Source organism: Brevundimonas sp. FV2ps16, assembly GCF_058681075.1.
Genome location: NZ_CM178728.1, coordinates 3030355 through 3086380 on the forward strand (window position 1 = coordinate 3030355; position 56026 = coordinate 3086380).

Sequence of the window (56026 nt, forward strand, 5' to 3'; positions counted from 1 at the left end):
TACGACGCCTTCCTCGCCAGCCTCTAATATCAAACTCCGTCACCCTCGGGCTTGACCCGAGGGCCGGAGGATCAACCGCTCGTGCGAAGACTTCGACGCACGGCCCGCACCGCATCCGATCCTCGGGTCAAGCCCGAGGATGACGGAGTGAGAAGAACATGCGTTATCTCCCCCTGACGCCCGACGACCGCACGGCGATGCTCGCCGCCATCGGCGCGAAATCGATCGACGACCTGTTCGTGGACGTGCCCGAGGCGGCGCGGCTGGACGGGCCGGTGGACCTGCCCCGCGTGGCCGGCGAGATGGAGGTCGAACGCGCCCTGTCCGCCATGGCCGCCAAGAACGCCACGGCCGGCGCGGTGCCCTTCTTCTGCGGCGCAGGGGCCTACAAGCACCACGTCCCGGCGACGGTGGATCACGTGATCCAGCGGTCCGAATTCCTGACCAGCTACACCCCCTATCAGCCGGAAATCGCGCAAGGCACGCTGCAGTATCTGTACGAGTTCCAGACCCAGGTCGCGAACCTGACCGGCATGCCGGTGGCCAACGCCTCCCTCTATGACGGCTCGACCGCCATGGCCGAGGGCGTGCTGATGGCGACCCGCGTGACCCGTCGCAACAAGGCGGTGATCTCGGGCGGGGTGCACCCCCACTACGTCAAGGCGACCGAGACCGTGGTCCACGCCGTCGGCGTCGAGACCCAGGTCCTAGCCGCCGCCGTGGACGCAGAGGCCGCCGTGATCGACCAGATCGGTCCGGACACGGCCTGCGTCGTCGTCCAGACCCCGAACGTCTTCGGCACGGCGACGGATGTGACCAAGATCGCCGAGGCCGCCCACGCCGCCGGCGCCCTGCTGATCGTCGTGGTGACGGAAGCCGTGTCGATGGGCCTGCTGAAGTCGCCCGGCGAGATGGGCGCGGACATCGTCGCGGCCGAGGGCCAGTCGATTGGCAACGCCCTGAACTTCGGCGGCCCCTATGTCGGCCTGTTCGCCACGCGCGAGAAGCTGATCCGCCAGATGCCCGGCCGCCTGACCGGCGAGACCGTGGACGCCGACGGCGAGCGCGGCTTCGTCCTGACCCTGTCGACGCGCGAACAGCATATCCGCCGCGACAAGGCGACCTCGAACATCTGCACCAATTCCGGCCTCTGCACCCTGGCCTTCACCATCCACATGAGCCTGCTGGGCGAGACGGGCCTGCGTAAACTGGCCCTGCTGAACCACGAGAAGGCCGTCGCCACCCGCGACGCCCTGGCCGCCATTCCGGGCGTCGAAATCCTGACCTCGCGCTTCTTCAACGAGTTCGCGGTGCGCCTGCCCAGGAACGCGGCCGAGGTCGTCTCGACCCTGGCCGACCACCATGTGCTGGCCGGCGTGCCCTACAGCCGCCTGGCCCCCGATGCGGGCATGGACGACGTCCTGCTGGTCGCCGCGACCGAGACCACGCTGGATGTGGACATCCAGATCCTCGCCAAGTCACTCTCCAAAGTCCTCGGCGCGTAAGGGATACTGACCATGAGCACCATGAACACCGTCGGCCGTCCGACCGCTCCGAACGCCGTGACGACCAAGCCCGCCACCCTGACCGGCGGCCGCGGCCTGTTGCAGAACGAAGCCCTGATTTTCGAAGGTGACGGCTGGGGCAAGACCGGCGTCGATCTGGCCGAGCCCAAGACGGACGGCTCCGACCTGGGCGACCTGGTCCGCAAGGATCCGATCGGCCTGCCCGGCCTGTCCGAGCCCGAGGCCATGCGCCACTATGTGCGCCTGAGCCAGAAGAACCACGCCATCGACCTGGCCATCTATCCGCTGGGCTCGTGCACGATGAAGCACAACCCGCGCCTGAACGAGAAGATGGCGCGCCTGGCCGGTTTCTCGGACATCCACCCGCTACAGCCGATCTCGACGGTGCAGGGTGCGCTGGAACTGATGGACACCCTGGCCCACTGGCTGAAGACCCTGACCGGCATGCCCGCCGTCGCCCTGTCGCCCAAGGCCGGCGCGCACGGCGAACTGTGCGGTCTGATGGCGATCCGCGCCGCCCACGAGGCCTCGGGTCAGCATGAGAAGCGCCGCAAGGTGCTGGTGCCCACCAGCGCCCACGGCACCAACCCGGCGACGGCCGCCTTCGTCGGCTACACCGTCGTCGAGGTCGCCCAGACCGAGGACGGCCGCGTGGACGTGGCCGACCTGGCGTCCAAGCTGGGCGACGACGTGGCCGCCATCATGGTGACCAACCCCAACACCTGCGGCCTGTTCGAGCGCGACATTCTGGAAATCAGCCGCCTGACGCACGAGGCGGGCGCCTACTTCTACTGCGATGGGGCCAATTTCAACGCCATCGTCGGCCGGGTTCGGCCGGGCGATCTGGGCGTGGACGCCATGCACATCAACCTCCACAAGACCTTCTCGACGCCGCACGGCGGCGGTGGTCCGGGCGCGGGTCCGGTGGTGCTGTCGGAAGCCTTGGCGCCCTTCGCCCCGGCGCCGTGGGTCGTGCACGACGCGGACGGCTATCGACTGATCGAGCGTGAAGAGGACGAGGCCGAGCAGGCCTTTGGCCGCCTGTGCGCCTTCCAGGGCCAGATGGGCATGTATGTACGCGCCCTGTCTTACATGATGTCGCACGGCGCCGACGGCCTGCGTCAGGTGGCCGAGGATGCGGTGCTGAACGCCAACTACATCAAGGCCCGCCTGTCGGACCTGATGTCGGCGGCCTTCCCCGACGGCCCCTGCATGCACGAGGCCCTGTTCGACGACGAATGGCTGAAGGGCACGGACATCACCACGCTCGACTTCGCCAAGGCGATGATCGACGAGGGCTTCCACCCGATGACCATGTATTTCCCGCTGGTCGTCCACGGGGCCATGCTGATTGAGCCGACCGAGACCGAGTCCAAGGCCGAGCTGGATCGCTTCATCCACGCGATGCGCCTGCTGGCCGAGGCCGCGAAAGCCGGCGACGTGGATCGCTTCAAGGGCGCGCCCTTCCACGCCCCGCTGAAGCGCCTGGACGAGACCCGCGCCGCCCGCTCGCCGGTGTTGCGCTGGTCCGCCCCAGCGGGGTCAAACCAGGCCGCTTAAGGCTGGCGAATACAAGTCCCATCATCCCAGGGTCCATAATCCCGAAGCCGGCGGCGGTGTCCCGCTTCCAGACCGAGGTTATGGATCCTGGGTATTGCGCGTTGACGGCGACCTAAATCCGCCCGCGGAGGGTCGCCCAGATGAGGCGGAGGCGTTTGACCGGTTCGGGCTCGTCCGCACGTATCAAGGTCGCCGAGGCCACAGCCGGAAACGCCGCTGGGGGCAGGCCCTTCAACGCCGCGTTCGCCGCCTTGCGCCCCGCCCTCGCCTCGTCCGCCCGCCCCACCTGTCCAAGCCCACGCACCCGGCCCGCCTCGACCACCTTGTCCGCGTGGCCCGGACCGGCCAGCACATGGACCGCCGTCTGCATCGGGCCGACGTAGAAGGCGTCCAGGTCGTGGGGGTCGCCGTGGACGCGGCCGATGTGGGCCTCGATCAGGGCGTCGAAGGGCGCGCGGTCCAGAGCGTGGCGGGCGACCAGGTCGGTCAGGGCTTCAAGCACCGGGTGACCCTTGCGAGGGATCCCGGCGAAGACCCCGTCCAGCTGCTCGGCCCACCAGGTGTATCGCATCTCGGCCAGAAGAGGCTGGGTCACCCGCGTGGGTATGGCCATCAGCTCGGCCTCGAAGGCGTAGAGCGTGATCAGGTCGGCGCGGGCGCGTTCGTCGGCGACCAGGCGGCTGGACAGCCAGCGATCCAGGTCGGCGGCGCGAACCTGGGCGTCCAGGCTCGCCGCGACCGTCGCCGCCGGATCGGGTTCATGCACTGGTTCAGGCGGCACGCGAAACGGCGAAATCGGCCAGGTCTTCCAGGGCCGCGCGCCAGTCCGATGCGGGCAGGACCGACAGGGCGGCCTTGGCCTGATCGGCATAGTCGCCGGCCAGATCCAGGGTCGAGCCTATGGCGCCCGAGCCGATGACCAGTTCGCGGGCGCGGGCGAAATCCTCGGGCGTGCGTTCGCCCTTGGTCACGGTCCGCTCCCAGAAATCGTCCTCGCGGCCCCGGGTGCGGGCCACGGCCAGCAGCAGCGGCAGGGTGGCCTTGCCCTCGTTGAAGTCGTCGCCGGCGTTCTTGCCCAGGGCCTCGGCGGTCGCGCCGTAGTCCAGGGCGTCGTCGGCCAGCTGGAAGGCGATGCCCAGGGCCATGCCGTAGTCACGCAGGGCGGCGGTCGCAGCCGTATCGGCGCCGGCGCCCACGGCCCCCGCCTCGGCGGCGGCGGCGAACAGTTCGGCGGTCTTGGCCGAGATGATCTGCAGATAGGTGGGCTGATCCAGGTTCAGGTCGTGGGCGCGCGTCAACTGCAGCACCTCGCCCTCAGAGATCACCCGCGACGCCTGGGCCAGAATGCCCAGGGCGCGCATCGAATCGGTCTCGACCATCAACTCAAACGCGCGGGCGAACAGGAAGTCGCCGACCAGCACGCTGGTGGGCGCGCCCCAGATCAGGTGGGCCGCGACCTTGCCGCGCCGCAGCTCCGACGCATCGACGATGTCGTCGTGCAGCAGGGTGGCGGTGTGAATGAACTCGACCGCAGCGGCCAGCTTCTTGGGCGACAGGATATCGCCCTGTGCGCCCGAGGCGCGGGCGGCGGCGACCGTCAGCAGGGGCCGCAACCGCTTGCCCCCGGCCGAGACCAGGTGTTCGGCCAGTTTGGGAATGATCGGCACATCGGATTGCATCCGGTCGATGATCAGCGAATCCACCTCGGCCATGTCGGATCCGGCCAGCCGGACGAGGGCGTTCACATCCCCCTTCGGACGGGGAAAGGCGGCGGGGACAACGTCCAAGAGATACTCTTTCACAGGTCGCGCGACGTCCGCCGCGCAGCTAATTCCGACCGCGTCCGCTTGCCGGATCGCGATGGCGCGCACAATGGTGATCGACCCCCGGAGGGTCAAGGAGATTGAGGTTTGGACACCGTCCCCGCCGCGCCGGATGTCGTGGAGAACGCCCTGCTGAACGGCCGCGTGCGCTTGCGGCAACCCGCGCACGGCTATCGCGCCGGCATGGACGCGGCGCTGCTGGCCGCCGCCGTCGCGCCCAGGTCGGGCGAGCGGCTGTTCGAGGCGGGCTGCGGCGCGGGGGCCGTCCTGATGCAGATCGCCGCCCGTCATGACGGGACGTCGCTGACGGGGCTGGAGCGCGATTCGCTCGCCGCCGGCCTGGCGCGCGAGAACGCGGGGCTGAACGGGTTTGGGGATCGCACCACAATCATCGACGGCGATGTGGCGGCGGGGTTCCGAGCCCTGGACCTGACGCCGTTCGACTGGGCCGTGTCGAACCCGCCCTTCTTCGACGATCCCGGCGCCCTGCGCGCGCCGGCGCCGGGCAAACAAGGCGCCTGGATGGCCGACGACGGGCTGTCCGCCTGGACGGGACTGCTGCTGAAATCGGTGCGCGAGGGGGGCCGGATTGTGATCATCCACCGGGCCGACCGGCTGGCGGACCTGCTGGCCCTGCTGGGGGAAAAGGCCGGCTCCTTCGCCATCCGGCCGGTGCAACCGTTCGCCGACCAACCGGCCAAACGCGTGCTGGTCCAGGCGATCAAGACCGGCAAGGCGCCCCTGCGCCTGCTGCCGGCCCTGGTGCTGCACGACCGCTCTAGCGCCAAGCACACGCCCGAGGCCGAGGCGATCCTGAGGGGCGAGGCGGCGCTGGGTTGGTGAGGGTTTGGCGCTCTGTCGCAAAGACAGGGTGACAAACCGCCAAACCGCCAAGGCGACAGACTATGCATTGAGATGGCGCCACCGTGGGTCATAGGACGCATTTTACAGGCGCGGCGAACCCCGGTGGGAAGGACGGCGCGAGAATCCGGCAAGGGGTTGAAAACCCTGGGACGGAACCAGCGTCATTGTGCGCGATGGCGCCTATAAGACCTTCCCCCGCTTGCGGGGGAAGTGTCAGCTCGTCGAGCGGAGCGAGACGGCTGACGATGGGGGAAGTCTTCTTGTTCAAGCAAGACTCCCCTCTCCGACCCTGGTCCGCTGCGCGGACGCCGGGCCACCTCTCCCGCAAGCGGGAGAGGGTCTAGAAACGCGCCTTAGATCAATCCCGCCAGCGGCGACGACGGGTCCGCATACATCCGCTTCGGCATCCGGCCCGCCAGATAGGCGTCGCGACCGGCGATCACCGCGTGCTTCATCGCCCGCGCCATGCGGATCGGATCCTTGGCCCCGGCGATGGCGGTGTTCATCAGCACGGCGTCGCAGCCCAGCTCCATCGCCCGGGTCGCGTCCGAGGCCGTGCCCACGCCGGCGTCCACCAGAACCGGCACCTTGGCCTGTTCGACGATCAGCCGCACATTGACCTCGTTCTGGATGCCGAGCCCCGAGCCGATCGGGGCGGCGGCCGGCATGATGGCGGCGGCGCCGGCGTCTTCCAGCCGCTTGGCCATGACCACGTCGTCGGTGCAATAGACCATGACGTCGAACCCGTCCTTGATCAGCAGGTCCAGCGCCCGCAGGGTCTCGATCATGTCGGGATACAGGTGGGCGGTGTTGGACAGGACCTCCAGCTTGACCAGGCTCCATCCCCCCGCCTCGCGCGCCAGGCGCAGGGTCCGCACCGCGTCCTCGCCAGTGAAACAGCCGGCGGTGTTGGGCAGGAAGGTAAAGCGGTCGGGCTTCACATAGTCGACCAGCATCGGCTGGCTCGGATCGGTCAGGTTCACCCGGCGCACGGCCACGGTCACGATCTCGGCCCCCGCCGCCTCGGCGGCGGCGGCGTTCTGGGCATAGTCGGCGTATTTGCCGGTGCCCACGATCAGGCGGGAGTTGAAGGTGCGGCCGGCGACGGACCAGGTTTCGGGGGAGGCTGTCATAAGATGTTACTATCGACTAAGGCCGCCGATGCGAAGCGCCCAAGGGCCTTTTCAGACGGGCGGACAGATAATGGGTTCAACGGGCGCGCCGTAGTTCATGACCGACCTGCCTTGGGCGGAGGTGATCGCCGCCTTGTAGCCTTGACCTTCACGAATAAGACCGTTGTGAACAACGATGCTCCGACCCTCGAGGATTGCCAGGGCATGACGTGCGTACGCCAGCCGCTCTTCACTCTGCCCAGGCGAGGCAAGCATTCGCATAAGCAGATCGTCGTCTAGATCCTCGCCCCATAGGCCCATCGACGTAAGAGTCATTATTGCTCCAGCGTCTCCTCCACAAAACGCCTTGACCAGGCCGGCGTCGATGTCACTGCCGAATCCCATCACCAGAGCCTGAAGCGGCAACCACAACGGGTCGTCAGCTTGCAACCAGTCCGCCGTCGCCAAGCGAGCATCTATTTCCTTGAGCGCCCACTCCCGTACCAACGCATCGTGAGCGGCGATCAAGGCAAGGGTCACCTCCGGCCGAGCGCGGTAGTCGGTGGGGCGTAGGGCATCGATCGCTTCGAAGTTCTGATCCACTCCGCGTCGCCTGAGGTCCCAGAACAAGCTCAGAGCAGTCTCGGGCCAACGCGCGCTGACATATGGGTCTTCCATCCAGGCTTCGTTATCGCGCTCAAAGCTCCAGTCCGGCCCGCGCAGCGCCGAGAGCAAATCTCTGACCAACGTGGATGCATCGTCGTTAGACAAACCGCCGAGTCGTAGCAGGGCCTGAGTTTCGGCGATCTCATAAGCGTGTCGCAGCTTGTGGTTCTGCGCGAAGTATCGGATCGTCAGCCCTAGCTGTCTTGACGTGGGGTTTGACGACACTATCCGCTCAAAAAGAGGCTCGGCGTCAGGATGGTCGCCATTCGCTAGTGATCGAAGGATCACCTCGCTCATCCGTCTTGCATCGAAGACCGGCTGATGGCGATCAAAGATCATATCCGTGAGTGCATCCACCGCCCCGCCCTCACGATCCGCCTCGGGTCCTCGCACCTGAAAACGCGGGCCCTCCCCACGCTCTAACGCCTCATAGGCCGCGATCAGATATGGCGTAGGCTTTTGGGGCGACATGGAACCGAGGTGGTCGCGGATGTCGAGCGCCAACTGACGATCAGCCGCACTCGCCCCCGCTCGCTCCAGCTCCGGTAGGCGCACCGCCAGGTCTTCCAGCTGGGCCATGCGGTCAGGGTTGCGTTGGATTTCGATATGGCCGCGTAGGGCCCGGACCCAAAGGCTGTCAGGACCGCCGTAGTCCTCGGTTCCTCGAGCGAAGACCCAGCGCAGGACCTTCCAGCTCGACCCGTCCGACTCCCGCGCCAGGAAGAGCACATAGCTATGACCGCGCTCGAAAGTGGAGCGCATGCAACCGCCTTCATAGGACTCAGGGTGGGCGACCGCCAGATCGTTCGGATCACTCCGCCTGATGCGTCCGAGCATCGCGTCTTGCATCTCAACCGTCGCGGGCGGTTCACCCTTAAGAGCTTGCTCGATCTGAAAGGTCACCGCTCCGCCCCAGGGGCTATCGTCCCTGCGCCCGCTCACGGCCCGGGCGACGACGACGGCGTCAGCCGCCTCTACCATCTCGAAACTGGTGGCGCGGATGAAGTCCTCGCCCACAGAGCAGGCTAGAGCCGGTCCCGCAGTCGACAGCAGCGAAAAGGCCGCCAGAATCGCCATGATGACACGCATTGCCCCCCTCCTTTGACGTGCAAGTGCTAAAGATCATCGACGATGATCACCCGCCGCCGACGAACTGGACCAGTTCGATCCGGTCCCCCTCGGCAAGGGCGGTGACGGCGTAGAGGGACCGGGGCACAATCTCCAGATTGCGCTCGACCGCCACCTTGCGGGGGTCCAGCGCCAGTTCCTGGACCAGCTCCGTCACGGTCGTCGCATAGACCTCGCGTGGATCGCCGTTGACTTGAATACGCAAACCGTCTGCCTCGATATCCTATGTAGGCGTGTCATAGCGCGTTTCGGCGCGGAGGGCATGAGGCGCCGCCGCATCACGTGGCCTCCCCCTATTCGTCATCCTCGGGCTTGACCCGAGGATCGAGTGGCCCGCCGCTTGTACGACAGCCCCGACGCAACGCCCGTTCCGCGCCCGATCCTCGGGTCAAGCCCGAGGATGACGGCGGTGGGTGATGGGCAGACGGAAGGCTAGCGCCCACCAAACCCATCCGCCTTCCCCCTTTTCCCCGCTCTTCTCGCCCCCTGCGACGGGAAAGCCGTTGACGCCCGCGCGGATGACGCTAGGTCAAGCCGTTTCGACGCTGCGCTTTGACCCGCGCCGCGCCTAAGCTACAAGGCCGGCCCTGAACCGTCAGAGGTCGCCCGATTCCGGAGCCTCGATTCGAGAACCGATGTCCGACACGTCCGTCATCTATGTGCTGAACGGCCCCAACCTGAACCTGCTCGGGGCAAGGGAGCCGGAGATCTATGGCCGCGACACCCTGGCGGACATCGAACAGCGCTGCGTGACCGCGGCGGGCGAGGCGCAGATCGTGTTCCGCCAGTCCAACCACGAAGGCGTGCTGGTCGACTGGATCCAGGAGGCGCGTGAGAGCGCGCAGGCCCTGATCATCAACCCGGCGGCCTATGGCCACACCTCGGTCGCCCTGCACGACGCGCTGAAGACCCTGACCATTCCGGTGATCGAGCTTCATCTGTCCAATCCGGCGGCGCGCGAGGCGTTTCGCCATCACTCCTATGTGTCGTCCGCGGCGACCGGCGTCATCGCCGGCTTCGGCGCGGCCGGCTATGAACTGGCCGTCCAGGCGGCCCTCACCAAGGTTCGGGAACGCGCCTGAGGGCCGACCCGTTCGCATTCCAAGACGAAAGACAAAGGCGCACCCCAATGGCCGACGACAAGAAACACGCCGAGATCGACGCCGCCCTGGTTCGCCAGCTGGCCGAGATCCTGAACGAAACCGACCTGACCGAGGTCGAGGTCGAGCGCGGCGAACTGCGCATCCGCGTGGCGCGCGAAATCACCATGCACGCCGCCCCGGTCCAGTACGCCGCCGCCCCTGCGCCGGCCGCTGCGCCCGCAGCCGCCGCCGCTCCGGCCTCTATGCCTTCGGACCCGGCCACCATCGTCGCCCGCGCCGGCGAAGAGGTGAAGTCGCCGATGGTCGGCACCGCCTATCTGCAGGCCTCGCCCGAGGCGCCGGCCTTCGTCCAGCCGGGCGACAAGGTCAAGAAGGGCCAGACCCTGTTGATCGTCGAGGCCATGAAGACCATGAACCCGATCCAGGCTCCGCGCGACGGCGTGGTGGCCGAGATCCTGGTCGGCGACGCCCAGCCGGTCGAATACGGCGAGCCCCTCGTCCTGCTCGAGGGCTAAGCCATGTTCACCAAGGTCCTGATCGCCAACCGCGGCGAGATCGCGCTGCGCATCCACCGCGCGTGCAAGGAGATGGGCATCTCCACCGTCGCCGTGCACTCCGAAGCCGACCGCGGCGCCATGTGGGTGCGGCTGGCCGACGAGAGCGTCTGCATCGGCCCGGCCTCGGCGGCCAAGTCGTATCTGAACATCCCCTCGATCATTGCGGCGGCCGAGATCACCGGCGCCCAGGCGATCCACCCCGGCTATGGCTTCCTGTCCGAGAACGCCCGCTTCGCCGAGATCGTCGAGGCCCACGGCATGACCTTCATCGGCCCCAAGCCCGAACATATCCGGGTCATGGGCGACAAGATCAGCGCCAAACAGACGGTCATGGACGCCGGCATCCCGGTGGTCCCCGGCTCCAAGGGCGAGGTCGAGACCGTCGAGGCGGCGATCGAGGCCTCCAAGTCCATCGGCTTCCCCCTGATCGTCAAGGCGGCGGCGGGCGGCGGCGGACGCGGCATGAAGGTGGCCCTGACGGCTGATGATTTGGTCGAGGCGGTGCAGACCGCCCAGTCCGAGGCCAAGGCCGCCTTCGGCAACGGCGCCGTCTATATGGAGCGCTATCTCCAGAAGCCGCGCCACATCGAGATCCAGGTCATCGCCGATAGCCACGGCAATGTCGTCCACCTGGGCGAACGCGACTGCTCGCTGCAACGCCGTCACCAGAAGGTGCTGGAAGAAGCCCCCTCGCCCGCCCTGTCGGCCGAGGGTCGCAAGAAGATCGGCGAGACGGTCAACAAGGCCATCGCCGCCATCGGCTATCTGGGCGTCGGCACCATCGAATTCCTGTGGGAGGACGGCGAGTTCTTCTTCATCGAGATGAACACCCGCCTGCAAGTCGAGCATCCGGTTACGGAAATGATCACCGGCGTGGACCTGGTCCGCGAACAGGTTCGTATCGCCGCCGGCCTGCCGCTGTCCTTCACCCAGGAGGACATCGAGTTCAAAGGCCACGCCATCGAGGTGCGGATCAACGCCGAGAACCCCGAGACCTTCACCCCCTCGCCCGGCAAGATCACCGACTTCCACGCCCCCGGCGGCCTGGGCGTGCGTCTGGATAGCGCCATCTACGCCGGCTATTCGATCCCGCCCTATTACGACAGCCTGATCGGCAAGCTGATCGTCCACGGCCGCGACCGCGAAGAGGCCATCGCGCGCCTGAAGCGGTCGTTGAACGAGATCGTCATCGGCGGCGTCGACACCACCATCCCCCTGTTCCAGAAGCTGTTGCAGGAGCCCGACATCCTGTCCGGCGACTATGACATCCACTGGCTGGAGAAGTGGGCCGCCCGCCAGAAGGGCGACGCCTGACGCCCGCTTGATCAGAGGAACCGGCCCATGCGTATCGCGGTCTTTGCGACCAAGGCCTATGACCGCCGGTTCCTCGACCTGGCCAACGCCGACTTCGACCACGAGCTGAGCTGGTTCGAGGCGCGGCTGGACGAGACCACCGCGCCGTTGGCCGACGGCTTCGACGCCGTCTGCGTCTTCGTCAACGACCGGCTGGACGCCGCCGCCCTGACCCGTCTGGCGCAGGGCGGGGTGCGCGCCGTGGCCCTGCGCTGCGCCGGCTATAACAATGTCGATCTGCGCGCCGCCGAGGCCCTGGGCCTGACCGTCATCCGCGTGCCCGCCTATTCGCCCGAGGCGGTCGCCGAGTTCACCCTGGGCCTGCTGCTGGCGATGAACCGCAACATCCCGCGCGCCTCGGCCCGGGTGCGCGAGAACAACTTCGCCCTGGACGGCCTGATCGGCCGCAACCTGTCGGGACGAACGGCCGGCGTCGTCGGCACGGGCCGCATCGGCGCCATGGTCGCCCGGGCGTTGAAACTGGGCTTCGGCTGCGAGGTGCTGGCCCATGATGTGGTCGAGGACGCGGCCCTGGCCCAGATCGGCGTCCGCTACGTGGATCGCGAGACCCTGCTGCGCCAGTCCGACATCATCAGCCTGCACTGCCCGCTGACGCCCGACACGCGCCACCTGATCGACGGCCCCACCCTGGCGGCGGCGCGGCCGCGGGTGATGATCGTCAACACCAGCCGGGGCGCCCTGATCGACACCCAGGCCCTGATCGACGCGTTGAAGAGCCATCGTGTCGGCGGCGTCGCCCTGGACGTCTATGAGCAGGAAGGCGACCTGTTCTTCGAGGATCTGTCGAACGAGATCATTCAGGACGACGTGTTCCAGCGCCTGCTGACCTTCCCGAACGTCCTGGTCACCGGCCACCAGGCCTTCCTGACCGAAGAGGCGCTGACGGCCATCGCCGTGACCACCCTGTCGGGCCTGACCGAGATCGAGGCCGGGCGCGCGCCCGCCAATCGCGTCACCGCCGACCAGATCCGCCCCGCCCCGTGAACGAGCCCGACTACAGCGCCCAAGGGCCTTTCGGCGGCTTCGGTCCCGAGGACCTGCTGGGTTGCTACGCCCGGGGCGTGTTCCCGATGGCCGAGACGCGCGACGATCCGCGCGTCTTCATCATCGAGCCTGAGCAGCGCGGCGTGATCCCGCTCGACGCTTTCCACATCCCCACCCGTCTGCGCCGCACCGTGCGCGGCGAACCGTTCGAGGTGCGGATCGACACCGCCTTCGAGGCCGTGCTGGACGGCTGCGCGGCGGCCCAGGGGCCCGAGCGCGAGGATACCTGGATCAACGCGCCGATCCGGCGCCTGTACGCCGCCCTGTTCGCCATGGGCTTTGTCCATTCCGTCGAATGCTGGAAGGACGAGCGGCTGGTCGGCGGCCTGTACGGCGTGACCCTGGGCGGCGCCTTCTTCGGCGAGAGCATGTTCAGCCGCGAACGCGACGCCTCCAAGGTGGCGCTGGTCCATCTGGTCGCGCGTCTGCGCAAGGGCGGGTGGACCCTGCTGGACGCCCAGTTCCTGACCGAGCATCTCAGCCAGTTCGGCGCGGTGGAGACGCCCCAGGCGGCCTATCTGCGACGGTTGAAACCCGCGTTGAAGCAGGCCGTGGACGAGACGGTTCTGACGGCGCCGATGACGGGAGCAGAGGCGGTGGACTGGGCGCTTCAACCGGCCTGATCCCTGTCCGGACACGGTTTCAGCCCTGTCCGGACAAGCTTGTGCTGGCGCAGACCGGCAGGCTTGCGGCCTAAGACGGCATGACCCAAACCCCCGCCTCATCCGCCGACGCCCCGTCCGTCGTCTCCAGCCTGCGCGAATTCCGGGAGATCGGCGTCACCCTCGCCACCGCCCTGATCCTGGCGATGGTGATCCGCATCCTGCTGTTCCAGCCCTTCACCATTCCCTCCTCGTCGATGGAGCCAGGGCTGGTGACCGGCGACTATATCGTCGTGTCCAAATACGCCTATGGCTGGAGCCGGGCGTCCCTGCCCTTCAATCCGCCCCTGCCCGAGGGTCGGGTGCTGGGAGGCTCGCCGAAGCAGGGCGACGTCGTGGTCTTCCAGCGCCCCCACGACCCGGACCAGGTCTGGATCAAGCGCGTCATCGGCCTGCCGGGCGACGCCGTTCAGATCCGGCGCGGGCAGGTCTTCGTCAACGGGCGCCTGATCCGCCAGACGCCCCTCCAGATGGTCAGCGACCACGACGCGCCCCAAAGACGCGTGCGCGAAGTGCGCGAGACCCTGGCGAGCGGCAAGACCTATGTCGCCTATGACGGCGGGCCGGATCAGCCGGGCGACGACACGCCGGTCTATCGTGTGCCGACGGGCCAGTATTTCATGATGGGCGACAACCGCGACAACTCGCTGGACAGCCGCTGGCCCGCCGATCTGGGCGTCGGCCTGCTGCCGGCCGGGAATATCGTCGGACGGGCCGAGATCGTGGCGGCCTCGTGGAAGCCCGGCGCCGGCCTGTTCAAGCCCTGGACCTGGCTCAACCTGCAATGGGGCCGGTTCCTGAAGCCCATCCGCTAGCGGGCGCGGAATTCCTCGAAGCTGACCGCGCCGTCATGGTTCCGATCCAGACGCTCGAACGCCGTCCGATCCGGGGTCACGGATTGGGCCAGCGACGGCGCGGCGACCGCGCCCAGGGCCAGTCCCGCGACAGCGGCCGCCAGCAACTGCCGCCATCCCATACGGATCGATGACCGGCTTGTGGTCGACCGGTCCAGCTCACTGTCGATGAAGCGGCGGATGGCGTCGCTGGCCGTGCGCCCCTCGGCGCGGCACTTGTCCATGAAGGCGGTCTTGGTCGCGTGTGGCAGCCGCACCTCGACCGTCTCGCTCTTCTTGAGGGGTCTTTGGCGGTTCATTCCGGCCTCCTCGCGCTCAGTTCTTACAGCCCACCACCCAGGCGTCGTAGTTGGGGCTCTGCAGGCCGCTAACGGCCGGGGACGAGGCGAACATCCAGCCCCGGAAGAGCTGACGCGGATCGGCCGGCTGGTTCACGCCGCGCGACTGAAGCGAGACGTCCACATAGGCGATGGCGTCTTCGGTCAGTTCGTCCGGCGTGCTGACCTCGCAGGCGCGGACGCTGAAGATCAGGTTGCGGTTGAAGCGGACGGGACGGCCGCCGACCTCGACCTCGAACTTCATGGTCTCGGCAGTGGTCTTGTCGATAGCCTGGATGACCGCGAACTTGCGCCTCTGGCGGCGGGCGGGCGTCGCCGGCTGTTCGATGGCCTTTTCGACCACCGGTTTCTCGGCGGCGGCCTCTTCCTCGGCCTTTTCGGCGACGGCGGCGTCTTCGGCGATGATGACGGACGGCGGCGGAGTCACGACCACAGGCGTAGAAGGCGCAGGCGCGCCGGCAGGCGGCGTCTCGGCCGGAGCAGTGGACGCAGGCGCGGCCGGCTCCTGCACCGGACGGGCGTCACGCGGCGAATCCTGAAGGACGCTGGCGGTCACAGCCCCGGCGCTCAGCACCGCAGCAACGGCCGCTCCGCCCAACAGGAGCCGATTCGGTCTCACTCGGGCGTCCAGGCCTGATAGTCGCCGGTCGCGGCGGGACGCTTGGCCTCGGCGGCCAGCGAACCCTGCGGGCGCCACGCCATGGGCGTGCCGGTGAAATTGGGCAGGTGGTCCTTTTCCCAGGCGCGGCGCGGCAGGGGCGCCTCGGTCGGGGGCAGGTCGAAGGTGTAGCGCAGCCAGCCGTGCCAGTCGGCCGAAACCTTGGACGCGTCGGCATAACCTTCGTACACGACCCAACGGCGCTTGCGGCCGTCGTAGCTCGAGTTGTCCTTGGCCTCGTAATATTTGTTGCCGATCTCGTCGGTCCCGACGTAGCGGCCACGCTTGGCGATCGTGAAGAGGGTGCCGATCGTGGCCCCGTTCCACCAGGCGAAAATCTTGTTCAGCACGTCGTCAAACCCACGCGAAATCACCGCAGAAAAGACCCGACGGCTGAGCCGGATCATAGAAACACTCGCCCGCTTCGTCCAGCGGCGCTTCATCCTTTCCAGTCAGCGATCGCTTGGACCGAGCCGGCAAATGACGGATGAATTGCGCGCCCGAACCAACGGCAGGCCGATAGGGCCGCGCCCCAAGCTTGCAGCAGGCCTCCAGGAGAGTCGCGACACGGCCTCAGTCGTCGCTTCCTGACCTCACGCCCTAACCTCGAACCGATCCGATCAGGGCCTTCAAGCGATAGGCGGCGACGATCCGGGCGGTATTGGCCCGGGTGGCGCCGGCGGCGGCGCCTGTGGCCTCGCGCTCGGCGTTCAACAGGTCGATTTGGGGCTTCAGGCCGACGCGGACTTCATGACGAACGCTGGTCAGGGCCTGGACCGCAGCGGCCCTCTGTTCGTCGGACGCCTTGGCCACCAGTTCGGCGGTGTGGATGTCCTGCCAGGCGGCGAGAACCTGTTCCTCAAGGTTCATGCGGGCCGCGCGCAGGCGAGCAGAGGCGGCGCGCACCTCGGCGCTCGTCTCGGCGATCTTGCCGGAGGTCAGACCGCCGCTGAACAGGGTCCAGCGGCCACGAATTCCCACTGTCGCGCTGTCGGCGCGATAGTCGGGGAAGAACTGATCCCGAACCGAACCCGCCTCGGCGAAGGCGCTGACGGTCGGCAGGCGTTCGCCTCTGGCGGCGCGGGCGGCGGCCTCCTTCGCGTCGAGATCGGCCCTCGCCTGCCGCAGGGCGGGACTGCCGCCGACGGCCAAGGCCATCGCCTCGTCCAGTGAACCCGGCAATGGGGGATTGAACGGCAACGGCTGTAGGTCGATCGGCTCCAGGCCGGTCAGATTGCGGTAGCGGGCCCTGGCGGACACCACCATGCCCTCCGCGCGGGCCAGGTCGGCCCGCGCTTCGGCGGCGCGCGACGCAGCCTGGGCGACATCGGTGCTCGGAGTCTCGCCAACCCGAAAACGTTCCCGCGCCTGTCGCTCGATCTCCACGGTCTGGACGGCAAGCTCACGATAGAGTCTCAGCACGTCTTCAGCCGTCAGCATGTCGCCATAGGCCTGAACCACAGCCACGACGACTTGGCCAGAAACAGCGTCCCCGCCGGCGTCGGCGGCCGCCATTCCGGCGCGCGCCTGTGCAATCCCCGCCCCTGCTCGACCGCCGGTGAACAGGGGTTGTTCGAACGTCAGCTGGGCGGCGCGCGGCGTGACGTCCGCCGCGCCCAGACCGAAGAAATCCCTCGGATCCAGTCGACCCTGGCCGATGGTCCCGCTCAGGCTCAGAGACGGGGCGCGGGCGGATTGCGCCTGGCTGAGCCGACCTTTTGCGGCATCGACTTCGGCGTCGGCGGCGGTGATTTCGGGCGCGTTGGCGATGGCGGCGGCGATCGCCTCCTCAAGCGTCGTCGCCTGGGCCAGACCCGGCGCGGCCAGGGTCAGGACCAAGGCCCACGGAGCGGCGCGGCGCAGGCTCATCGGAAGGCGTTTCCCGCACGCAGGCCCAGCGCCTTGAACGCCATGGCCGCGGGGCAGAAGCCGGTGAAGCCCGCCTGGATCATATTGAGGCCCGCGAAGACGGTCAGGGCGATCCACCAGGGATGGACGGCGTAGGACAGAGCCACCCCCGCCAGCACGACGCATCCGGCGAAGATCATCACAGCACGATCAAGGTTCATCGGTAGGCTCCAGATTTAGAGGGAGGGGGTCACATGCGAAGCTTGCGGATGCCCATGATGTGCATCGCCAGCCGCTCGTAGGAGGGTTCGCTCTCGCCCTTGCGGACCTTGCGCAGGAAGTATTTCTCGAAGCCGACCTTGGCCAGGTGGACCCATTTGCCGCTCGCGGCCCAGTTGACGTTGCGCGGCGGAATTTGGGGCTGGGCCACGAAGGCGACGCCGCCGTCGCCGAAGTCCGCCAGACAGACGGCGTTCCAGGTCGCCTCGGCCTGGGGCGTCTCGCCGGCGATCAGGGCGGCTATATTGGCGGCGACGGCGGTGACCATGCTTTCGATCATGAAACCCGTCTTGGGCACGCCCACCGGGACAGGGGTCGGGCCGGTCGGGGCGATGGCGACACAGACGCCCAGGGCGAAGATTTCCGGGAAGGCCGGATTGCGCTGGTGCTTGTCGATCAGGATGAAGCCGCGCGGATTGGTCAGTCCTGCGATATCGCGGATCGCGGGCACGCCTCGGAACGCCGGCAGCATCATCGAATAGCCGAACGGAAGTTGATGGGTCTTGGCGACGGCGCCGTCCTCGGCGATCTCCTCGACGTGCATCAGGCCCGGCTCGACCTTGGCGACACGGGCGTTGGTGATCCATTTGATGTGCCGCTCACGCAGCTTGCTTTCCATCAAGGACTTGGTGTCGCCGACGCCGTCCAGGCCAAGGTGGCCGATATAGGGTTCGGCGGTGACGAAGGTCATCGGCGCCCGGTCGCGGATCTTCCGACGTCGCAGCTCGGTGTCCAGGATCAGAGCGAACTCATAGGCCGGACCGTAGCAGGACGCGCCCTGGACGGCGCCGACGACGATCGGACCGGGGTTCTCCACATAGGCGTCGAACATGTCGGCGGCGTGCGAGGCGTGCGACGTCTGGCAGACCGACACCGTGTAGCCATCCGGCCCCAGCCCTTCGATCTCATCGAAGGCCAGATCGGGACCTGTCGCAATTACAAGATAGTCGTAATCAACACTCTCGCCGTTGTTCAGTTCCACCCTCTTCTCAGAGGCGTGGAGGCGTTTCGCGCCGACGGCGGTGAAGCCGATTTTCTTGCGCGCGAAGATGGGCGGCAGATGAACCTGGATCTCCTCGGGCTCTCGCCAGCGAACTGCGACCCAAGGGTTTGACGGAACGAATGAATATGTCTCTGATTCAGCGATCATCAGGACGTCGGCGCGACCTTTGACCGCCGCTCGAATCTCATAGGCGGCGATTGTCCCGCCCAATCCGGCGCCGATAATCACAATTCTGGGCTTGCTCACGGTTTCCTCCAGAAGGCGTTTCAATCGCCCTTATGTGGCTTGACTGAATATAATGATTACATGATATATACAATCATAAAAGTGTGATGCCGCGATCGGCGGATCAAGGGAGGTTGAAATGTTTGGATTTGGAAAGACTGCGGCCCATCGCGAGATCGGTCCGGCCGAGTTGCAGTCCATGCTTGCACAGGGCCAGGCGGTGCTGGTCGATGTGCGAGAACCGGGCGAGTTTTCCGCCGAACACATAGCGGGCGCGATCAACCTGCCCCTCTCGTCGTTCGATCCGGCCCGCTTGCCCGCGGCGGACGGAAAGACCGTCATCCTCCAGTGCGCCGGCGGAAAGCGCTCCGCCATGGCGCTGGAACGCTGCGCCAAGGCCCAGGCCGCGATCGACACCCATCTGGCCGGCGGCCTGGGCGCCTGGAAGTCGGCGGGCCTCCCGGTCGAGCGCGGTTGATCGGCGGGAAAGACGGAAGGACGACAGCGATGAAGATGTGGACCCTCATGGCGGCGGTCGCCCTGACCCTGTCCGCCTGCGGCGGCTCGGAAGAAAACACGGCGCCGTCCGCCAAGGCTGCGGCTGTGGGGGAACAGCTCGTCCTGACCTCCAACAGCCTTGCCGACACCAAGACGGTCGGCGGCGAGATCACCACCCGCGACCAGTCGCAGGCGCGCGCGCGCATTTCGGGCGTCCTCGTCGTTCTGTCTGTGCGCGAAGGGGATATGGTGCGCCAAGGCCAGCAGATCGGGCGGGTCGTCGACGACCGGATCGGTTTCGAGACCCGCGCCTATGACGCCCAGATCGCCGTCGCCGAGGCCGAGGCGGCCCGCGCCCGCGCCGATCTGGGACGGATTCAGGATCTGTACGACCACAATATCTACGCCAAGGCGCGGCTGGACCAGGCCGTCGCGGCGTCGCGCGCCGCCGACGCCCAGGCCGCCTCCGCTCGTGCGCAACGGGGCGCCAGCGCCAGCATGGCGGGCCAGGGCGCGATCCTGGCGCCGGCCGCCGGACGCGTTTTGAAGGTCGAGGTCACGGCGGGGTCGGCGGTCACCCCCGGCATATCGATCGCGACCATCACCGCCGGTCCGCCCGTCCTGCGTCTTGAGCTGCCGGAATCGCTCGCCGGCCAGGTCAAACCCGGCGCGCGCGTCCTGCTGACGGCCGACGATCTTCCGGCCGAAGCGCGCCAGGGACAGGTGACCCAGGTCTATCCCGCCATCGTCGGCGGGCGGATTCAGATTGATGCGACCGTACCGGGCCTGACCACCGAACTGGTCGGCCGCAGGGTTGCGGCCTCGATCGAGATCGGCCAACGCCATGCCCTCACCGTACCCCGGCGTTTCGTGACGACCCGCTACGGCCTGGACTATGTGGAGGTGATGTCCCCTGACCGGAAGCACAGCGCCGTCCCGGTCCAGACGGCCCCCACGAACGACCCTGAAACGGTCGAAATCCTGAGCGGCGTCAAGGCCGGCGACCGGCTGGTCGCGACGAGGACACAAGGATGAAACTGGGCCTGTCCGGGCGCCTGACGCGCTTCACCATCACCTCGCCTCTGACCCCGCTGTTCCTGCTGGCGGCCATAGCGGTCGGCCTCCTGGCCCTGTTCTCGATCCCGCGCGAGGAAGAGCCGCAGATCAGCGTGCCCATGGTGGATATCCAGGTCGCGGCGCCGGGTCTGGCGGCCGCCGACGCCGTCGAACTGATCGGGATTCCGCTCGAGACCATCGTCAAGAGCGTGAACGGGGTGGAGCACGTCTATACCCAGGCCGAAGACAATGGGGTGCTGGTGACGGCGCGCTTCCTGGTGGGTTCAAACCCCGAGGACGCCGCCATACGGATCGAAGAAAAACTCCGCGCCAACCAGGACCGCATTCCGGTGGGCGTCCCCAATCCCAAGGTGACGGTGCGCGGGATCGACGACGTGCCGGCCATCGTCCTGACCCTGACACCGAAGCCGGGCGCGGCGGGTCAGTGGACCGATCAGGCCCTCTATGACCTGGCGCACAAGCTGCGCACCGAAATCGCCAAGGTCGATAATGTGGGCCTGACGTTCGTCACCGGCGGCCGGCCCGACGAGATCCGCATCGCCCCCGATCCGGCCAAGCTCAATCAGTATGGCGTCCCGCTGGGCCGCGTCATCGAAGCGGCGTCCCAGGCCAACCGCAGTTTCCCGGTCGGCGATGTCCGCGAGAACGGTCAGGCCGTGGCCGTCACCTCAGGCCAGACCCTGGCCTCAGCCCAGGACGTCGGCCTGCTGACCGTCCGCTCCGTCACCGGCGCGCCGGTCTATCTGCGCGACGTCGCAGACGTGGCCCAGGGACCGCGCGAAGACCAGGCCCGCGTCTGGCGCTGGGCTCGCCACGAGGGCCAGTGGGCCAGCGCGCCCGCCGTCAGCATCGCCATCGCCAAACGCGCCGGCGCCAATGCGGTGGTGGTGTCCGAGGCCGTGCGTCAGCGCGTCGAAAACCTGGAAGGCAAGCTTATCCCCGAGGGGGTCGAAGTCGCCGTCAGCCGGGACTATGGCGAGACGGCGAACGAAAAGGCCAATGAGCTGCTGTTCCACCTGGCGTTGGCGACCGTGTCGATCGTCGTGCTGATCGGCTTCGCCATCGGCTGGCGCGAGGCCGCCGTCACCGCAGTGGTCATTCCCACCACCATCCTGCTGACCCTCTTCGCCTCCTACGTGATGGGCTACACGATCAATCGCGTCAGCCTGTTCGCCCTCATCTTCTCCATCGGCATCCTGGTCGACGACGCCATCGTCATGATCGAGAACATCGCCCATCACTGGGGGATGCGCGACGGCCGCAGCCGAACGGAAGCGGCCGTCGAGGCGGTGGCCGAGGTCGGCAACCCCACCGTCGTAGCGACCCTGACCGTCGTGGCGGCCCTGCTGCCCATGCTGTTCGTTTCGGGGCTGATGGGTCCCTATATGGCGCCCATCCCGGTCAACGCCTCGGCGGCGATGATCTTCTCCTTCTTTGTGGCTGTGGTGATCGCGCCTTGGCTGATGATCCGGTTCGCGCGAAAGACACTGGCCCACGGCGGGCACGATCACGCCCATGAAGAGGGCGGCGGCAAGCTGGGGCGGCTCTACGCCCGCGTGGCCCATCGCGTGATCGACAAGCGGTCCTCAGCCCGCAACTTCCTGATCGGCGTCGGCGTCGCGACCCTGCTGGCCTGTTCGATGTTCTACTTCAAGGCAGTCACGGTGAAACTGCTGCCCTTCGACAACAAGTCGGAGATCCAGGTGGTGGTCGATATGCCCGAAGGGACCAGCCTGGAAGCCACCGCCCGCACCCTCGACGAGGCGGCCGCCCAGATCCGCACCCTGCCGGAGGCGGCGGCCATGGAGGTCTATGCCGGCGCCTCGGCGCCCTTCAATTTCAACGGCCTGGTGCGGCACTATTTCCTGCGCGACCGGCCCGAGATGGGCGATCTGATGATCTCCCTCCTGCCCAAGGACGAGCGCAGCCGCTCCAGCCACGCCATTGCGCTGGATCTGCGCGCCAAGCTGAAGGCCCTGCCTCTGCCTGCCGGAGCCTCTATCAAGGTGGTGGAGACGCCGCCCGGACCGCCCGTCCTGGCCACCCTGCTGGCGGAGATCTACGGACCCGATGCTGAGACCCGGCGCAGAACTGCGCTCGAGATCGAAAAACTGTTCCGCTCCGTCCCTTATATCGTCGATGTCGACAACAGTTTCGGCCAGGAACGGCCACGGCTGCGGCTGGTCCCGGTACGGGATCGCCTGGACTACTACGGCCTGTCCGAGCGCGAGTTGCAGGATTCCATCGGCGCGATCCTGGCCGGGTCTACGGTCGGCTACGCGCCGCGCGGCGACGGCCGCTCACCCCTGCCGATCACGGTCGCCCTGCCTCAATCGGCGCGCAGCTGGAGCCGCACCCTGGCGACGACGCCCGTTGCAGTGACGACCGGCCCTTCAGGCCCGCGCCTGATCGAACTCGGCGAAGTGGTGGACGGCCGCCGCGAAGCGGGCAGCTACGCCGTCTTCCGCCGCGACGGACGACCGCTCGACATGGTGACCGCCGAACTGGCGGGCCAATACGAGGCGCCCATCTACGGCATGCTGGCGGTCAATCGCGCCATCGAGGCCCACGACTGGGACGCGCTGGGCCTGCAAAAGCCGGCGATCCGTCTCAACGGCCAGCCGGAGGACGAGTCCGTCCCCTCGCTGTTATGGGACGGCGAGTGGGAGATCACCTGGGTCACTTTCCGCGACATGGGCGCCGCCTTTATGGTCGCCCTTCTGGGGATCTATGTGCTGGTCGTGGCCCAGTTCCACAGCTTCAAACTGCCCCTGGTCATCCTGACCCCCATCCCCCTGACCCTGATCGGCATCGTCATCGGCCACATGCTGTTCGGCGCGCCGTTCACGGCCACCTCGATGATCGGCTTCATCGCCCTGGCGGGCATTATCGTGCGCAACTCGATCCTGCTGGTGGACTTCATCCGGCACACGGCCTCGCCCGACAAACCCTTGCGCGACGTCCTGATCGAGGCGGGCGCCATCCGGTTCAAGCCCATCCTGCTGACCGCCCTGGCGGCCATGATCGGGGCGGCGGTGATCCTGACGGATCCGATCTTCCAGGGCCTGGCGATCTCGCTGCTGTTCGGCCTGGCCTCCTCGACCTTGCTGACCGTCCTGGTCATTCCGGCCATCTATGTGGTGCTGCGGGATGACGGAAAACCCGCGACCCGATGACGCCGCGCCAAGCCCCCTTGGCGGATCTGGCCAGACACGCCCACGAAGCCGCCACAGTGCTGAAGCTGCTGGCTAATGAGCATCGCTTGTTGCTGCTTTGCCGGTTGACGCAAGAGGAGCGGTCGGTCGGGCAGCTTGTGGCGCTGTGCGGCCCGTCCCAGTCCGGCGTGTCTCAGAATCTGAGACGTCTGCGTGAGGGCGGACTGGTGAAGACGCGGCGCGACCGCTCGACCATCTATTACAGCCTCGCCGACGAGGAGGTTCGTCAGCTCGTCGACATCCTCTGCGACCGCTTCGGCCAACCAAGGCGGCCCGCTTAGGCGCGCCGGGCGCCTTTCTGGCGGCCCAGGCCGAGGGGGAGGGCGCGGCTCATAGCGACCGTTCGGTCCTGACCGCTCCGACCACGCTCCGCCATAAGGGAAAGCTTCAGCACGCATAGAGACTATTAGTTTGCGTAAGTATGTATGTAAGTGTCTATGACGAGTGTCTGAAGGAGACACACATGACCGGACTTCCCCGCCTGAACGAACCCGCCCCCGACTTCAACGCCCGGACGACCCATGGCGACCGCAGCCTGGCCGACTACAAGGGCAGGTGGCTGATCCTCTTTTCCCACCCGTCAGACTTCACCCCCGTCTGCACGACTGAATTCATCGGCTTCGCCCGCCACGCAGACACGTTTGCGGCGTTGAACTGCGACCTGCTGGGCCTGTCGATCGACAGCATCTTCTCGCACCTGGCCTGGACGCGGAACATCAAGGAGAAGTTCAACGTCGAAATCCCCTTCCCCATCATCGAAGACCTGAAGATGGAGGTCGCAGCCGCCTATGGAATGATCCATCCAGGCGCCGCCGACACCTCTGCGGTGCGCGCCACCTTCCTAATCGATCCGGAGGGAATCCTGCGCGCCATGGTCTATTATCCGATGAGCAACGGCCGCAGCATCGACGAGTTCGTGCGCCTGCTCACGGCGATCCAGGCGTCCGACGCCAACGGCGTGGCGACCCCGGAAAACTGGCGCCCCGGCCAGCCCGCCATCGTGCCGCCGCCGAAAACGGCGGCCGCAGCGGAGGCTCGGGCCGGAGAAGGCTACGTCTATACCGACTGGTATTTCTCGACCCGCGACCTGCCCGAGCCGCCCAAGGCGGCCTGATCGGCGACCTTGATCAACCGCCTGCCGGATCGCGACACGATCCGGCAGGCCCTCCCCCTCAAAGACGCCCCATGCAGAGGCCGGCCGATCTGTCGCCGCTAACGCCGAAGAACGGGGGCGACGCGAGCAAACTGGGCCGTGTCGCCGCGCGGCCGCGCGGGCGCGTCCGAAACCTGAATCTTGGGGCGCGCAGAGACCACCCCCCCGTCGCCACAGAAGATCTCGTACAACATGCCCATGACCGCCTGAGCCCGATCATCGGCGATGGAATAATAGATCGACCGCGACTGTCGCCGAGTCTTGACCAGCCCGTACTGGCGCAGCTCCGCCAACTGTTGCGACAGAGCCGGCTGCTTGATGCCCAGATCCGCCTCGAGCTGCCCGACCGATCGCTCCTCTGCGGCGATGCGGCAAAGGATCAGCAGCCGATTGGCGTTGGCCAGCTGACGCAACAGTTCGGCGGCCTGGGGCGCCTTGTCCTTCAGCCGCTCCATGGCGGCGACCTGGTCGTCGCTCATGCGCTGCGCTCGCGATAATACCAGGCCGCATCGCCATCGCCGTCGGCGAGAGCCGCGTCCAGAGTGGTGGCGGCCGGCTCAAGCAGAGGCTCGCCCGCAGACCAGCCAGCCGGAGTGGACGCCTGTTCGCGGTCGGCGGTTTGCAGCGCCGTAACCAGCCGCAGCAGTTCCTCGACCGAACGGCCGATATTCATCGGATACCAGCTGACCGCCCGCACGATTCCGTCCGGATCGATGACGAAGCTCGCCCGCACCGTCGCGCTGTCGCTGGAGCCCGCATCCACCATGCCGAAGGCATGACCGATGGCCATGGACGGGTCCTCGATGATGGGGAAGGTCACCTTCACGCCGAAGCGGCGATAGATGTCCTTCAGCCAGGCCAGATGGGAATACAGGCTGTCGACCGACAGAGCCATCAGGTCACAGCCCAGGGCGTCGAAGGCCTCCGCGCGCTTGGCCAGGGCGATGAACTCGCTGGTGCAGACCGGCGTGAAATCGGCCGGGTGGGAGAACAGCACCAGCCAGCGCCCGCGATAGTCGCTGAGTCGTTTCTCGCCCTGGGTCGTGCGCGCAATGAAGTCCGGCGCCGGATCATTGATACGAAGGGCGCGCAGGGCGCCGGGGCTGTTTTGCGGGGCGGTCTCGATCGAATCCATGGGTGGAAACTAGAGACTTCCAACTCGCCTCGCCACAAGAAAATACATATTTGCAAAAACTATGAATGTATCTATATATCTTCATCAGAAACGGAGACCTCATGTCCTCGCAACCCCAAGACCCCATCCGCGATCAGGCCGCCGAAATCGTGCGCGCCGCCCTGGCGGATTCCACGCAACATCCTGTTGTAAAGTCCTTCTTTGACGAAGCGACCTTTACGGTCAGCCACGTGGTCCGCGACCCCGGCTCCAAGGCCTGCGCGATCATTGACAGCGTGCTGGACTACGACCCGGCCTCCGGCCGGACCTCGAACGCCTCCGCCGACGCCTTAATTGATTACGTGAAGTCCGAAGATCTCCAGGTGCAATGGCTGCTGGAGACCCACGCCCACGCCGACCACCTGTCAGCCGCGCCCTATTTGCAGGAAAAGCTGGGCGGGCGGCTCGCCATCGGCCACGAGATTCTCACCGTTCAGGCGGTGTTCGGCAAGATCTTCAACGAGGGGACTGAGTTCCGCCGCGACGGCAGCCAGTTCGACCAGTTGTTCAATGACGGCGACCGGTTCCGCATCGGCGGGCTTGAGGCCATGGTGCTGCACGTGCCGGGCCACACCCCCGCCTGCCTGGCCTATGTGGTCGGCGATGCGGTCTTCCCCGGCGACACCATGTTCATGCCGGACTATGGCACGGCGCGCTGCGACTTCCCCGGCGGCGACGCCCGAACCCTGTATCGCTCGATCCACCGTCTGACCGCCCTGCCGGACGCGGCGCGGGTCTATCTGTGCCACGATTACAAGGCGCCGCCCGGCCGCGAGGAATTCGCCTGGGAGACCACCATCGGCGCCCAGCGCACCGGCAATATCCACATTCGCGACGGCGTCTCCGAGGACGCGTTCGTGGCCATGCGCACCGAACGCGACGCGACCCTGCCCATGCCCCGGCTGATCCTGCCGTCGGTCCAGGTCAATATGAACGGCGGCCGCCCGCCGGAGCCCGAGGCCAACGGGGTTCGCTACCTCAAGGTCCCGCTGAACGCGCTGTGAACCTTCAGCGCGCCACCCGGCCTGAGCCGCAACACGCGAACCCGATCCGTAAACGGGGAGACCGAACAATGGACATCCGCCCGCTGGACGACGCCCTTTCGGCCTCCCCCCAGATCGCCTTGCAGGATCTGGCGACCCTCGCGGCCCAGGGCTTTCGGTCCGTGATCTCGAACCGGCCCGACGGCGAAGAGCCCGATCAGCCCAGCGCCGCCGAATTTCGTCAGGCCGCCGAGGCCGTCGGCCTGGCGTTCGCCCATGCGCCCGTGGTCGGAGGGGCCATCTCCGACGCCGATGTGGCGGCCTTCCGCCATATCCTCGACGCCCTGCCCAAGCCCGTGTTCGGCTTTTGCCGCACCGGGACACGCACCACCACCCTGTGGGCGCTCGCCCGCGCGGCGGACGAGGCCGACCGCCTGATCCAATGCGCCCAGGCGGCCGGTTACGACCTGTCGGCGCTTCGCCCGCGGCTGGAAGGCGTGCGCTGACCCCATGGATCTTTCCCTTCTTCAATACGGGCTCGGCGCCTGCGCCGGCTCGCTGGTCGGCTTCAGCCTGGGCCTGGTCGGCGGCGGCGGATCCATACTGGCCGTGCCGCTGATCGTCTATCTGGTCGGGGTCAAGGACCCCCACCTCGCCATCGGCACCAGCGCCTTCGCCGTGGCCGCCAACGCCTTCGCCAACCTGTTGAACCATGCCCGACACGGCGCAGTGAAATGGAAGATCGCCCTGGTGTTCGCCGTCGCCGGCGTCATCGGCGCCTTCGTCGGCTCGAGCCTGGGCAAGGCCGTCGACGGCCAGAAACTGCTGGCCCTGTTCGCCGTCCTGATGCTGGCGGTCGGGGTTCTGATGCTGCGCGGCCGTTCGGCAGACGGCGATCCCGACGTGATCCTGACCCGCGCCAACACGCCCAGGCTTTTGGGAACCGGCGCCCTGACGGGTGTGATGTCCGGCTTCTTCGGCATAGGCGGCGGATTTCTGATCGTGCCCAGCCTGATGGTCTCGACCCGTATGCCCATCTATTACGCCGTCGGCTCCTCGCTGGTCGGCGTGACGGCCTTTGGCCTGACCACGGCCTTCAACTATGCGCTGGACGGCTGGGTGGACTGGCCCCTGGCGGCGATCTTCATCGGCGGCGGCGTCCTGGGCGGCCTTTTGGGCGCGCGCCTGGCCAAGAGACTGTCAGGACAAAAGGGCGTCCTGAACACGGTGTTCGCAATCCTGATCTTCGTCGTCGCCGTATACATGCTGTACCGGAGCATCGACGCGCTCGGCCTGGTTTCATAGGATAGGATCATGGAGTTCGACGCTCTCATTCTGGCCCGAATGCAGTTCGCATTCACGGTCGCCTTCCACATCGTCTTCCCCGCCTTCTCGATCGGCCTGGCCAGTTATCTGGCCGTACTGGAAGGGCTCTGGTTGAAGACGGGGCGTGACGTCTACCTGAACCTGTTCAACTACTGGCTGAAGATCTTCGCCGTCGCCTTCGGCATGGGCGTCGTCTCGGGCCTGGTGATGTCTTATCAGTTCGGCACCAACTGGTCGGTCTTCTCCGACAAGGCCGGTCCGGTCATCGGCCCGCTGATGGCCTATGAAGTGCTCAGCGCCTTCTTCCTTGAAGCCGGCTTCCTGGGCGTCATGCTGTTCGGCCTGAAGCGGGTGGGCAAGAAGCTGCACTTCCTGGCGACCCTGATGGTCGCCATCGGCACCTTCGCCTCGGCCTTCTGGATCCTGTCGGTCAACAGCTGGATGCAGACGCCCCAGGGCTACGCCATCAATGCGGTTGGTCAGTTCGTACCGGTTGACTGGTTCAAGATCGTCTTCAACCCCTCCTTCCCCTTCCGCCTGGCCCATATGCTGCTGGCGGCCTATCTGACCACCGGCCTGGTCGTCGGCGCCGTCGGGGCCTGGCACCTGATCAAGGACCAGACCAACAAGGGCGCGCGCAAGATGTTCGCCATGGCCATGGGCATGATCCTGGTCGCCGCCCCCGTGCAGATCTTCATGGGCGACCTGCACGGCATCAATACGCTCGAGCATCAGCCCGCCAAGGTCATGGCGATGGAGGGTCACTTCGAAAGCCATCCCGACGGCGCGCCCCTGATCCTGTTCGGCCTGCCGGACCGTGACGCCGCCACGGTTCACGGCGCGGTGGAAATCCCCAAACTGTCGTCCCTGATCCTCAAACATGATCTGAACGCCCCCCTGGCGGGCCTCGACACCATCGACCGCGCCGACTGGCCGCCGGTCGAGATCGTCTTCTGGTCCTTCCGCATCATGGTCGGCCTGGGCATGGCCATGCTGCTGCTGGGCCTGTGGGGACTGTACGCCCGGGTGCGCAAGCGTCTGTACGCCGCCCCCTGGCTGCACCGTTTCGCCCTGGTCATGGGGCCGATGGGCTTCGTCGCGGTCCTGGCCGGCTGGATCACGACCGAAGTGGGCCGTCAGCCCTGGACCGTCTATGGCCTGCTGCGCACAGCCGACAGCGCCGCCCCGCTCGACGCCCCGGCGGTCGCCACATCTCTGGCCGCCTTCGCCATCGTCTATTTCGCCGTCTTCGGGGCGGGGGTCTTCTATATCCTGCGCCTGATGAGCCACGCGCCGCATCGCGGCGAAAGCGGTTTGCCCGAAACACCGATCCGTACAGCCGGCATCACGCCGGCTCCAGCCATCGACCCCGACCGGCCGATCCCTACCGGCGAGGAGACCGATCGTGAACATTGATCTGACCCTGGTCTGGGCCGGTCTGCTGGCCTTCGCCGTCTTCGCCTATATCGTCATGGACGGGTTCGACCTGGGCGTCGGCATCCTGTTCCCGACGCTTAAGCCGGGCGATCAGCGCGACAAGGCGATGAACTCCATCGCCCCGGTGTGGGATGGCAACGAAACCTGGCTGATCCTGGGCGGCGGCGGCCTGTTCGCCGCCTTCCCCCTGGCCTACGCCGTGCTGATGCCGGCGGTCTATACGCCGATCATCGCCATGCTGCTGGGTCTGGTGTTTCGCGGCGTGGCCTTCGAATACCGCTGGCGCACGGTGCGGGCCAAGCCGGTCTGGGACGTGGCCTTCTTCGGCGGCTCGCTGCTGGCCGCCTTCTCCCAGGGCGTGACCCTGGGGGCCATTCTGCAGGGGGTCGAGGTTTCCGGCCGGGCCTATGGCGGCGGGTGGTGGGACTGGCTCAGCCCCTTCAGCCTGCTGACCGGCGCCGCTGTCGTCGTCGGCTACGCCCTGCTGGGCGCCACCTGGCTGAACATGAAGACGGAAGGACCGCTCCAGGCCCATGCCCGCAGCCAGGCCTGGAAGCTGGGTCCGGCGACCCTGCTGATGATCGGCGCGGTCAGCCTGGCCACGCCCTTCCTCGACGGCGAATACGCGCGTCGCTGGTTCGACTGGCCCGGCGTGCTTCTGACGGCCCAGGTGCCGTTGCTCGTTCTGATCGTCGCCGCCGCCTTCTTCTGGACCATGCGCCGCAAGCGCGAGGTCTGGCCCTTCCTGCTGTCGCTGGCCTTATTCGCCGTCACATTCGCGGGGCTTGGCGTCAGCGTCTTCCCCTACGCCGTGCCCGACGAGATCACCCTGTGGCAGGCCGCCGCCCCGGCCTCCAGCCAGATGTTCATGCTGGTCGGCGCCCTGATCCTGATCCCGATCATCCTAGCCTACACCGCCTATGCCTACTGGGTGTTCCGCGGCAAGGTCGGCGACGACGGTTACCACTGATGCGTCGCGGCTCCACAACCGGGCTCCGGCAGGGCCTTTGGTTCGTCGCCCTCTGGGTGCTGGGCGTGGGCGTCCTGGGCGTGATCGCCTATCTTCTGCGCGGCGTTCTCAAACTGGCCGGCGGGTGAGGCCGCAGGCGCCGAACCGCTGGCCCTGGCCGCCGCTCATCACGGGCGGCGCCGTCCTTGTCGCGCTCCTCACGGCGCGTCTATGGACCCCGCCCGCCCTCTTCCCCGGCGCCTTTGCCGCCGGCGGCCTCCTGGTCGCCTTCGCCCTTGGCCTGGACCTCTGGGCCATGCTGGAGATGCGGCGGCGGCGCGCCAACATCCTGCCGCACCGGGCGGCGACCGCCCTGGTCACGACCGGTCCTTTCGCCTGGAGCCGCAACCCGATCTATCTCGCCAACGCACTGCTGCTGCTCGGCCTCGGCGGCCTGTTCGACAACGCCTGGTTCTTCGTGGCCGCCCTCGTCGCCGCCTTCGCCACCGACCGCCTCGCCATCCGGCGCGAGGAACAACACCTGGCGGCCCTCTTCGGCGCGGCGTGGTCCGACTATGCCTGCCGGGTGCGCCGCTGGCTGGGCCGGCGGATGACGTCGTGATCCCCTTTCGCCCGGCCCACAGACGCCTCCCTATCCCGTCGCTTCGTCGCTACCGTGGGGCTACGGGGCGCGGCATGTGAACCAAGCAGCTATGTTTCAATCACTACTCCGCAATCATCTCGCCAGAGGTCGCCCCGTATGACTGCCCCTCACTCCCACTCGATTGTTCAATGGGACAGAAAGCGCTGATTTATATGCGCTTTTTTCTTAACGGCCAGATCTTACCGACAGTAGCACTGTCACCAGAGTGAGGCTGATGAAAACGAAGAAGAATTTGGCCTAGATAAAATTCGAGTGATGTCTCGATCTATCGGGATGCGCGGTTCACGGAGGAGCCCTCGAGCTGCAGCCAAATCCAATCTCAAAACCCTGCTAATACCGACAAATCCATACCGACATGAGCGGCGATCGTGAGAGACGATACCCTCGTCTGGCTGATCGGCCAACGTCGTCAATGCGCCATGAGCAGTCATTAACAGCGTGCCACACCCTGGACGCCGGACCTGCTCAGTCATGCTCCCGGCGTGTCATAGATACTTGGTGATCGCCTTGAACTCGACCAGCGCCTGACGCGCCTCGCCTGGATCGCCCTCTGCGGCGTGGGCCAGGCAGTGATCGATGTGATCGTGGATCAGGGTCTTCTTGGCCGCCGCCACGGCCTTCTCGATCGCATGAAGCTGCTGGGCGAGATCGAGGCAGCTGCGGCCGTCTTCGATCATCGTGATGGTCTTGCGCAAATGGCCCTCGGCCCGTTTCAGCCGATTGACGATCTCGGGATGGGATTCGTGGAAGACGTGAGCCATAGTCCAAGCTTATCCCCCCCGGGGGGATAAGGCCAGCCTTGGCTGATGGCTCTTCGCTAGGACAGTTCGATGTTTTCACCCCTCCGCCACGCCGGTTATCGGCATCTGTTCATTGCCCAGGTCGCGGCCTTGCTCGGCACCGGCATGGCGACGGTGGCGCTCGGTCTGCTGGCCCATGATCTGGCCGGGGCCAACGCCGGCGAGGTTCTGGGCATGGCGCTCGCGATCAAGATGATCGCCTATATCGGCGTCGCGCCGTTCGCGAGCGCGCTCGCGGCCAGGCTTCCGCGTAAAGCCCTGCTCGTTTCGCTGGATGTCGTTCGGGCATGTGTCGCCGCCGCTCTCCCTTTCGTGGGCGAGGCCTGGCAGGTCTACGCCCTGATGACGGTGCTCTATGTCGCATCCGCCGCCTTCACCCCCGCGTTCCAGGCGATGATCCCGGACCTGCTGCCGGACGAGGCCGAATACACAAAGGCCCTGTCGCTCTCGCGCCTAGCGGCCGACCTGGAGAGCGTGGCCAGTCCGGTGCTCGCGGCCGTCCTGCTGGGCTTCATGAGTTACAACAACCTGTTCGCCGGCACGGCCCTGGGTTTCGTGATCTCGGCCGCGTTAGTCGTCAGCGCTGCCCTCCCGGTCCTGACCCAGGCGGTCCAGAAACCCTTCCTGCAGCGGCTTACCGGCGGGGTTCGCCTGTTCGCCCTGACGCCCCGTCTTCGCGGCCTGATCGCGATCAGCCTCGCCGAGGCCGCCGGCGGGGCCATGGTCTTCGTCAACACCGTGGTTCTGGTGCAGTCGCGGTTCGCCATGTCCGGACAGGCCGCCGCCTGGGCCCTGGCGGCGTTCGGGGGCGGGTCGATGGCGGCGGCGATCGCGCTCCCGCGCCTGCTGGACCGGATCGCCGACCGCACCGCCATGCTGTGGGGCGCGGCCCTCATGACGGTCGTGTTGCTGGCCGGATCGGTGCTGGCGAACAGCTATGTCGCCCTGCTCGTTCTGTGGGCGGTCATGGGGGTCGGCTATTCCCTGACCTTGACCCCGGCGGGTCGCGCGCTGCGGCGGTCTTCCAATGCGCATGATCGGCCGGCCCTGTTCGCGGCGCAGTTCGCCCTGTCCCACGCCGCCTGGCTGATCGCCTATCCCGTCGCTGGCCTCGTCAGCGCAGACGCTGACCCCAGCGCGGCCTTCCTCGTCCTGGCGGCCCTTTGCGCCATCGGAACGATCCTCGGCTTCCTGGTCTGGCCCGCCAACGACCCGGCCGACCTGCCGCATCGGCATGAGGCCTTGTCCGACGGCGATCCCCATCTGGAGGGAAGCGGGCAGACGCACAGCCACCCCTTCGTCATCGACGAGAAGCATCCGCGCTGGCCGAAGACGGACTGACGCAGTCCACCCGTCACCGGGGCGGGTGAAGGCGACGGGTCAGACGACCCGCTTCACTTCGCTGTAGGCCCCCTCAGTCCGCAGGGTGATGCTCACCGGGGCGCCGGTGCGGTTGCGCCAGAACCAGCCATGGCTGCCGGTGAAGGCGGCGGTGAGTTCGCCGGTTTCCTGCCGGGACGAACCCTTGCCGTAGGCGTGGTAGGACAGGCCAGGGCGGTCGGCGTGGGTATCGTAGTTCACCCGACCGCCGCTGCTGGTCCAGGTGAACCGGGTCTTCGCGCCCTCGGCCATGACCAGCTTGATCTCGGCGCCCTGGTCGGGTTCCAGGGTGATGACGGTCTCGTCTGTGCGGCTTGCGACCGCGCCTGTCACAGGCGGAAGCGCGCCGGCAGGCGGAGCGGCGACCGTCGGTGCGGGCGCGTCCAGGGGCGCGATCGCGGCAGTCGTCGAGCCGGCCGCTTCGGCGGCATCCTCGGCTTCGGCTTCCGCAGCCAGTTGGCGCTTGATCCGCCCCATCTCGGTGAGGCCGAACAGCGAACCGACCCGCGTCGGATCCACGCCGTACTCCGCCGGCAGGACGACGGTGACGAGAAGCGCGGTGGCGACGATCACCGCGATGCCGGTGGACTTCAGCAGTTGGCCGGTCGACGGCAGTTCGGAGGCGTCGGGCTTGTTGGCGTTGTACATTTCAGGTCTCCGGTCAGGCGACGAAGAAGCCGACGAGCTGATAGCCCGTCAGGATAAAACCGAGCGTCATGAGGACGACGTTGGCGGCATAGGCGTGACGCCAGAAGCCGGTCGTCTTCCTCCAGAAGCCCATGAGGATGAGGATGGCGCCCAGGGCCAGGAGCTGGCCGACCTCGACGCCGATGTTGAAGGCGATCAGGTTGCCGATCAGGCCGTCCCGCGACAGCTGGAAGTCCTGCAGCTTGGTCGCCAGGCCAAAGCCGTGGAACAGGCCGAAGATCAGGGTGGCGGCCCTGGTGGAGGGCTGGAAGCCGAACCACCTCTGATAGGCGCCCAGATTGTCGAGCGCCTTGTAGACGACCGACAGGCCGATGATGGCATCCACCAGATAGCTGGAAACGCTGACACTGGTCAGGACGCCCAGCAACAGGGTCGACGAGTGGCCGATGGCGAACAGCGTCACATAGGTCGAGATGTCCTTCATCCGATAGAGGAAGAAAATCACCCCGAACAGGAACAGCAGATGGTCGTAGCCGGTGACCATATGCTTGGCCCCCAGATAGACGAACGGCCAGAACAGGAAGCCGGACGTCTCCTGGATATAGCCCTTGTCGCCCTCGGCCACGCCGTGCGCGAGAGCGACGGTGAACAGGCCGTTGAGAAAAAGCACCACCAGGCCTGCGGTCAGCAGGCCGATGGGCGTTCGCATCCAGGCGGCGATGCTCTGGAGCCCCGAAGTCATGACGTCCTCCGTGGGACGGCAAAGGCAAGCCTGTCACGCCACGACCGTCTGACGCCGTCAGACGGAGACGGGCGGCCGTGGACGAGACTGTAGAGGGCGGGAAGCACGAGCAGGGTCAGCAGGGTCGAGGAGATGATCCCGCCGATGACGACCGTGGCCAGCGGGCGCTGGACCTCGGCTCCGGCCCCGACGTTGAGGGCCATGGGCACGAAGCCGAGGCTGGCGACGAGCGCCGTCATCAGCACCGGGCGAAGGCGGGTCAGCGCCCCCTCCCGGATGGCTTCGCCGAGGGGTCTGCCCTCCCCGATCAGGCTGCGGATGAAGGTGACCATCACGACGCCGTTGAGGACGGCGACCCCGGACAGGGCGATGAAGCCGACGCCGGCGGAGATGGACAGCGGCAGGCCGCGCATCATCAGGGCCGCCACGCCTCCGGTCAGGGCCAGGGGCACGCCGGAGAAGACGATGGCGCTGTCCTTGACCGACCGGAACAGGGCGAACAGCAGGCCGAAGATCAGCAGAAGCACGACCGGCACCACCAGCTGGAGCCGCTTTGAAGCCGAGATCAGCTGCTCGAACGTTCCGCCGTAGCTGATCCAGTATCCCGCGGGGACGTCGACCTCGGCCCCGACCTTCTGCTGGACCTCGGCGATGAACGACCCCAGGTCGCGGTCGCGGACATTGGCGGTGACGACCACGCGCCGTTTCCCGTCCTCGCGGCTGATCTGGTTCGGACCCTTTTCGAGGGCGATGGTGGCGACCTCTTCCAGCGGGACGAAGGCCTGCCCGCCGCCTGCTGACGGCAGCGGGATCTGGAGCCGTCCAATGGCGTCGGTATCCTGGCGAAGGGTCTCGGGCATCCGGACCACGACATCGAACCGACGGTCGCCCTCGAAGACCTGGCCCGCGACCACCCCGCCGATCGAGGTGGCGACGACCGACTGGACGTCTTCGATGCTCAGCCCCAGGCGCGACAGGGCCGCGCGGTCGGGGGTGATCTGAAGCACCGGAAGGCCTGTGACCTGTTCGACCGCCACGTCCTGGGCGCCGGGAATGGCGCCGACGACGCCCTCGACGGCCTGTCCGACCTCGAGCAGCTGCTCCAGGTCGTCGCCGAACACCTTGATCGCCACATCGGCGCGGACGCCCGAGAGCAGTTCGTTGAACCGCATCTGGATCGGCTGGGTGAACTCGTAATTGTTGCCGGGGATCAGTTCGACGGCCTCACGCATCTTCTCGACCAGTTCGGTCCTGGGTTTTCGGGGGTCAGGCCAGTCGGAGCGATCCTTCAGCATGATGAAGGTATCGGCGACCGACGGCGGCATGGGGTCGGTTGCGACCTCCGCCGTGCCGATCTTGGCGAAGACCCGCTCGACCTCGGGGAACTGTGCCAGCCGGCGTTCCAGAGCCGTCTGCATCTGCACGGCCTGGGTCAGGCTGGTGCCGGGGATGCGCAGGGCGTGCATGGCGATGTCGCCCTCGTCCAGGTTCGGGATGAACTCCGACCCCATCCGTGACGCCCCAAGACCCGCGATCGCGACCAGGGCTACGGCGACGCCCACGAAGGCGACCCGCAGCCGCAGGGCCACGTCCAGCGCGGGTTCATAGAACCGGCGTGCGCCCCGCATCAGGAAGCTGTCCTTCTCCTCGACCTTGCCCGTGACGAACAGGGCGACGGCGGCGGGCACGAAGGTCAGCGACAGGATCAGGGCGAAGGTCAGCGCCATGACGACGGTGATCGCCATCGGGTGGAACATCTTCCCCTCGACCCCGGTCAGGGCGAAGATCGGCACATAAACGAGCGTGATGATCAGGACCCCGAACATCGATGGCCGGATGACCTCGCTGGAGGCCGAGGCCGCCAGAGCGAACCGTTCCTCGCGCGACAGCAGACGGCCCAGACGATGCTGGGCCTCGCCGAAGCGACGCAGCACATTCTCGACGATGATGACGGCCCCGTCGACGATGAGGCCGAAGTCCAGCGCCCCCAGGCTCATCAGATTGCCCGAGGTGCCGGTCTGGACCATGCCGGTGATGGTCATCAGCATCGTCACAGGGATAACCGCCGCCGTGATCAGGGCGGCGCGAATGTTCCCGAGCAGGAGGAACAGCACGACGATGACCAGCAGCGCGCCTTCGAGGAGGTTCTTCTCGACGGTATGGATGGCGCGATCGACCAGGTCGGTCCGGTCATAGACGGCGACCGCATCGACGCCGGCGGGGAGCGAGCGTGCCGCGACTTCCAGCCGCGCAGCCGCCGCCTGCGACACCGTCCGGCTGTTCTCGCCGACCAGCATGAAGACCGTGCCCAGCACGATCTCCTTGCCGTTCTCGGTCGCTGCCCCGGTGCGGAGTTCCTCGCCGAGGATGACGTCGGCGACATCGCCGACGCGGATCGGCGCGCCGCTCCGGTTGGCCACGGTGATCGCGCCCAGGTCTTCGACCGAGGTGGCCTGTCCGGGCACCCGAACCAGATACTGTTCCCCGAACCGCTCGACATAGCCCGCGCCGACGTTGGCATTGTTGCGTTCCAGCGCCTCCACCACCTCGCTCAGGGTCACGCCGTAGGCGGCCAGCCGGTCGGGATAAGGGGTGACGTGATACTGGCGCTCGAACCCACCGATGGTGTTGACCTCGGTGACGCCCGGCGTGTTGCGAAGCTGGGGCCGGATGACCCAGTCCTGGAGGGTGCGCAGGTCCTCGGCGCTGTAGGGCTCGCCGTCGGGACGGCGCGCGCCCGGCTCGGCCTCGACCGTGTACATGAAGATCTCGCCGAGACCGGTCGAGATCGGACCGAGCTCCGGGATGATCCCGTCGGGCAGCTGGGCCCTGGCGGCCTGGAGCCGTTCGTTGACGAGCTGGCGCGCGAAGTAGATGTCGGTGCCGTCCTCGAAGACGACGGTGACCTGGCTCAGGCCGTAGCGGGAGATCGAGCGGGTATATTGAAGGCCCGGCACGCCGGCGATGGCGGTCTCGACCGGGAAGGTGATTCTCTGCTCGGATTCCAGCGGCGAGAAGCCGGGCGCCTCGGTGCTGATCTGCACCTGGACGTTGGTGATGTCGGGCGTGGCGTCGATGGGCAGGCGCTGGAAGCTCCAGACGCCGACTGCGCACGCCAGAAGGACAAGGGCCATGACGCTCCAGCGAAACCGGATCGACAGCGCGATGATGCGTTCAAGCATGGTCAGCGCCCCTAGTGGTCGTGGCTCGCGCCGGACTTGTCGATGTCCGCGCGAATGAGGAAGGCGCCGTCGACGACGTATTCGGTTCCGGGTTCGAGACCACCCAGAACCTCGGTCCACTCCGGCGTTCGGCGACCCAGTTCGAGCATCCGCACCTCATAAGTGTCGCCGACCCTGGCGTAGACGACCTGGAAGTCCCGGAACGGCTGGATGGCCTTGGTGCGGACCGCGAGTGGTGTCTGGGTCGTGCCGACCTGCACCGTGCCCTGAACCCCCAGACCGGGACGCCAGGCCCCGTTCTGGGACGGCAGATGGACGTGGGCGATCAGGGTCTGGCTGGTCAGGTCGGCGGTCGGCAGGACGGCCTCGATCTCGGCATTGATGCGGTGATCCCCGGCGAGGCTGCGAACCTCGACGCGCTGACCGACGCGGACGCGTTCCGCGTCGCGGGGGTAGAGGAAGAATTCGGCATGGACCTGGTTCGGATCGCCGATGACCAACACGGGTTCGTTGCCGGTGATGGCCCCGACCCCGACGTTCTTGGCCATGACCACGCCCGAGATCGGCGCGGTGACGGAATAGGTCTGGAGGCTCTCGCTGGACTCGACCCGTGCGACGACCTGGCCCCGGCGCACGCGGTCGCCCAGCTGAAGCGACAGCATCATCACCCGGCCCGGATAACGGGCATGGACGTCGGCCTTGCCCTCGGGCGTGATCTCGATCCGGCCGTTCAACGGCAGGGACTCGCCTAGATAGGCGGACCCCGCCCGCTCGGTCGTCACACCCCCCTCGCGGGCGGCGTCGGCGGTGATGACGGTCCGGCCCTCGTAGGAGGCGTAGGCCCAGGTCGAGGTCTTGCCGGCATGGGTCGCGTTGACCGCGACGTCGAACGAATGCGGCTCGAACACCACGCCGGGACTGGCCAGATAGTCCTCGGTCGCCGTGAAGGCGAAGCGATCGATCTTGCCGCCAAGACGCGTCAGGCCGATGGTCGCCTGGACCTGACGCGGGTCGAGCGGCTTATCCTTCAGATAGGGATAGAGCCGGAACAGGGGCTCCGGTCCTTCCTCGAAGATGGTCAGTTCCAGGGCGAAGTCGCCGTCACGAAGCATCCGCCCCCGGTGGGGACCGCGTTCATAGTCGGCGGCGGCGGCCTCGGCCTGTTCGCCTGCCTTTTCGGCAGGCTTGTCGCCGCAGCCGGCGACGGCGAAGGCGACGACGATCGTGGACGCGACAATCCAGCGTCGCGAAGAGGTCAGGCGGATCATGGTTGGATCTCCAGGGCGAGGATCAGGTCGCCGTGCGCGCCGGTCAGCCGGTCGAGGCGGGCGCGATCGATGTGGAATTGCTTGAGGACCGCGACCCGTCGGGCCCGGGTCTGCAGAAGGGCGGTCTGGGCGGAGATGACGTCGTTGTAGGTGAAGCCGCCCCGGTTGAAGCCGTCGCGCACGAGGACAACGGCGCGCTCGGCCTGGGGCAGGGTCTCCTCCCCGATCCGACGGGCCTCGCTGGCGCGGGCCATCTGCTGGACCTGAAGGCGCGCGATCTCCCGCTCGCGGTCGATCCGCGCCGCCGCGAGGTCGCCCTCCGCCGCGAGGCCTTCGGCGCGCGCCTGATCGATCGCGCCCCGGTTCTGATCATAGCGCTGGAGAGGGATCGATCCCCCGACGACGAAACCGACATCATTGCCGTCGCCGAAGTGGCGGACGCCGACGCTGACTGTGGCGTCCGACCGGGCGCGGGCGGTCTCCACCGCGACACGAGCCATAGCGATGTCGCGCTGGGCCAGGAAGACATCGAGATCGGCCTGGGCGGCGTTGCCGGCAACCTCTCGGGCGCCGTCCACATCGGTGAATGTCTCCTGGCCGAGCGTGAAGTCGGCGGTGCCGTCCCAGTATCTGGCGAGCGAGATGCGGGCCACGCGCACAGCGATTTCAGCCTGGTCGAAGTCGATCTGCGCCTGGGCGAGCTCGGCCTCGGCCCGCGCACCGGCGAACAGGGGATCTCGCGCCATGTCGACGCGACGCCCCACCTCGGCCGCGAACCGTTCCGCCAGATCGAGCCGCTCTCGCGCGATCTCCAGCTCGGCGTCGCTCGCCAGAGCCTCGGCCCAGGCCCGCTGGACCTGTTCGAGCCGGTCCAACTGCCGCGTGCGGGCGGTCGCTGAGACCAGCAGCCCCTCGCTTTGAGCCAAGGACACACGCGCGGACCGGTCTCCACCACGTTCAAGTCGTTGTTCGACGCTCAGCGTGGTCTCGGTGCGCGCGAACAGGTCGCCGCCGCCGAAGGCCGGAAAGTTCTCAACAAGGACCCCAAGCGTTGGATTGGGTCGGACGTCGGCTTGGCGTACGGCAGCCTCGGACGCCTGACGCCGTGCCTGTGTGGGCGCCATGGATGGATCGCTCAGGACCGCGCGACGCAGCGCCTCCTCCAGCGACAGGCTCGGTGCGTCGGCTTCTTCCGCCGTCGCCACCTGGCCAGGGGCCAGAGCAAAGGCAGGCGTCGGCGGCCAGGCAGCCGCCAGGGTGAGCGCAAGGGCCGAAACGGCCGTCAGTCGCGCCCACGATCCGGCACGGCCGGACGATGGGGTGGGCAAGGGAGTTCTCCAGAAACAAGGGCGCGCGCGACCGGTCGGCCGCGCCGGATCAGATGACCGTGCGCGTCTGTTTCGGAGGATCGTCGAGGCCTTCGCCGTCGTGCCCGGGACGGGAATGATCCCGGGAGGGGCGCTTCATCCTCTCCGCCGACCGGAGTACGGCCAGCATGACTTGCCCCGCCGGGGGAGCCGCATTCGGGTGATCGCCATGCGACGCATGATGGTGGGCGTCGATGCGAGGTCCCGTTTCGTCCTCGGTCCCGTTTGACGCGACGTCGTGGTCAGGGTCGGCATCGGACGGCGCGACGTGGACGTGGAGCGGATCGTGGTCCGCATCGAGACCGCTTAGGGGCGAGGCCACGGGGGGCCAGTCGGAGGCATGGGCGAGTTCATGCCGCGTGTCCGACGCGCCATGCAGGCTCACGACCACCACAGCGGCGGCGCAAAAGCTCACACAGAGGATGCGGAATTGACGAAGCAAGAAGTTCTCCCGACTCCTGCCATAGGGTGCGTCTCCCACCATGGCAACGGTTCGAGGGCCGTCCACCTGCGCACCACGCGTCCCAATGCGCGTTCGATGAGGCCTTTTCAATTGGCCACGCCCTCATCAAGCCCGCATCTACCGGACGGGATCCACGTCAGTCGCCGACCAGATCGCCTCTCGCGTAGATCGGATTCGAATAGATCCACGTCATCTCGCGTCCGGGTCCCAGCAGCGTCCGTAAGCTCGTGACGACCTCGACCCGGAACACACCCTGACGGTTGTCGACGACGTCCAGGCCGTCAGCCCCAGGCTGGCTTTCCGCGATGGAGACGCCGTTTCTCAGAAGCCGGATAGCCGGACGGAGCCGTGCCGCAGAAGCCGGCAACACGATGCTGTAGCGCGTTGGGCACCCCGCAGGAATCTCGTCGCCCATCCAGGCCAGACGGTCATCCTGAGCGGCCGTAAACATGAAGCCGGTCGCGTCGGCCAACTGGTCGACAGCGACATACAGGTGGCCCTCCCGGAAGGCATCGTAGAGGATGGATCTGTCGGCTTCGAACTCCCCCTGAAAGGGAACGGTGCTGAGAATATGGTCGCTTGCGATCCGCATGATTTCGCCGGCGGGCGGAAAGGCCATGCGGCGGCCGCCCGCCACCTCGATGGACTGGTGGATGTCGGGCGCGTAGACGCCGACGAAGCGACGGCTCTGTCCGATCGTGTCCCACAGCCGCAGGCTGCGCGTTGGATGAACGCCCAGCGTGAGATAGGCGGATGCCCGATCGAACGGCAGGATTGCCAAGGCCGCGGCCTTGGCAAGAAGGGGCGCGGCCTCGAAGGAGTCCGCCAGATCCAGGATTTCCATCCCGTCGATCCGCCGGTCGATATTGCCGCGCCAGGCCCACCTGCGGTGTGTCGGGTGGGCCACGAAAGTCAGACCCCCGGCGCCCGAGACAGCGGACAGAAGGGCGGTGGTCGGCATGGCATCTTCAACCGTGGCCGCATCGCCGCCGAGAGCGAGAAGATGGCCTTCCGGCCGGGAACTCTCCATCCCCGTGAGCATGAGGACGTCGCCGTTCCAGCCCTCGCGGTGATCGATGATCGGCTGAAGCGTGTTGTGATCGGTGACGATGACGAACCTGAGACCCTGCGCGCCGGCAGCCTTGGCCAGGCTATCGTAGGAGCCGGTGGCGTCCTCCGAATAGTCGCTGTGAACGTGAACCAGGCCGGCGTAATCGTAAGGGGAAGTGAGGGATCGGGCCGTCGGCAATTGGTCCTGGGTGTGCTGTGGCGCCTGCGTCCCCGGCGTGGGTGTGGGCAGGGCCATCGCGGTCGTGCCGGCACCGGCGCCGGCGTCGGAAACATGCCCCACGAGACCGGCCGAAACGGCGATCACGAACAGAACCCACAGGCTCGGCCAGTCACGGCCCCGCCCCCCAGATGGCGACGGTGACAGGGTTGTCATCGGATCAGCTTTCGCCGAGCCACATCCGTCATCGGCGATCACCGGTCATGGGTCTTGAATCCGGCAGGCCGGGCCCATGCCCGCCCTGCCGCGTCGAAAGCGCAAAGACCACAGCAGCGATGACGGCGAAGAAGATAAGGCTCACCCGCTCCGCGCCGAATCCCAGCCCGCCGCTTGCCGAGGGTTGCGACAGCAGGTCCCCGATCGAGGCGCCGAATGGACGCGTCAGCACATAGGCGACCCAGAAGATCAGAACGGCGTCGGCCTTGAAGACGAAGTAGGCTGCCGCCGCCGCCACGATCATGCCGCCGAAAACGGCTGCCGACAGCGCATAGCCCCAGTGCAGCGTCTCGGCCACGAGGTCGCCCGCGGCGGTACCGAGCGCGAAGGTGAAGAGGATCGCGGCCCAGTAAAACAGCTCTCTGGGCCGGGTGACGATACTGTGGATCGACAGGGTGCGTTCGCGGCTGAACCAGACGGCGAAGGTGGCACCGAGCAGGACGACGAACGTGGCGGTCGAGACAAATAGACTCACGCCGAGCCGGTCCGTCAGATTGTCCGTGATCAGGGTCCCGACCACGCTGAGCAGCACGACCGTCAGCCAGTAGATCACCGGCATGTATCGCCGGACTCGCAGCTGGATGAAAAGCATCACCAGGAGCAGCAGCGTCATCACGGCAGAGGTGCCGGCCAGTCCCAGACCCATCCGCACCGCCAGATCGTCCGCGCCGGTCTCGCCGATGGTGGTGGCCATGATCTTGATCACCCAGAACGACAGGGTGATTTCGGGCACCTTGTTCATCATCGTCGCGAAAGATGCGCGGTTCGAGCGGGGGGCCAACTCAGCCATGGATTTCAGACCTTTGGCTTGGCGAAGTAGGCTTCGAGTTCATCGACCAGATCGAGTTCGGTCTGATCAACACGGAGGGCGGCCGCCGGCTCCTGGTTGCGCGCCGCCGTCTTGAGCCCCGTGATCGCGGCGGAGACGCGCTGCTGAAGCGTCGCATCGGTGACGCGCGGCGCGATCAGCCGCCACTGGGCCTCCGCGAAATCCGCCGCGACGACGGCGTCCCCCCAGCGCTGCGGCTGAGCGGCCAGATCCGCCCCGTAGCGGAAACCGGCGTAGTCCAGGAGACTGACCTCCACGGGCACCCCATCGCTTGAGGGACCAGAGGAGACGAACAGCCGAAAGGCCTCGACCGAGGCGATAGCCAGGTCGGCGCGGTTCAGCGAGGCGCGGGCGGCGTCGATCTCCGTCAGCCGTCGCGCCAAGGTTTCTGCGGGCGAAGCGGCAAGGGTCTTGCCGTCTCGCGCCGCGGCCTTGCGCGCCTGGGCGATCAGCCCATCCAGCTGCGCCGGAGTAGCAGTAAAGGCCTGTTCCGTGAGGCCCTCGAAATACTCGGACGCCGGCAGGGGCGCGGTGTCGGTGCCCGCAGGCGTCGCCGCGACCGGCGCCGGTGATCCGGGGGCGCGCTCAGGTTTCTGACATCCGGCCATGGTGCCGGCGATCGCGGCCAGACAAAGGAGGGAGCGCAGTGGACGAGCGTGGCGAAGATCTGCCGAGAACATGGTGAGGCCTTTCAAAGGAAGGTTGGTCCGACCTGCGGGCGATGAGCCGCGGAGGGTCGGGCTCCGCGGCTCGCGTCCGTCAGTCGGGGTTCGGCCCTTCCTGTTGATTTTCCAGCACGGCTCCGGTCCCGGCATCGACGCCGACCTCGAAGGCCTTTCCGTCGCTGCGGATATCGAACGAATAACGCAGACCCGTTCCACCGGCCTCCCGTTCGAGTTCGTGATCGGTGATCTGCCCCGGACGGGCCTGAAGGGCGATGGCCTCAGCCTGGGCCAGAGTGACCTGGGCCTGGGCCATCAGCGCCCCGCTTTCGTCGGCTTCGTCGGCTTCGTCGGCCTCGGAGGCTTCGGCCTGGTGTTGGGCTGGACGGTGGGCCGTCTGCGCCACGGCGAAGCCGCCGATCGACAGGGACACGACCGCGGCGGTCAGGATGATGCGCTTCATGGTAACTCCGATCACTGGGAGGCGATTTGCCTCGAGCGCATCATCGGCCGGGCCATGTTCGCAGAACATGATCGCAACATTGCATCTTGCGCATCATGCTCGCCGGACGACTCTGCCCCGGGGAACGTCGGGCTCCGGGCGGCAACGAATGTCGCTATCTGTTGGACCCAGGCGGGAGAACCGCCGGCAGGCTCAGGCTGATGGCCAGGCCGGGCGTTCGATTGGTGATCGCGAGCGGAGCCTCGTGGAGGGCCGCGATTGCCGCGACCATCGCCAGACCGAGCCCGGAGCCGGCGGTGTGCCGACTTTGGTCGACCCTGTAGAAGCGTCGCGTCAGAAGCTTCAAGGCCTCCTCCGGGGCACCCGGGCCGTCATCGACGACGCTGAGCCGAACGTCCTCGCCCTCGTTGCGGACACAGACCTGAATGATGCGCCCCGGCGCCCCATGGACAAGCGCGTTGTCGATCAGGCTGGCTATCACCTGAGCCAGCATGGTGGGGTCCCCGTTCACCATCGCAACGGGATCGACCTCAAGCGACAGCGCTCGGCCACTCTGATCGGCCGCGGGCTGGTAGGCGTCGACGACGTCCGTGGCCAGAATCGACAGATTGACCTTCTGGAATCGTCGGCCGCCGCTGCCTTCGATCTGCGCGAGACGCAGAAGGGCCGCGAATATCTCGAGGAGGTGATCGGTTTCCTCAACGGCATCGGCGATCAGGCCTTCTCTGGCCCCTGCATCGGCGGACTGCGCATCCTCGAGCGTATTGCGCAGCCGGGTCAGCGGCGTCCTCAGATCGTGGGCGACGTCCGAAGACACCTGCCTGACGGCTTCCATGGCGGCTTCGAGACGCTCGAGCATGGCGTTCAATGTCGCGGCGAGATCGTCAAACTCACGCCCGAAGCCGAGCGACGGCAGGCGCTCGCTAAGATCTCCGCCCATGACCCGTTCCGCGGCCGCACCGATGTCCTGCAGGCGTCGCAGAAGCAGAACCCCCAACCCCGCGCCTCCCGCCAGGGCGAGCAGGACCAGGGCCGACCCGCCCCACCAGGCCAGACCCCGCAGCCATTGGCGCAACTCGGCGAGAGCATAGGTGTCGCGCCCCACCGCGACGAAGGTGCCGTCCCGGGCATGAGCCGTCAGGACAAAGACCTCGATGCGACCGGAAACACCGTCCCCTTCGTCGGCCGCGGCGGGGATGCTGAACCGGCCCGCCCCCCTGATCGTCTCCACAGACGCGGGCAGGCCGGCATCCAACCGCTGTCCATCGGGCGCGACGACCCGGTAGCTGAAGCGTTCGGGCTGACCGCCCGAGACATGTTCCCTCAGCGACGCGATCAGGGCGGGACCGCCCTCCGCGTTGGCGTCGGCCACCAGGACGGCGACCTGATCGCGCAGTGCGTCCCGGGCGGTTTCCTCGGCGAAACGTCCGACGGCCACATCCAGGGTGACCAGCAGAGCGGCGGTGCCCAGTCCAAACACGAGCGCGAACGCCAAGGCGAGACGGACGGTGGTTGTGTGCCACAGGCGGGTCGGGGTTCTATTCCGGTTCATCGATCACATACCCCACGCCACGAAGCGTGCGGATCAGTTCAGCCCCGAAGCCTCGATCCACCTTCGAACGGAGGCGGCTGACGTGAGCGTCCACGATGTTGGTCCGGGGGTCGAAGTGAAAACCCCACAGGCTCTCCAGAAGCATGGTTCGCGTGACCGTCTCACCCTTGCGGCGCGCCAGATACTCCAGCAGCTTGTATTCCTGCGGCGTGAGCTCGATCCGGCGTTGAGCCCGCCTCACCCTGCGTCGCGCGGTATCGATCTCAAGGTCGAAGATGCGGATCGTTTCGGCGAGCCCCGAGAGCGGTGGCCGTCGAACCAGAGCATTCAGCCGCGCGAGCAACTCGCTGAAGGCAAAGGGTTTGACGAGATAGTCGTCGGCCCCGCGTTCCAGCCCCGTCACCCGGTCCTCGACCGATCCAAGCGCGGTGAGAACCAGGACGGGGGCATTCACACCCTCGGCGCGCAACAGCCTGATGGCTTCAAGGCCGGAGAAGCCCGGCAGCATCCGGTCCATGACGATCGCGTCGTGCCCGCCGACCATGCCCATCTGGACACCGTCGTCGGCGGTATGTGCGACGTCGACGGTATGACCGTTCTCCGTTAACCCGCGGGCGATGAACGCGGCGGTCCGTTCGTCATCCTCGACGACGAGCACTTTCATAGCTGGAGATCGCGGGCCATCGCCGCACATGACCACGAACCGCGGAACCCAGCCAGCGATGGGCAGGCTCGGCAGAGAGATTTAATGCGATCGTCAGACTGAGCGTAAGTGGCAGGGCCTAGCCACTGCGCATGGGAGACCAACGAAATGATGCGTCTGGAAAGGTGCCCCCCGGCGCCTGGACGCTCCAGCCGATCGAGCGACTGACCCCGAGCCTGGGCGGGACCAGGGGAACACGCTCGGCATGACGGCTGCTTCGCGCGACCGGTTCGAATGCCGGACCGTCATGAGCGTGCCCACCCGGCCTGGCCGACCGGCTGGCAACCTCGTCGTCAGGCCAGGCAAGGGCGCAGATCCCTTCGCCCGCCCCCGCCAAGGGCCTGGGTCACCCCCCGGCGGCTCCGGTCTTTCGAACAGGGCCAGGCCGTGGTTCAGAATAAACCAAGCCATGGCCGGAAATGCGGTGTCTAATGAACGCGCGCTGGTCGACGTACTGGACGAGCGTTGCAAGCTCGCGGCCCCACGCTCCGCCTGGGCCGCCGGGCCTTCGGGGATGGCGATCCTGATCATGGGGAGCCCTGAGTGGGTGCGCTGATGCGTCGACCCGAAAGAACGACTTGGGACTGTGCGGCGAGGAGCTGGGCTCTTGAAGCGCCGAGCAGGGCCGTAGCGTGCCTCGCCGTCTTCGTTCTGGGCGGCTGCGCATCTTATTGGCAGGCTGACCTGCCGGGCCGGCCGCCCCCCGATCCGTCGGCGACGGAACTCGCGACCGGCGCCGCCCGGCTCGACCATGCCCGGCTCGATCCGGTGGACATCGACCTGTCTTTGCCCTTGTCGCCGGAGCAGCTGGGCGTCATCGCCGTGATCGCCAACCCTGATCTGAAAGCCGAGCGCGCCAGGCTGGGGGTCACCGAGGCCCAGGTGTTCGAGGCCGGCCTCCTGCCGGATCCCCAGTTCTCCTTCAGTCTCGACCGGCCCGTTTCCGCACCCGGCCTGGTGGACGCCATCGCCGGCGGCCTCGGCCTCGACACCTCCAGTTTCTATATGCGACGTGTGAGGCAGCGATCCGCCCAGGCGTCGCGGGATCAGGTCAAGCTCGACCTTGCGTGGCAGGAATGGCAGGCGGCAGGTCAGGCGCGGCTACTGGCGTCCCGCATCGGCGGTCTGGAAGGCATTCGGCGGCTTGCCGTCGAAGCCTCGTTGGCCGCGGATGACGCGCTTGACCGGACCCTGAGAGCCGTGGCGCGTGGCGATCTTCCGGCGAGCGACCTCGAGGCACGCAGGATCTCGGCGGCTGATGCGGGAGATCGTGCCCGGACCGCCGAACGCGACCTGCTGGCGGCCCGGTTCGCCTTGAACGCGGCTCTGGGCCTGTCGCCGGACTTCGTCATCGCCCTGATTGCCCCCCCGAATCTCCACCGGACTGCCCCCGACCCGGCCGGCCTGGTCGAGCAGGCCTATCGTCAGCGCCTCGATCTGGCTGCCCTACGGGCCGGCTATGAAGGCCAGGACGCCAATCTGCGACTTGCCCTGCTGCAACAGTATCCCCGGCTGAACCTGTCCCTGAACGCGGCGCGGGACACGGGCGCGGTGCGAACCAATGGGGTGGCGATCGGCTTCGACCTGCCCCTGTGGAACCGGAACCGCGGCGCCATCGCGATACAGGACGCCACGCGTGAACAACTCCGCGCCGAATACGAGGCGCGCCTGTTCGCCGCACGATCGGACATCACGACCTTGATCGCCGCCTACCGTATCGGCATCCGGCAACGCGACGAGCTCGAGGCCCAGGTCGCGCCGCTGAGGCAGACGGTCGAAGCCTTCGAACGGGCCGGCGCGCGCGGTGACATCGCGCGGGCCACGGCCGAGACGGCGAGACAGGCTCTGACCGACAAGGAGATTGCTCTGGCGGGCCTGGATCAGGCCCTGGCGGAACAATGGGTGGCGCTGGAACTGGCCTCCGGCGCCTTGATCGGGGATGGCGAATGAAGCGGATTGTGGCAGGCTTGGCGGCGTTGACGCTGGTGCTGGCGGGTTGCTCGAAGCCGGCGGAGAAGGCGGCCCCGCCTGTGGCGACGGTGCGCACCGCCCCGGTCGTCACCCAGATGCTCGACGAGACCGTCACCGCCTATGGACAGGTGGAGTTCAACCCGTCCGCCGTCCGGACCCTGACCGCGACCTTTGAGGCCCAGGTGGCCCAGGTCCATGTCAGCATCGGCGAGGCGGTGCGAGCCGGCCAACCGATCGTGACCCTTGTGGCCAGCCCGACGACCCGTCTTGATCTGGATCGTCTCGCCCGGGAGGCCAGCGTGACAACCGCCGAACATGCGCGGCTTCAGCGCCTTCGCGCCGACGGCCTTGCCGCCGACGCCGAGGTCACGGTGGCGGAAGCGGCCGCGGCCACGGCCCGCGAGGCCAGCGCCAACCTGCGCCGTCTGACTGGCGGAGGTCAGATCACGCTGCGCGCGCCGGTCAGCGGCGTGATCGACAGCCTTCCCATAAGCCCCGGCGCTCTGATCAGCACCGGCGGCGCGGTCGCCGGTCTGGGTTCGACCAGCCTGCTGAACGCACGTCTCGGCATTGAAGTCGAGGATGCACAACGCATCCGTCCCGGCTCCGAGATCCGTCTGACCGGCCTGCACGAGGGTGGAGCGGCGGTCCAGACCCGGGTGGCCTCCGTGGACCGTCGGGTAGAGCCCGCCACTCGCCTCGCCGCCGTGATCGTCTCCCTGCCCCCCGGCAGCCCGGTCCTGCCCGGTGAGGCGCTCAAGGGACAGATCGTCATCGGTACGCTGCCGAACGCCACCGTCGCGCCCCGGGCGGCGGTCCTCTATGACGGAGATCGACCCTATGTGTTCGTCGTCGTACGCAATGTCGCCTCGCGTCGGCCGGTCACCGTCGGACTGGAACAGGCCGATGTCGTGCAACTGACCAGCGGCGTCGCTCCGGGTGAACGGGTGGTCGTCGACGGCGGTCCGGCACTGACGGACGGTATGACCACGCGAGAAGGGCCGCCCCCGGCCTCAACCCCGTCGGGCACGCCGTGAGCCGCTGGCTCAGCGGCCAGGTCCGCTTCATCGTTCTGGCCTTTGCTCTGCTGGCGCTGTCGGGATCGGCCTCCGCCTTGCGGCTGCCGGTCAGCCTGTTCCCCCATATCGACTTTCCGCGGGTCGTGGTCGCCCTGGACGCCGGCGACCGCCCCGTCGACCAGATGGTCAACCAGGTGACGCGCCCGGTCGAACAGGCCCTGCGTACCGTGCCCGGCGTGGTGGGCGTCCGATCGACCAGCAGCCGCGGATCGGCCGAGCTTTCGGTCAATTTCGCCTGGGGCGCGGACATGGTGGCGGCCACCCTGCAGGCGGAATCGGCCGTGAACGCCGTGGTGCCCGACCTGCCCGCCGGCACCCGCTTCGAGGTCCGGCGCATGGACCCGACGGTCTTTCCGGTCCTGGGCCTCGCCCTCGTGTCATCCAGCCGCGACCCGATTGCGCTGCGTGACTTCGGCCGTCTCCAGCTCGCACCCCTGCTCTCGTCGGTGCCGGGCGTCGCCAGCGTCAATGTCCTCGGTGGCCAGGAAAAGGAATACCAGGTTCTGGCCGACCCGGCCCGCCTCCAGGCGCTCGGCATCTCGATCGAGGATCTCGCCCGCACCCTGTCTTCCAACAATGTGGTGGTCGCAACGGGCCGGCTGGAAGACCGCTATCGCCTCTATCTGGTCCTGGCCGACAACCGTCTGACCGGCATCGACGACATTCGCCGCACGGTCGTCCAGACGGGCACACGCGGCGTGGTCGAACTGGACGACATCGCCCAGGTCGTCACCCGCGAGACCCCCCAGTGGACCCGCGTGACCTCGCAGGGACGGGACGCGGTCCTGTTGAACATCCGCCAGACCCCGGACGCCAACAGCGTCGCCCTGGTCAAGGAGGTGAGAAAGCGGATTGCGGAGTTCGGCTCCCAGACGCCGCCGGACGTGCAGATCATCACCTACTACGATCAATCCCAGCTGGTCACGGCCGCCGCCAGCAGCGTGAGGGACTCCATCCTCCTGGGCGCCCTGCTGGCCGGGATCGTCCTGTTCGTCTTTCTGCGCAGCCTGCGCTTCATGCTGATCGTCGCCCTGTTGCTGCCCGCGACACTGGCGGCCACGACCATCGTGCTCGGCCTGATGGGCATGAGCTTCAACATGATGACCCTCGGCGGCATGGCGGCCGCCGTCGGCCTGGTCGTCGACGATGCGGTCGTGATGCTCGAACATCTGATGCGTCGACTGCAGGAGCGCCATCGCGATGCCACCACCGGCGGCAGCGTGCTGGACGCGGCGTCGGAAATGATCCGTCCCCTGATCGGATCGACGCTGGCGACGGTGCTCGTCTTCGCTCCGCTGGCCTTCCTCGGCGGGGTCACGGGCGGCTTCTTCAAGGCCCTGGCGGTCACGATGTCGGCAGCCCTCGGGATTTCCCTTCTGTTCGCCCTGTTCGTCGCGCCGCTCCTGGCCGACCGCTGGGTGCGGGACAGGGACGTGCAGCAGGCCGAGAAGAGCGGCGCGATTCTTGACCGCTTCGGATCCCGCTACGAGACGTTGATGCACCGCCTGCTCAAGGCCCCGGGCCGGATTGCATTGATCGTCGGGCTCGTCATGCTCGTGGTGGGCGGCTTCGCCTACACCCGCGTCGGTTCCGGCTTCATGCCCAAAATGGACGAGGGCGGCTTCATCCTCGACTACTACGCGGCGCCCGGCACCTCCCTGGCAGAGACCGACCGGCTGCTGAGACAGGTCGAAGTCATCCTGCAGAACACACCCGACGTCGAAAGCTATTCGCGCCGAACGGGCCTGCAGCTTGGCGGAGGGCTGTCCGAGGCCAATGAGGGCGACTTCTTCGTGCGCCTGAAGGCCAAGGGACGGCGGCCGATCGAGGCGGTGACCGCCGACGTCCGCGGCCGCGTCGAAGCGACCGTGCCGGGACTGACGATCTCCACAGCCCAGCTGATGGAGGACCTCATCGGTGACCTGACCGCGGTGCCGCAACCGATCGAGGTCAAGCTGCTGGGTGCGGACGAAGGTGCGCTGAAGGCCGCCTCCCCCCTGGTCGTCGACGCCATCGGAAAGATACGCGGCGTGATCGAGGTCGACGGGGGTCTGCGGGTCGCCGGCGATGCCATCGTCATCACCGTCGACCGACCGGCCGCCGCGCTTGAAGGGCTTGATCCGGAGGCCATCACGCGACAGCTCGATATGTTGACCGGCGGCTCGGTCATCGGCCAGATCCAGGAAGGCGACAAGCTGGTCGGGGTCCGGGTCTGGACCGAAGGCTCCCTGCGCGACCGGGTCCGCACCCTTGAGGACCTGCCTCTGCGCGCGCCCGACGGTCACGCCCTGCCGCTAAAACGCATAGCGACCCTGTCGATCGCGCCGGGCCAGCCTCAGATCACCCGCGAGAACCTGCAGCCTCTGGTCGCGGTGACGGCGCGCCTCGAGGGCCGCGATCTGGGCTCGGCCATGCGCGAGGTGTCACAGACCGTGTCGCGGCTGAGCCTGCCGGCCGGGGTCCGGGTCGAATACGGAGGCCTCTACGCCGAGCAGCAGAAGTCGTTCCGCGACTTGGCTGTCGTGTTCGTCTCGGCCTTGCTGCTGGTGGGCCTGTTGTTCCTCTTCCTGTTCCGAAGCTGGGCGGCGGTCGGCAGCATTATCGCCACCCTGATCCTTGCGGCATCCAGCGTCTTCCTGGGCCTGTGGGTCACGGGCACCGAGCTAAACATCTCGGCGATGATGGGGCTGACCATGGTAATCGGCATCGTCGCCGAACTGGGCGTCTTCTACCTCGCGGAGCTGCCCGGTGGCGAACGACCCGCCCACACGGCGCTGATCGCCGCAGGGCGCGCGCGGCTGCGGCCTATCCTGATGTCGGCGCTGATCGCCATCCTCGCCTTGGCACCTCTGGCGCTGGGGCTCGGCGAAGGCTCGGCAATGCAAAAACCGCTGGCCATCGCCATCATCACCGGGCTGCTGGCCGGCGTGCCCCTGATCCTCGTCTTCTGCCCCGCCCTACTCGCCTACCTGTCAACTCCGCCTCGGGAACCCCTCAAATGAAGCCGAACCTGCTGCCTGTTCGTCGCCGGGGAACGGTGGTCAAGTTTATTCTGGGCTTGGGTGCGGCCACCCTTTGGGTCTTCGCCAGTATCGGCCTCATCGTTGTTGCCTTCGTCAGCTTCACCATGGCCAATGGGAACTTCCACGCGGTCGCTCGCAACGAGGCGTTCCGGTCGGCTCAGCCCTCGCCCGGAGACCTGGAGCGATATGCACGAGAGAATGGCATCCGCACGGTAATCAACCTGAGAGGCGAGAACCGATCCGAGCGCTGGTATCGCGACGAGATCAGCGCGGCTCGCCAACTGGGTCTGCACCATGTGGATTTCAGGATGTCCGCCCGCCGTGGAATTACCAACGACGAGGCTTGGCGTTTGATCGAGATCATGCGCGACGCCCCAAAGCCCATCCTGATCCACTGCGAGTCGGGTGCCGATCGCAGTGGCCTCGCCTCAGCGCTTTATGTTGCGGGGGTTCAGGGACTTGGTGAGGAAGAGGCCGAACGACAGCTATCGCTCCGATACGGTCACGTCGCGGCACCCTTCGGCAAGGGATGGGGCTCGACCGTCACCTGGGAGCGGATGGAGCCTTCGCTCGGCTTCAACAACAGCTGAACATGGACCGTCCGTCATGACCGCGCCCGGTCAGAGATCGAAGGGTTTTCGACGGGTTCGCGATCGGTTCACGGCGCGCGTATTGGGTGTGTTTCTCGCCGTTGCCTTCAGCCTGTGGGCCTTCCTGACGGTTGCGGGCGAGATGGCCGAAGGCGAGACGCGATCCCTAGACGAGCGCCTTCTCCTGATGCTTCGTGTGGCGGGTGACCCGGGCAATCCCGTGGGCCCCCGCTGGCTGGAAGAGGCCATGCGCGATATCACGGCACTTGGTGGTTTCACGGTGCTCACACTGATCACACTGACGACCGTCGTCGCCCTCTTTCGGTCCGGCCGCGCCCGTCAGGCCTGGATCGTCGCCGCTATGGTGATCGGGGCCGAACTGTCGAGCGACCTTCTCAAGCTCGCGTATGCGCGACCTCGCCCCGACCTGGTACCACATGGCAGCTATGTCTATTCGAATAGCTTTCCGAGCGGTCACTCGACCATCTCGGTGACGGCCTATTTTGTCGTCGCGATCGTCCTCGCCAGCCTGGTGCGACGGCACCAGTCCAAGACAATGATCTATGGTGTCGGGGTTCTTCTGATCACGGCGATAGGACTCAGTCGCGTATATCTGGGCGTACACTGGCCGACGGACGTGCTCGCTGGCTGGGCCCTCGGCTCATCCTGGGCGGTGTTAGGCTGGTTCCTCCTCTCGTTGAACCCGCCTCATCGGTCCATGACGCCCTGACTTTCCACACCCACTGGGGCCTCCCGTGCCTATGAGAACGATTTCATTATCTCGTGACCATCTCGGCGCGACCGGGGAGGGCCAGACAGGACGTTGAAGTTCGCCGGCGTCGAAGAATGGTCTGTATCAGAGTGAACCGCTCCGGGTTTCCCGGAGGCCGTTTGGTTTAAGTTATGCGGCGATGGGAACGTCGTCCATCGCCGCGTAGTAACGCTGCTCGGCCTCGGCGGGCGGGATGTTGCCGATGGGTTCGAGCAGTCGGCGGTTGTTGAACCAGTCGACCCATTCGAGCGTGGCGTACTCGACGGCTTCGAAGGTGCGCCACGGCCCGCGTCGATGGATGACCTCGGCCTTGTAGAGGCCGTTGATGGTCTCGGCGAGGGCGTTGTCATAGCTGTCGCCTACGCTGCCGACCGAAGGCTCGATGCCGGCCTCCGCCAGGCGCTCGGTGTACTTGATCGACAGATACTGGCTGCCGCGATCGCTGTGATGGATCAGGCCGCCGCCGTGGACGGGGCGACGGTCATGGATCGCCTGCTCCAGGGCGTCGAGGACGAAGGCGGCGTGGGCCGTCCGGCTGACGCGCCAGCCCACGATGTAGCGAGCGTAGACGTCGATCACGAAGGCCACATAGACGAAGCCCGCCCAGGTCGCGACGTAGGTGAAGTCCGAGACCCAGAGCCGGTTGGGCGCGGGCGCGTGGAACTGCCGGTTCACCTGATCCAGCGGACACGGCGTGGCCCTGTCGCTGATCGTCGTGCGCACCGGCTTGCCGCGGATCACGCCCTGAAGGCCCAGATCCCGCATAAGCCGCTGGACCGTGCAGCGGGCGACGGGGAACCTCTCCCGCCGCATCTGCCGCCACACCTTGCGCACGCCATAGACGCCGAAGTTCTCGGTGAAGACACGCAGCACCTCGGGCCGAAGCGCTTCGTCGCGCCGAGCCCGCGCCGGACGCAGGGCCGGATCGCGGCGCCGGGCGACATGCTCGTGATAGGTCGATGGGGCGATCGGCAGCACCCTGCAGATCGGCTCGACCCCGTGGGCCTGTCAGTGATCGTCGATGAAGGCGATCATCGCTTGAACGGGCGGTCGAGCTCCGCCTGAGCAAAATAGGCCGACGCCTTGCGGAGAATCTCATTGGCCTGACGGAGTTCTCGGTTCTCCCGCTCCAGCGCCTTGAGCTTCTCGGCCAGGTCAGTCGGAACACCGGCGCGCCGGCCGCTGTCCACCTCCGCCTTCTTGACCCACTCGTTCAGCGTATGCGCCGAACAGCCGATCTTGCTCGCCACCGAAACAACCGCCGCCCAGCGCGACGGATGCTCCCCGCCATGATCCAGCACCATCCGAACCGCGCGATCACGCACCTCAGGGGCAAACTTGTTCGTTGTCTTGCTCATCGGGCTCCATCCTACTCAGGAGTTGGAGCCTCCGGGAAACCCGGAGCGGTTCACAGCGGTCATGACGCTGATGGATGCGGAGAACACCGACGACGTCCCTTGAACGGGCATCAGTTGGTAATGCAACATCAAAGGATTCCGTCCGTAACCGGATGTCGATCCTGGGCATTCGAGGCGTATTGCGGACTTCGCCCGTGCACCGCTCTCCCGATCCAGCTTTGTCTACGCCTACCCCTAAGGGATAGCCCTTAGGCGCCGCTCCCGAATACCGGTCCCTGCCCTCGATCCATAGTTTGTGCTCACCGATTTGGAGAGCTCAGATGACCGCCCAGATGCCGATGATCGACCGCTTCATGCAGCCGCTGTCGTCCGGCGACACAGACCTGGAGGCCTCTTTTGGCGTTCGCATGCCGTTCGCCGTCGGCGAGGAAATCTACGCCCAGGAAGAGGCCGCCGATTTCGTCTATCGACTGGTCAGCGGCGCCGTCCGAACCACTCACCTTCTGACCGACGGGCGTCGCCAGATCGGCGACTTCTACTATCCGGGCGACGTGTTCGGTCTTGAGGCCA

At 67.0% G+C, this 56026-nt stretch carries 55 protein-coding genes, 1 pseudogene and 1 other annotated feature (2 of these 57 running past the window's edge); of the genes and pseudogenes, 29 read left to right on the forward strand and 27 right to left on the reverse strand.

The genetic code is table 11. The annotated features are described in order from the left end of the window. The 3 genes from gcvH to gcvPB form a co-directional block, all read left to right on the forward strand. Positions 1-27, forward strand: partial view of a glycine cleavage system protein GcvH gene (gene gcvH / locus ACW170_RS14670; protein ID WP_492087364.1) — the final stretch only. It extends 339 nt beyond the left edge of the window; 27 of the gene's 366 nt are visible here — the last part of the coding sequence; the start codon falls outside the window, past its left edge; it ends in the stop codon at positions 25-27. 131 nt (positions 28-158) lie between these two features. Beyond that, a complete protein-coding gene (gene gcvPA, locus ACW170_RS14675; RefSeq protein ID WP_304937203.1) occupies positions 159-1505 on the forward strand; it encodes an aminomethyl-transferring glycine dehydrogenase subunit GcvPA in 1347 nt (448 codons plus the stop codon). 12 nt (positions 1506-1517) lie between these two features. After that, positions 1518-3086, forward strand: coding sequence for an aminomethyl-transferring glycine dehydrogenase subunit GcvPB (gene gcvPB / locus ACW170_RS14680; RefSeq protein ID WP_492087365.1), 1569 nt, complete (start codon positions 1518-1520; stop codon positions 3084-3086). Between the two features lie 112 nt (positions 3087-3198). Here the strand turns inward: gcvPB and ACW170_RS14685 are convergent, their stop codons facing one another. Both ACW170_RS14685 and ACW170_RS14690 read right to left on the reverse strand, forming a co-directional pair. Further along, a complete protein-coding gene (locus ACW170_RS14685) occupies positions 3199-3867 on the reverse strand; it encodes a squalene/phytoene synthase family protein (protein ID WP_492087366.1) in 669 nt (222 codons plus the stop codon). Next, positions 3857-4831 (reverse strand): polyprenyl synthetase family protein, encoded by a 975-nt coding sequence (locus tag ACW170_RS14690; RefSeq protein ID WP_492087367.1) that lies wholly within the window; start codon positions 4829-4831, stop codon positions 3857-3859. The genes ACW170_RS14685 and ACW170_RS14690 overlap by 11 nt, the downstream gene beginning before the upstream one ends. 165 nt (positions 4832-4996) lie before the next feature. Between ACW170_RS14690 and ACW170_RS14695 the strand changes: the two genes are divergently transcribed. Continuing rightward, complete coding sequence (locus tag ACW170_RS14695) at positions 4997-5752, forward strand: tRNA1(Val) (adenine(37)-N6)-methyltransferase (protein WP_492087368.1); 756 nt, start codon at positions 4997-4999, stop codon at positions 5750-5752. Positions 5753-6126: 374 nt separating this feature from the next. On the opposite strand, the gene ACW170_RS14700 is transcribed toward ACW170_RS14695, so the two are convergent. The 3 genes from ACW170_RS14700 to thiS are packed head-to-tail and all read right to left on the reverse strand — an operon-like array spanning position 6127 to position 8884. Beyond that, a complete protein-coding gene (locus ACW170_RS14700) occupies positions 6127-6906 on the reverse strand; it encodes a HisA/HisF-related TIM barrel protein (RefSeq protein WP_492087369.1) in 780 nt (259 codons plus the stop codon). A gap of 51 nt (positions 6907-6957) precedes the next feature. Next, positions 6958-8640 carry a hypothetical protein gene (locus tag ACW170_RS14705; RefSeq protein ID WP_492087370.1) on the reverse strand — a complete coding sequence of 561 codons (1683 nt, stop codon included), beginning with the start codon at positions 8638-8640 and terminating at the stop codon, positions 6958-6960. 46 nt (positions 8641-8686) lie between these two features. Then, positions 8687-8884, reverse strand: coding sequence for a sulfur carrier protein ThiS (gene thiS / locus ACW170_RS14710; protein ID WP_492087371.1), 198 nt, complete (start codon positions 8882-8884; stop codon positions 8687-8689). A 430-nt stretch (positions 8885-9314) separates the two neighbouring features. Here thiS and aroQ point away from each other — a divergent pair, with 430 nt between their 5' ends. The 6 genes from aroQ (at position 9315) to lepB (ending at position 14234) form a co-directional block, all read left to right on the forward strand. Beyond that, positions 9315-9761, forward strand: a complete 447-nt coding sequence (gene aroQ / locus ACW170_RS14715) for a type II 3-dehydroquinate dehydratase (protein ID WP_492087372.1) — start codon at positions 9315-9317, stop codon at positions 9759-9761. Between the two features lie 47 nt (positions 9762-9808). Further along, on the forward strand, positions 9809-10297 hold the full coding sequence (gene accB / locus ACW170_RS14720) for an acetyl-CoA carboxylase biotin carboxyl carrier protein (protein WP_492087373.1): 489 nt from the start codon (positions 9809-9811) through the stop codon (positions 10295-10297). A gap of 3 nt (positions 10298-10300) precedes the next feature. Then, positions 10301-11653, forward strand: a complete 1353-nt coding sequence (gene accC, locus ACW170_RS14725) for an acetyl-CoA carboxylase biotin carboxylase subunit (protein ID WP_492087374.1) — start codon at positions 10301-10303, stop codon at positions 11651-11653. Between the two features lie 27 nt (positions 11654-11680). Next, on the forward strand, positions 11681-12697 hold the full coding sequence (locus tag ACW170_RS14730) for a 2-hydroxyacid dehydrogenase (RefSeq protein ID WP_492087375.1): 1017 nt from the start codon (positions 11681-11683) through the stop codon (positions 12695-12697). Between the two features lie 86 nt (positions 12698-12783). Then, complete coding sequence (gene aat, locus ACW170_RS14735; RefSeq protein ID WP_492089194.1) at positions 12784-13380, forward strand: leucyl/phenylalanyl-tRNA--protein transferase; 597 nt, start codon at positions 12784-12786, stop codon at positions 13378-13380. 80 nt (positions 13381-13460) lie between these two features. After that, positions 13461-14234: a signal peptidase I gene (gene lepB, locus ACW170_RS14740; RefSeq protein WP_492087376.1), complete on the forward strand. Its 774-nt coding sequence runs from the start codon at positions 13461-13463 to the stop codon at positions 14232-14234. Here the strand turns inward: lepB and ACW170_RS14745 are convergent. From ACW170_RS14745 to ACW170_RS14770, 6 genes are all read right to left on the reverse strand, one after another. Further along, positions 14231-14572, reverse strand: coding sequence for an EF-hand domain-containing protein (locus ACW170_RS14745; protein WP_492087377.1), 342 nt, complete (start codon positions 14570-14572; stop codon positions 14231-14233). The genes lepB and ACW170_RS14745 overlap by 4 nt on opposite strands. 16 nt (positions 14573-14588) lie before the next feature. Next, positions 14589-15230 (reverse strand): DUF2155 domain-containing protein, encoded by a 642-nt coding sequence (locus ACW170_RS14750; RefSeq protein WP_492087378.1) that lies wholly within the window; start codon positions 15228-15230, stop codon positions 14589-14591. Next, the gene (locus ACW170_RS14755) at positions 15227-15619 is read right to left on the reverse strand and encodes an NADH:ubiquinone oxidoreductase subunit NDUFA12 (protein WP_271164000.1); all 393 of its coding nucleotides are present in this window, start codon (positions 15617-15619) and stop codon (positions 15227-15229) included. Before ACW170_RS14755 ends, ACW170_RS14750 begins: the two co-directional genes overlap by 4 nt. 250 nt (positions 15620-15869) lie before the next feature. Then, a complete protein-coding gene (locus ACW170_RS14760; protein ID WP_492087379.1) occupies positions 15870-17138 on the reverse strand; it encodes a TolC family protein in 1269 nt (422 codons plus the stop codon). Beyond that, positions 17135-17338, reverse strand: coding sequence for a YgaP family membrane protein (locus ACW170_RS14765; RefSeq protein ID WP_492087380.1), 204 nt, complete (start codon positions 17336-17338; stop codon positions 17135-17137). The genes ACW170_RS14760 and ACW170_RS14765 overlap by 4 nt, the downstream gene beginning before the upstream one ends. Before the next feature lie 29 nt (positions 17339-17367). Beyond that, on the reverse strand, positions 17368-18645 hold the full coding sequence (locus tag ACW170_RS14770; protein WP_492087381.1) for an NAD(P)/FAD-dependent oxidoreductase: 1278 nt from the start codon (positions 18643-18645) through the stop codon (positions 17368-17370). Positions 18646-18763: 118 nt separating this feature from the next. Here ACW170_RS14770 and ACW170_RS14775 point away from each other — a divergent pair, with 118 nt between their 5' ends. From ACW170_RS14775 to ACW170_RS14795, 5 genes are all read left to right on the forward strand, one after another. Beyond that, entirely contained in the window at positions 18764-19102 is a 339-nt protein-coding gene (locus tag ACW170_RS14775; RefSeq protein ID WP_492087382.1) for a rhodanese-like domain-containing protein, read from the forward strand. A 29-nt stretch (positions 19103-19131) separates the two neighbouring features. Next, positions 19132-20157, forward strand: a complete 1026-nt coding sequence (locus tag ACW170_RS14780) for an efflux RND transporter periplasmic adaptor subunit (protein WP_492087383.1) — start codon at positions 19132-19134, stop codon at positions 20155-20157. Beyond that, on the forward strand, positions 20154-23375 hold the full coding sequence (locus tag ACW170_RS14785; RefSeq protein WP_492087384.1) for an efflux RND transporter permease subunit: 3222 nt from the start codon (positions 20154-20156) through the stop codon (positions 23373-23375). Before ACW170_RS14780 ends, ACW170_RS14785 begins: the two co-directional genes overlap by 4 nt. Next, complete coding sequence (locus ACW170_RS14790) at positions 23372-23695, forward strand: ArsR/SmtB family transcription factor (RefSeq protein WP_492087385.1); 324 nt, start codon at positions 23372-23374, stop codon at positions 23693-23695. Before ACW170_RS14785 ends, ACW170_RS14790 begins: the two co-directional genes overlap by 4 nt. Positions 23696-23877: 182 nt before the next feature. Next, positions 23878-24528, forward strand: a complete 651-nt coding sequence (locus tag ACW170_RS14795; protein WP_492087386.1) for a peroxiredoxin — start codon at positions 23878-23880, stop codon at positions 24526-24528. A gap of 98 nt (positions 24529-24626) precedes the next feature. Here the strand turns inward: ACW170_RS14795 and ACW170_RS14800 are convergent, their stop codons facing one another. Next, positions 24627-25046, reverse strand: coding sequence for an ArsR/SmtB family transcription factor (locus ACW170_RS14800; RefSeq protein ID WP_492087387.1), 420 nt, complete (start codon positions 25044-25046; stop codon positions 24627-24629). Beyond that, positions 25043-25702, reverse strand: coding sequence for a peroxiredoxin (locus ACW170_RS14805; protein ID WP_492087388.1), 660 nt, complete (start codon positions 25700-25702; stop codon positions 25043-25045). Before ACW170_RS14805 ends, ACW170_RS14800 begins: the two co-directional genes overlap by 4 nt. 101 nt (positions 25703-25803) lie before the next feature. On the opposite strand from ACW170_RS14805, the gene ACW170_RS14810 reads away from it, so the two are divergent. The 7 genes from ACW170_RS14810 (at position 25804) to ACW170_RS14840 (ending at position 31058) form a co-directional block, all read left to right on the forward strand. Next, the gene (locus ACW170_RS14810; RefSeq protein WP_492087389.1) at positions 25804-26745 is read left to right on the forward strand and encodes an MBL fold metallo-hydrolase; all 942 of its coding nucleotides are present in this window, start codon (positions 25804-25806) and stop codon (positions 26743-26745) included. Between the two features lie 68 nt (positions 26746-26813). Continuing rightward, the gene (locus ACW170_RS14815) at positions 26814-27230 is read left to right on the forward strand and encodes a protein tyrosine phosphatase family protein (protein WP_492087390.1); all 417 of its coding nucleotides are present in this window, start codon (positions 26814-26816) and stop codon (positions 27228-27230) included. Positions 27231-27234: 4 nt separating this feature from the next. Further along, positions 27235-28029, forward strand: a complete 795-nt coding sequence (locus ACW170_RS14820) for a sulfite exporter TauE/SafE family protein (RefSeq protein WP_492087391.1) — start codon at positions 27235-27237, stop codon at positions 28027-28029. A gap of 9 nt (positions 28030-28038) precedes the next feature. Beyond that, positions 28039-29466, forward strand: coding sequence for a cytochrome ubiquinol oxidase subunit I (locus tag ACW170_RS14825; protein ID WP_492087392.1), 1428 nt, complete (start codon positions 28039-28041; stop codon positions 29464-29466). Beyond that, positions 29456-30457 carry a cytochrome d ubiquinol oxidase subunit II gene (gene cydB / locus ACW170_RS14830; RefSeq protein WP_492087393.1) on the forward strand — a complete coding sequence of 334 codons (1002 nt, stop codon included), beginning with the start codon at positions 29456-29458 and terminating at the stop codon, positions 30455-30457. The genes ACW170_RS14825 and cydB overlap by 11 nt, the downstream gene beginning before the upstream one ends. Further along, a complete protein-coding gene (locus ACW170_RS14835) occupies positions 30457-30585 on the forward strand; it encodes a hypothetical protein (protein ID WP_492087394.1) in 129 nt (42 codons plus the stop codon). The genes cydB and ACW170_RS14835 overlap by 1 nt, the downstream gene beginning before the upstream one ends. Continuing rightward, a complete protein-coding gene (locus ACW170_RS14840) occupies positions 30582-31058 on the forward strand; it encodes a methyltransferase family protein (protein WP_492087395.1) in 477 nt (158 codons plus the stop codon). The genes ACW170_RS14835 and ACW170_RS14840 overlap by 4 nt, the downstream gene beginning before the upstream one ends. A 527-nt stretch (positions 31059-31585) precedes the next feature. Here the strand turns inward: ACW170_RS14840 and ACW170_RS14845 are convergent. After that, entirely contained in the window at positions 31586-31861 is a 276-nt protein-coding gene (locus ACW170_RS14845) for a metal-sensing transcriptional repressor (protein ID WP_492087396.1), read from the reverse strand. Between the two features lie 69 nt (positions 31862-31930). On the opposite strand from ACW170_RS14845, the gene ACW170_RS14850 reads away from it, so the two are divergent. Beyond that, entirely contained in the window at positions 31931-33241 is a 1311-nt protein-coding gene (locus ACW170_RS14850; RefSeq protein WP_492087397.1) for an MFS transporter, read from the forward strand. Between the two features lie 39 nt (positions 33242-33280). Here the strand turns inward: ACW170_RS14850 and ACW170_RS14855 are convergent, their stop codons facing one another. The 12 genes from ACW170_RS14855 to ACW170_RS14910 form a co-directional block, all read right to left on the reverse strand. After that, positions 33281-33928: a transmembrane anchor protein gene (locus tag ACW170_RS14855; protein ID WP_492087398.1), complete on the reverse strand. Its 648-nt coding sequence runs from the start codon at positions 33926-33928 to the stop codon at positions 33281-33283. Between the two features lie 13 nt (positions 33929-33941). Next, positions 33942-34670 carry a HupE/UreJ family protein gene (locus ACW170_RS14860; RefSeq protein ID WP_492087399.1) on the reverse strand — a complete coding sequence of 243 codons (729 nt, stop codon included), beginning with the start codon at positions 34668-34670 and terminating at the stop codon, positions 33942-33944. Then, positions 34667-37852, reverse strand: a complete 3186-nt coding sequence (locus ACW170_RS14865; RefSeq protein WP_492087400.1) for an efflux RND transporter permease subunit — start codon at positions 37850-37852, stop codon at positions 34667-34669. Before ACW170_RS14865 ends, ACW170_RS14860 begins: the two co-directional genes overlap by 4 nt. 11 nt (positions 37853-37863) lie before the next feature. Next, the gene (locus tag ACW170_RS14870; protein WP_492087401.1) at positions 37864-39120 is read right to left on the reverse strand and encodes an efflux RND transporter periplasmic adaptor subunit; all 1257 of its coding nucleotides are present in this window, start codon (positions 39118-39120) and stop codon (positions 37864-37866) included. Then, entirely contained in the window at positions 39117-40448 is a 1332-nt protein-coding gene (locus ACW170_RS14875) for a TolC family protein (RefSeq protein ID WP_492087402.1), read from the reverse strand. Before ACW170_RS14875 ends, ACW170_RS14870 begins: the two co-directional genes overlap by 4 nt. Positions 40449-40497: 49 nt before the next feature. Further along, positions 40498-40929: a hypothetical protein gene (locus tag ACW170_RS14880; protein WP_492087403.1), complete on the reverse strand. Its 432-nt coding sequence runs from the start codon at positions 40927-40929 to the stop codon at positions 40498-40500. 157 nt (positions 40930-41086) lie between these two features. After that, entirely contained in the window at positions 41087-42436 is a 1350-nt protein-coding gene (locus tag ACW170_RS14885; RefSeq protein ID WP_492087404.1) for a PHP domain-containing protein, read from the reverse strand. After that, the gene (locus tag ACW170_RS14890; RefSeq protein ID WP_492087405.1) at positions 42423-43244 is read right to left on the reverse strand and encodes a COG4705 family protein; all 822 of its coding nucleotides are present in this window, start codon (positions 43242-43244) and stop codon (positions 42423-42425) included. The genes ACW170_RS14885 and ACW170_RS14890 overlap by 14 nt, the downstream gene beginning before the upstream one ends. A 5-nt stretch (positions 43245-43249) precedes the next feature. Beyond that, positions 43250-43891 (reverse strand): hypothetical protein, encoded by a 642-nt coding sequence (locus ACW170_RS14895; protein WP_492087406.1) that lies wholly within the window; start codon positions 43889-43891, stop codon positions 43250-43252. A 151-nt stretch (positions 43892-44042) separates the two neighbouring features. Further along, positions 44043-44408: a PepSY domain-containing protein gene (locus ACW170_RS14900; protein ID WP_492087407.1), complete on the reverse strand. Its 366-nt coding sequence runs from the start codon at positions 44406-44408 to the stop codon at positions 44043-44045. 154 nt (positions 44409-44562) lie between these two features. Further along, positions 44563-45903, reverse strand: coding sequence for a sensor histidine kinase (locus tag ACW170_RS14905; protein WP_492087408.1), 1341 nt, complete (start codon positions 45901-45903; stop codon positions 44563-44565). A gap of 43 nt (positions 45904-45946) precedes the next feature. Further along, entirely contained in the window at positions 45947-46624 is a 678-nt protein-coding gene (locus ACW170_RS14910) for a response regulator transcription factor (RefSeq protein ID WP_492087409.1), read from the reverse strand. Between the two features lie 594 nt (positions 46625-47218). Between ACW170_RS14910 and ACW170_RS14915 the strand changes: the two genes are divergently transcribed. The 5 genes from ACW170_RS14915 to ACW170_RS14935 are packed head-to-tail and all read left to right on the forward strand — an operon-like array spanning position 47219 to position 54056. Further along, complete coding sequence (locus tag ACW170_RS14915; RefSeq protein WP_492087410.1) at positions 47219-48613, forward strand: TolC family protein; 1395 nt, start codon at positions 47219-47221, stop codon at positions 48611-48613. Next, complete coding sequence (locus ACW170_RS14920; RefSeq protein WP_492087411.1) at positions 48610-49671, forward strand: efflux RND transporter periplasmic adaptor subunit; 1062 nt, start codon at positions 48610-48612, stop codon at positions 49669-49671. Before ACW170_RS14915 ends, ACW170_RS14920 begins: the two co-directional genes overlap by 4 nt. Further along, complete coding sequence (locus ACW170_RS14925; RefSeq protein WP_492087412.1) at positions 49668-52715, forward strand: efflux RND transporter permease subunit; 3048 nt, start codon at positions 49668-49670, stop codon at positions 52713-52715. Before ACW170_RS14920 ends, ACW170_RS14925 begins: the two co-directional genes overlap by 4 nt. After that, positions 52712-53326 (forward strand): dual specificity protein phosphatase family protein, encoded by a 615-nt coding sequence (locus ACW170_RS14930; protein WP_492087413.1) that lies wholly within the window; start codon positions 52712-52714, stop codon positions 53324-53326. Before ACW170_RS14925 ends, ACW170_RS14930 begins: the two co-directional genes overlap by 4 nt. A 16-nt stretch (positions 53327-53342) precedes the next feature. Next, complete coding sequence (locus ACW170_RS14935) at positions 53343-54056, forward strand: phosphatase PAP2 family protein (RefSeq protein ID WP_492087414.1); 714 nt, start codon at positions 53343-53345, stop codon at positions 54054-54056. 171 nt (positions 54057-54227) lie between these two features. Here the strand turns inward: ACW170_RS14935 and ACW170_RS14940 are convergent. Further along, positions 54228-55456 (reverse strand): annotated as a pseudogene (locus ACW170_RS14940) (IS3 family transposase). After that, positions 55059-55175 (reverse strand) — a sequence feature (AL1L pseudoknot). Its footprint overlaps the pseudogene before it by 117 nt. Before the next feature lie 320 nt (positions 55457-55776). Here ACW170_RS14940 and ACW170_RS14945 point away from each other — a divergent pair. Next, positions 55777-56026, forward strand: partial view of a helix-turn-helix domain-containing protein gene (locus ACW170_RS14945; protein WP_492087415.1) — the 5' portion only. It continues 410 nt past the right edge of the window; only the first 250 of its 660 coding nucleotides appear in the window; it begins with the start codon at positions 55777-55779; the stop codon falls past the right edge of the window.

Bases quoted from the DNA above. Each gene is read 5' to 3' on its own strand.
- gcvPA (WP_304937203.1), top strand. From the start codon at position 159: ATGCGTTATCTCCCCCTGACGCCCGACGACCGCACGGCGATGCTCGCC.
- gcvPB (WP_492087365.1), top strand. From the start codon at position 1,518: ATGAGCACCATGAACACCGTCGGCCGTCCGACCGCTCCGAACGCCGTG.
- ACW170_RS14700 (WP_492087369.1), bottom strand. From the start codon at position 6,906: ATGACAGCCTCCCCCGAAACCTGGTCCGTCGCCGGCCGCACCTTCAAC.
- ACW170_RS14705 (WP_492087370.1), bottom strand. From the start codon at position 8,640: ATGCGTGTCATCATGGCGATTCTGGCGGCCTTTTCGCTGCTGTCGACT.
- aroQ (WP_492087372.1), top strand. From the start codon at position 9,315: ATGTCCGACACGTCCGTCATCTATGTGCTGAACGGCCCCAACCTGAAC.
- accB (WP_492087373.1), top strand. From the start codon at position 9,809: ATGGCCGACGACAAGAAACACGCCGAGATCGACGCCGCCCTGGTTCGC.
- accC (WP_492087374.1), top strand. From the start codon at position 10,301: ATGTTCACCAAGGTCCTGATCGCCAACCGCGGCGAGATCGCGCTGCGC.
- ACW170_RS14730 (WP_492087375.1), top strand. From the start codon at position 11,681: ATGCGTATCGCGGTCTTTGCGACCAAGGCCTATGACCGCCGGTTCCTC.
- aat (WP_492089194.1), top strand. From the start codon at position 12,784: ATGGCCGAGACGCGCGACGATCCGCGCGTCTTCATCATCGAGCCTGAG.
- lepB (WP_492087376.1), top strand. From the start codon at position 13,461: ATGACCCAAACCCCCGCCTCATCCGCCGACGCCCCGTCCGTCGTCTCC.
- ACW170_RS14745 (WP_492087377.1), bottom strand. From the start codon at position 14,572: ATGAACCGCCAAAGACCCCTCAAGAAGAGCGAGACGGTCGAGGTGCGG.
- ACW170_RS14760 (WP_492087379.1), bottom strand. From the start codon at position 17,138: ATGAGCCTGCGCCGCGCCGCTCCGTGGGCCTTGGTCCTGACCCTGGCC.
- ACW170_RS14765 (WP_492087380.1), bottom strand. From the start codon at position 17,338: ATGAACCTTGATCGTGCTGTGATGATCTTCGCCGGATGCGTCGTGCTG.
- ACW170_RS14775 (WP_492087382.1), top strand. From the start codon at position 18,764: ATGTTTGGATTTGGAAAGACTGCGGCCCATCGCGAGATCGGTCCGGCC.
- ACW170_RS14780 (WP_492087383.1), top strand. From the start codon at position 19,132: ATGAAGATGTGGACCCTCATGGCGGCGGTCGCCCTGACCCTGTCCGCC.
- ACW170_RS14785 (WP_492087384.1), top strand. From the start codon at position 20,154: ATGAAACTGGGCCTGTCCGGGCGCCTGACGCGCTTCACCATCACCTCG.
- ACW170_RS14790 (WP_492087385.1), top strand. From the start codon at position 23,372: ATGACGCCGCGCCAAGCCCCCTTGGCGGATCTGGCCAGACACGCCCAC.
- ACW170_RS14795 (WP_492087386.1), top strand. From the start codon at position 23,878: ATGACCGGACTTCCCCGCCTGAACGAACCCGCCCCCGACTTCAACGCC.
- ACW170_RS14800 (WP_492087387.1), bottom strand. From the start codon at position 25,046: ATGAGCGACGACCAGGTCGCCGCCATGGAGCGGCTGAAGGACAAGGCG.
- ACW170_RS14805 (WP_492087388.1), bottom strand. From the start codon at position 25,702: ATGGATTCGATCGAGACCGCCCCGCAAAACAGCCCCGGCGCCCTGCGC.
- ACW170_RS14810 (WP_492087389.1), top strand. From the start codon at position 25,804: ATGTCCTCGCAACCCCAAGACCCCATCCGCGATCAGGCCGCCGAAATC.
- ACW170_RS14815 (WP_492087390.1), top strand. From the start codon at position 26,814: ATGGACATCCGCCCGCTGGACGACGCCCTTTCGGCCTCCCCCCAGATC.
- ACW170_RS14820 (WP_492087391.1), top strand. From the start codon at position 27,235: ATGGATCTTTCCCTTCTTCAATACGGGCTCGGCGCCTGCGCCGGCTCG.
- ACW170_RS14825 (WP_492087392.1), top strand. From the start codon at position 28,039: ATGGAGTTCGACGCTCTCATTCTGGCCCGAATGCAGTTCGCATTCACG.
- ACW170_RS14835 (WP_492087394.1), top strand. From the start codon at position 30,457: ATGCGTCGCGGCTCCACAACCGGGCTCCGGCAGGGCCTTTGGTTCGTC.
- ACW170_RS14845 (WP_492087396.1), bottom strand. From the start codon at position 31,861: ATGGCTCACGTCTTCCACGAATCCCATCCCGAGATCGTCAATCGGCTG.
- ACW170_RS14850 (WP_492087397.1), top strand. From the start codon at position 31,931: ATGTTTTCACCCCTCCGCCACGCCGGTTATCGGCATCTGTTCATTGCC.
- ACW170_RS14855 (WP_492087398.1), bottom strand. From the start codon at position 33,928: ATGTACAACGCCAACAAGCCCGACGCCTCCGAACTGCCGTCGACCGGC.
- ACW170_RS14860 (WP_492087399.1), bottom strand. From the start codon at position 34,670: ATGACTTCGGGGCTCCAGAGCATCGCCGCCTGGATGCGAACGCCCATC.
- ACW170_RS14865 (WP_492087400.1), bottom strand. From the start codon at position 37,852: ATGCTTGAACGCATCATCGCGCTGTCGATCCGGTTTCGCTGGAGCGTC.
- ACW170_RS14870 (WP_492087401.1), bottom strand. From the start codon at position 39,120: ATGATCCGCCTGACCTCTTCGCGACGCTGGATTGTCGCGTCCACGATC.
- ACW170_RS14890 (WP_492087405.1), bottom strand. From the start codon at position 43,244: ATGGCTGAGTTGGCCCCCCGCTCGAACCGCGCATCTTTCGCGACGATG.
- ACW170_RS14895 (WP_492087406.1), bottom strand. From the start codon at position 43,891: ATGGCCGGATGTCAGAAACCTGAGCGCGCCCCCGGATCACCGGCGCCG.
- ACW170_RS14900 (WP_492087407.1), bottom strand. From the start codon at position 44,408: ATGAAGCGCATCATCCTGACCGCCGCGGTCGTGTCCCTGTCGATCGGC.
- ACW170_RS14910 (WP_492087409.1), bottom strand. From the start codon at position 46,624: ATGAAAGTGCTCGTCGTCGAGGATGACGAACGGACCGCCGCGTTCATC.
- ACW170_RS14915 (WP_492087410.1), top strand. From the start codon at position 47,219: ATGCGTCGACCCGAAAGAACGACTTGGGACTGTGCGGCGAGGAGCTGG.
- ACW170_RS14920 (WP_492087411.1), top strand. From the start codon at position 48,610: ATGAAGCGGATTGTGGCAGGCTTGGCGGCGTTGACGCTGGTGCTGGCG.
- ACW170_RS14930 (WP_492087413.1), top strand. From the start codon at position 52,712: ATGAAGCCGAACCTGCTGCCTGTTCGTCGCCGGGGAACGGTGGTCAAG.
- ACW170_RS14935 (WP_492087414.1), top strand. From the start codon at position 53,343: ATGACCGCGCCCGGTCAGAGATCGAAGGGTTTTCGACGGGTTCGCGAT.